The 57365-nt window shown below is 73.1% G+C and carries 54 protein-coding genes and 1 pseudogene (1 of these 55 running past the window's edge); 37 read left to right on the top strand and 18 right to left on the bottom strand.

What is annotated here, in order from left to right; translation table 11 throughout:
- The 9 genes from ftsW to ACW69E_RS06590 all read left to right on the top strand — a co-directional run.
- Positions 1-1325: putative lipid II flippase FtsW (gene ftsW, locus ACW69E_RS06550; protein WP_457497232.1), on the top strand; the 1325-nt coding region annotated here is incomplete at its 5' end.
- Between the two features lie 6 nt (positions 1326-1331).
- Complete coding sequence (gene murG, locus ACW69E_RS06555) at positions 1332-2426, top strand: undecaprenyldiphospho-muramoylpentapeptide beta-N-acetylglucosaminyltransferase (protein ID WP_457497233.1); 1095 nt, start codon at positions 1332-1334, stop codon at positions 2424-2426.
- 32 nt (positions 2427-2458) lie between these two features.
- On the top strand, positions 2459-3349 hold the full coding sequence (locus tag ACW69E_RS06560; RefSeq protein ID WP_457497234.1) for a cell division protein FtsQ/DivIB: 891 nt from the start codon (positions 2459-2461) through the stop codon (positions 3347-3349).
- A gap of 276 nt (positions 3350-3625) precedes the next feature.
- Positions 3626-4885: a cell division protein FtsZ gene (gene ftsZ, locus ACW69E_RS06565; protein WP_457497235.1), complete on the top strand. Its 1260-nt coding sequence runs from the start codon at positions 3626-3628 to the stop codon at positions 4883-4885.
- An 11-nt stretch (positions 4886-4896) separates the two neighbouring features.
- Positions 4897-5670, top strand: coding sequence for a peptidoglycan editing factor PgeF (gene pgeF, locus ACW69E_RS06570; protein ID WP_457497236.1), 774 nt, complete (start codon positions 4897-4899; stop codon positions 5668-5670).
- Positions 5667-6398 carry a YggS family pyridoxal phosphate-dependent enzyme gene (locus ACW69E_RS06575; protein ID WP_457497237.1) on the top strand — a complete coding sequence of 244 codons (732 nt, stop codon included), beginning with the start codon at positions 5667-5669 and terminating at the stop codon, positions 6396-6398. Before pgeF ends, ACW69E_RS06575 begins: the two co-directional genes overlap by 4 nt.
- 216 nt (positions 6399-6614) lie before the next feature.
- Positions 6615-7259 (top strand): cell division protein SepF, encoded by a 645-nt coding sequence (locus ACW69E_RS06580; RefSeq protein ID WP_457497238.1) that lies wholly within the window; start codon positions 6615-6617, stop codon positions 7257-7259.
- A gap of 67 nt (positions 7260-7326) precedes the next feature.
- On the top strand, positions 7327-7611 hold the full coding sequence (locus ACW69E_RS06585; RefSeq protein WP_093655225.1) for a YggT family protein: 285 nt from the start codon (positions 7327-7329) through the stop codon (positions 7609-7611).
- A 48-nt stretch (positions 7612-7659) separates the two neighbouring features.
- A complete protein-coding gene (locus ACW69E_RS06590) occupies positions 7660-8778 on the top strand; it encodes a DivIVA domain-containing protein (protein ID WP_457497239.1) in 1119 nt (372 codons plus the stop codon).
- A 200-nt stretch (positions 8779-8978) separates the two neighbouring features.
- Here ACW69E_RS06590 and ileS read toward each other — a convergent pair whose 3' ends face one another.
- Entirely contained in the window at positions 8979-12128 is a 3150-nt protein-coding gene (ileS, locus tag ACW69E_RS06595) for an isoleucine--tRNA ligase (protein ID WP_457497240.1), read from the bottom strand.
- Positions 12129-12572: 444 nt separating this feature from the next.
- Here ileS and ACW69E_RS06600 point away from each other — a divergent pair.
- From ACW69E_RS06600 to ACW69E_RS06610, 3 genes and pseudogenes are all read left to right on the top strand, one after another.
- Positions 12573-13383: pseudogene (locus tag ACW69E_RS06600) on the top strand (TraR/DksA family transcriptional regulator).
- Between the two features lie 55 nt (positions 13384-13438).
- Positions 13439-14059 (top strand): signal peptidase II, encoded by a 621-nt coding sequence (gene lspA, locus ACW69E_RS06605; RefSeq protein ID WP_457497241.1) that lies wholly within the window; start codon positions 13439-13441, stop codon positions 14057-14059.
- A 109-nt stretch (positions 14060-14168) separates the two neighbouring features.
- Entirely contained in the window at positions 14169-15110 is a 942-nt protein-coding gene (locus ACW69E_RS06610; RefSeq protein ID WP_457497242.1) for an RluA family pseudouridine synthase, read from the top strand.
- A gap of 57 nt (positions 15111-15167) precedes the next feature.
- On the opposite strand, the gene ACW69E_RS06615 is transcribed toward ACW69E_RS06610, so the two are convergent.
- Positions 15168-16298 carry a mechanosensitive ion channel family protein gene (locus ACW69E_RS06615; protein WP_457497243.1) on the bottom strand — a complete coding sequence of 377 codons (1131 nt, stop codon included), beginning with the start codon at positions 16296-16298 and terminating at the stop codon, positions 15168-15170.
- A gap of 141 nt (positions 16299-16439) precedes the next feature.
- Here ACW69E_RS06615 and ACW69E_RS06620 point away from each other — a divergent pair, with 141 nt between their 5' ends.
- A complete protein-coding gene (locus ACW69E_RS06620; protein ID WP_457497244.1) occupies positions 16440-17048 on the top strand; it encodes a dienelactone hydrolase family protein in 609 nt (202 codons plus the stop codon).
- Positions 17049-17113: 65 nt separating this feature from the next.
- Here the strand turns inward: ACW69E_RS06620 and ACW69E_RS06625 are convergent, their stop codons facing one another.
- The 3 genes from ACW69E_RS06625 to ACW69E_RS06635 all read right to left on the bottom strand — a co-directional run bounded on the left by ACW69E_RS06625 (position 17114) and on the right by ACW69E_RS06635 (position 20503).
- Positions 17114-18772, bottom strand: a complete 1659-nt coding sequence (locus tag ACW69E_RS06625; RefSeq protein WP_457497245.1) for an alkaline phosphatase D family protein — start codon at positions 18770-18772, stop codon at positions 17114-17116.
- A 197-nt stretch (positions 18773-18969) separates the two neighbouring features.
- Positions 18970-19761 carry a thioredoxin domain-containing protein gene (locus ACW69E_RS06630; protein ID WP_457497246.1) on the bottom strand — a complete coding sequence of 264 codons (792 nt, stop codon included), beginning with the start codon at positions 19759-19761 and terminating at the stop codon, positions 18970-18972.
- A gap of 49 nt (positions 19762-19810) precedes the next feature.
- On the bottom strand, positions 19811-20503 hold the full coding sequence (locus ACW69E_RS06635; protein ID WP_457497247.1) for a hypothetical protein: 693 nt from the start codon (positions 20501-20503) through the stop codon (positions 19811-19813).
- A 309-nt stretch (positions 20504-20812) separates the two neighbouring features.
- Between ACW69E_RS06635 and dnaE the strand changes: the two genes are divergently transcribed.
- The gene (dnaE, locus tag ACW69E_RS06640; protein ID WP_457497248.1) at positions 20813-24355 is read left to right on the top strand and encodes a DNA polymerase III subunit alpha; all 3543 of its coding nucleotides are present in this window, start codon (positions 20813-20815) and stop codon (positions 24353-24355) included.
- Positions 24356-24444: 89 nt separating this feature from the next.
- Here dnaE and ACW69E_RS06645 read toward each other — a convergent pair whose 3' ends face one another.
- On the bottom strand, positions 24445-24618 hold the full coding sequence (locus ACW69E_RS06645) for a hypothetical protein (protein ID WP_457497249.1): 174 nt from the start codon (positions 24616-24618) through the stop codon (positions 24445-24447).
- A gap of 317 nt (positions 24619-24935) precedes the next feature.
- Between ACW69E_RS06645 and ACW69E_RS06650 the strand changes: the two genes are divergently transcribed.
- From ACW69E_RS06650 to ACW69E_RS06665, 4 genes are all read left to right on the top strand, one after another.
- Positions 24936-26384, top strand: a complete 1449-nt coding sequence (locus tag ACW69E_RS06650; RefSeq protein ID WP_457497250.1) for an NYN domain-containing protein — start codon at positions 24936-24938, stop codon at positions 26382-26384.
- Between the two features lie 30 nt (positions 26385-26414).
- The gene (locus tag ACW69E_RS06655) at positions 26415-27452 is read left to right on the top strand and encodes an ABC transporter ATP-binding protein (RefSeq protein WP_457497251.1); all 1038 of its coding nucleotides are present in this window, start codon (positions 26415-26417) and stop codon (positions 27450-27452) included.
- Complete coding sequence (locus ACW69E_RS06660) at positions 27449-28315, top strand: ABC transporter permease (RefSeq protein ID WP_457497252.1); 867 nt, start codon at positions 27449-27451, stop codon at positions 28313-28315. Before ACW69E_RS06655 ends, ACW69E_RS06660 begins: the two co-directional genes overlap by 4 nt.
- Positions 28316-28415: 100 nt before the next feature.
- Positions 28416-29105, top strand: coding sequence for a hypothetical protein (locus ACW69E_RS06665; protein ID WP_457497253.1), 690 nt, complete (start codon positions 28416-28418; stop codon positions 29103-29105).
- A 66-nt stretch (positions 29106-29171) separates the two neighbouring features.
- On the opposite strand, the gene ybaK is transcribed toward ACW69E_RS06665, so the two are convergent.
- From ybaK to ACW69E_RS06680, 3 genes are all read right to left on the bottom strand, one after another.
- Positions 29172-29675, bottom strand: coding sequence for a Cys-tRNA(Pro) deacylase (gene ybaK / locus ACW69E_RS06670; RefSeq protein WP_457497254.1), 504 nt, complete (start codon positions 29673-29675; stop codon positions 29172-29174).
- Positions 29676-29751: 76 nt separating this feature from the next.
- Positions 29752-30552, bottom strand: a complete 801-nt coding sequence (locus ACW69E_RS06675) for an LON peptidase substrate-binding domain-containing protein (RefSeq protein ID WP_457497255.1) — start codon at positions 30550-30552, stop codon at positions 29752-29754.
- Between the two features lie 80 nt (positions 30553-30632).
- Positions 30633-32252: an oxidoreductase gene (locus tag ACW69E_RS06680; protein ID WP_457497256.1), complete on the bottom strand. Its 1620-nt coding sequence runs from the start codon at positions 32250-32252 to the stop codon at positions 30633-30635.
- A 174-nt stretch (positions 32253-32426) separates the two neighbouring features.
- Here ACW69E_RS06680 and hisD point away from each other — a divergent pair, with 174 nt between their 5' ends.
- From hisD to hisF, 8 genes are all read left to right on the top strand, one after another.
- A complete protein-coding gene (gene hisD, locus ACW69E_RS06685) occupies positions 32427-33746 on the top strand; it encodes a histidinol dehydrogenase (RefSeq protein ID WP_457497257.1) in 1320 nt (439 codons plus the stop codon).
- Entirely contained in the window at positions 33743-34858 is a 1116-nt protein-coding gene (locus ACW69E_RS06690; protein WP_457497258.1) for a histidinol-phosphate transaminase, read from the top strand. The genes hisD and ACW69E_RS06690 overlap by 4 nt, the downstream gene beginning before the upstream one ends.
- Positions 34855-35445 (top strand): imidazoleglycerol-phosphate dehydratase HisB, encoded by a 591-nt coding sequence (gene hisB / locus ACW69E_RS06695; protein WP_457497259.1) that lies wholly within the window; start codon positions 34855-34857, stop codon positions 35443-35445. The genes ACW69E_RS06690 and hisB overlap by 4 nt, the downstream gene beginning before the upstream one ends.
- Positions 35446-35620: 175 nt before the next feature.
- Complete coding sequence (locus ACW69E_RS06700) at positions 35621-35785, top strand: hypothetical protein (protein ID WP_457497260.1); 165 nt, start codon at positions 35621-35623, stop codon at positions 35783-35785.
- Positions 35782-36423 carry an imidazole glycerol phosphate synthase subunit HisH gene (gene hisH / locus ACW69E_RS06705; RefSeq protein WP_457497261.1) on the top strand — a complete coding sequence of 214 codons (642 nt, stop codon included), beginning with the start codon at positions 35782-35784 and terminating at the stop codon, positions 36421-36423. Before ACW69E_RS06700 ends, hisH begins: the two co-directional genes overlap by 4 nt.
- A 46-nt stretch (positions 36424-36469) precedes the next feature.
- On the top strand, positions 36470-37201 hold the full coding sequence (priA, locus tag ACW69E_RS06710; RefSeq protein ID WP_457497262.1) for a bifunctional 1-(5-phosphoribosyl)-5-((5-phosphoribosylamino)methylideneamino)imidazole-4-carboxamide isomerase/phosphoribosylanthranilate isomerase PriA: 732 nt from the start codon (positions 36470-36472) through the stop codon (positions 37199-37201).
- Positions 37198-37659: a RidA family protein gene (locus ACW69E_RS06715; RefSeq protein ID WP_457497263.1), complete on the top strand. Its 462-nt coding sequence runs from the start codon at positions 37198-37200 to the stop codon at positions 37657-37659. The genes priA and ACW69E_RS06715 overlap by 4 nt, the downstream gene beginning before the upstream one ends.
- Positions 37660-38430 (top strand): imidazole glycerol phosphate synthase subunit HisF, encoded by a 771-nt coding sequence (hisF, locus tag ACW69E_RS06720; RefSeq protein WP_206346457.1) that lies wholly within the window; start codon positions 37660-37662, stop codon positions 38428-38430.
- 34 nt (positions 38431-38464) lie between these two features.
- Here the strand turns inward: hisF and ACW69E_RS06725 are convergent, their stop codons facing one another.
- The 3 genes from ACW69E_RS06725 to ACW69E_RS06735 all read right to left on the bottom strand — a co-directional run bounded on the left by ACW69E_RS06725 (position 38465) and on the right by ACW69E_RS06735 (position 40773).
- The gene (locus tag ACW69E_RS06725; RefSeq protein WP_457497264.1) at positions 38465-39175 is read right to left on the bottom strand and encodes an MBL fold metallo-hydrolase; all 711 of its coding nucleotides are present in this window, start codon (positions 39173-39175) and stop codon (positions 38465-38467) included.
- Between the two features lie 80 nt (positions 39176-39255).
- Complete coding sequence (locus tag ACW69E_RS06730; protein ID WP_457497265.1) at positions 39256-39888, bottom strand: TIGR03085 family metal-binding protein; 633 nt, start codon at positions 39886-39888, stop codon at positions 39256-39258.
- Positions 39889-39939: 51 nt separating this feature from the next.
- Positions 39940-40773 carry a hypothetical protein gene (locus tag ACW69E_RS06735; protein ID WP_457497266.1) on the bottom strand — a complete coding sequence of 278 codons (834 nt, stop codon included), beginning with the start codon at positions 40771-40773 and terminating at the stop codon, positions 39940-39942.
- Between the two features lie 162 nt (positions 40774-40935).
- Between ACW69E_RS06735 and hisI the strand changes: the two genes are divergently transcribed.
- The 8 genes from hisI (at position 40936) to trpA (ending at position 47316) form a co-directional block, all read left to right on the top strand.
- Entirely contained in the window at positions 40936-41319 is a 384-nt protein-coding gene (hisI, locus tag ACW69E_RS06740; RefSeq protein WP_457497267.1) for a phosphoribosyl-AMP cyclohydrolase, read from the top strand.
- Complete coding sequence (locus ACW69E_RS06745; protein WP_457497268.1) at positions 41316-42863, top strand: anthranilate synthase component I; 1548 nt, start codon at positions 41316-41318, stop codon at positions 42861-42863. Before hisI ends, ACW69E_RS06745 begins: the two co-directional genes overlap by 4 nt.
- On the top strand, positions 42860-43528 hold the full coding sequence (locus ACW69E_RS06750) for a TIGR02234 family membrane protein (protein WP_457497269.1): 669 nt from the start codon (positions 42860-42862) through the stop codon (positions 43526-43528). The genes ACW69E_RS06745 and ACW69E_RS06750 overlap by 4 nt, the downstream gene beginning before the upstream one ends.
- 47 nt (positions 43529-43575) lie before the next feature.
- Entirely contained in the window at positions 43576-43818 is a 243-nt protein-coding gene (locus tag ACW69E_RS06755; protein ID WP_457497423.1) for an HGxxPAAW family protein, read from the top strand.
- Positions 43819-44055: 237 nt separating this feature from the next.
- Positions 44056-44862 carry an indole-3-glycerol phosphate synthase TrpC gene (trpC, locus tag ACW69E_RS06760; RefSeq protein WP_457497270.1) on the top strand — a complete coding sequence of 269 codons (807 nt, stop codon included), beginning with the start codon at positions 44056-44058 and terminating at the stop codon, positions 44860-44862.
- 16 nt (positions 44863-44878) lie between these two features.
- Positions 44879-45031, top strand: coding sequence for a tryptophan biosynthesis modulator TrpM (trpM, locus tag ACW69E_RS06765; protein ID WP_394636846.1), 153 nt, complete (start codon positions 44879-44881; stop codon positions 45029-45031).
- Positions 45032-45247: 216 nt separating this feature from the next.
- Positions 45248-46498 (top strand): tryptophan synthase subunit beta, encoded by a 1251-nt coding sequence (gene trpB / locus ACW69E_RS06770; protein ID WP_457497271.1) that lies wholly within the window; start codon positions 45248-45250, stop codon positions 46496-46498.
- Positions 46498-47316: a tryptophan synthase subunit alpha gene (gene trpA / locus ACW69E_RS06775; RefSeq protein ID WP_457497272.1), complete on the top strand. Its 819-nt coding sequence runs from the start codon at positions 46498-46500 to the stop codon at positions 47314-47316. The genes trpB and trpA overlap by 1 nt, the downstream gene beginning before the upstream one ends.
- A gap of 111 nt (positions 47317-47427) precedes the next feature.
- On the opposite strand, the gene ACW69E_RS06780 is transcribed toward trpA, so the two are convergent.
- From ACW69E_RS06780 to ACW69E_RS06805, 6 genes are all read right to left on the bottom strand, one after another.
- Complete coding sequence (locus tag ACW69E_RS06780) at positions 47428-48900, bottom strand: sodium/solute symporter (protein WP_457497273.1); 1473 nt, start codon at positions 48898-48900, stop codon at positions 47428-47430.
- Positions 48897-49340, bottom strand: a complete 444-nt coding sequence (locus tag ACW69E_RS06785) for a hypothetical protein (protein WP_457497274.1) — start codon at positions 49338-49340, stop codon at positions 48897-48899. The genes ACW69E_RS06780 and ACW69E_RS06785 overlap by 4 nt, the downstream gene beginning before the upstream one ends.
- Positions 49337-50125, bottom strand: coding sequence for a LytR/AlgR family response regulator transcription factor (locus ACW69E_RS06790; protein ID WP_457497275.1), 789 nt, complete (start codon positions 50123-50125; stop codon positions 49337-49339). Before ACW69E_RS06790 ends, ACW69E_RS06785 begins: the two co-directional genes overlap by 4 nt.
- A complete protein-coding gene (locus ACW69E_RS06795; protein ID WP_457497276.1) occupies positions 50122-51219 on the bottom strand; it encodes a sensor histidine kinase in 1098 nt (365 codons plus the stop codon). Before ACW69E_RS06795 ends, ACW69E_RS06790 begins: the two co-directional genes overlap by 4 nt.
- 189 nt (positions 51220-51408) lie before the next feature.
- A complete protein-coding gene (locus ACW69E_RS06800) occupies positions 51409-53109 on the bottom strand; it encodes a solute symporter family protein (RefSeq protein WP_457497277.1) in 1701 nt (566 codons plus the stop codon).
- On the bottom strand, positions 53106-53495 hold the full coding sequence (locus ACW69E_RS06805) for a DUF485 domain-containing protein (RefSeq protein ID WP_457497278.1): 390 nt from the start codon (positions 53493-53495) through the stop codon (positions 53106-53108). Before ACW69E_RS06805 ends, ACW69E_RS06800 begins: the two co-directional genes overlap by 4 nt.
- A 353-nt stretch (positions 53496-53848) precedes the next feature.
- On the opposite strand from ACW69E_RS06805, the gene lgt reads away from it, so the two are divergent.
- The 3 genes from lgt to gltB all read left to right on the top strand — a co-directional run.
- On the top strand, positions 53849-54865 hold the full coding sequence (lgt, locus tag ACW69E_RS06810) for a prolipoprotein diacylglyceryl transferase (protein WP_457497279.1): 1017 nt from the start codon (positions 53849-53851) through the stop codon (positions 54863-54865).
- Positions 54866-55064: 199 nt separating this feature from the next.
- Positions 55065-55811 (top strand): VIT1/CCC1 transporter family protein, encoded by a 747-nt coding sequence (locus tag ACW69E_RS06815; protein ID WP_457497280.1) that lies wholly within the window; start codon positions 55065-55067, stop codon positions 55809-55811.
- Between the two features lie 372 nt (positions 55812-56183).
- A protein-coding gene (gene gltB / locus ACW69E_RS06820; protein WP_457497281.1) for a glutamate synthase large subunit crosses the window boundary here: on the top strand, positions 56184-57365 show its start. 3387 nt of this gene lie beyond the right edge of the window; 1182 of the gene's 4569 nt are visible here — the first part of the coding sequence; it begins with the start codon at positions 56184-56186; its stop codon lies beyond the right edge, outside the window.

Consider the following 57365-nt stretch of genomic DNA (forward strand, 5'->3'; position numbering starts at 1 on the left):
CGCCCGGCGGCGGGCGGGGTACGCCCCGCAGCGCCCCCGGGCGCCCCGCCCGCGGCCCGCGCCGCGCCGTCGACGGGGCGCGCGGGCTTTACCTGCGGGCGAAGCGCGCCTGGGACCGGCCGCTGACCGCCTACTACCTGATCCTCGGCGGCAGCCTGATGCTCCTGGGCCTCGGCCTGGTGATGGTCTTCTCGGCCTCGCAGATCGAGGCGCTGGGCTCCGGGCTGCCCTCCGCCTACTACTTCCGCAAACAGCTGCTGGCCGCCGCTTTGGGCGGCGTCCTGCTGCTGGCCGCCGCCCGGATGCCGGTGGCCCTCCAGCGCGGGCTGGCGTACCCGCTGCTGGCCGTCTCCGTCTTCCTGCTCTGCCTGGTCCAGGTGCCGGGGATCGGGCAGGAGGTCAAGGGCAACCAGAACTGGATCCAGCTCGGCGGCCCCTTCCAGTTCCAGCCCAGCGAGTTCGCCAAGCTCGCCCTGGTGCTGTGGGGGGCGGACCTGCTGGCGCGCAAGGGCGACAGACGGCTGCTGAACCAGTGGAAGCACATGCTGGTGCCGCTCGTCCCCGTGGCCTTCCTGCTGCTCGGCCTGATCATGCTGGGCCGGGACATGGGCACCTCGCTCATCCTCGCCGCGATCCTCGTCGGACTGCTCTGGCTGGCCGGTGCGCCGCTGCGGCTGTTCGCCGGGGTGCTCGCCGTCGCCGGGGTGCTGGGCACCCTCCTGATCGCGACCAGCGGCAACCGGATGGCCCGGTTCGCCTGCCTGGGCGCCACCGACCCCGGTCCGAACGACCAGTGCTGGCAGGCCGTCCACGGCATCTACGCCCTGGCGTCGGGCGGATGGTTCGGCACGGGACTGGGCGACAGCATGGAGAAATGGGGACAACTGCCCGAACCCCACACCGACTTCATCTTCGCCGTGACCGGGGAGGAACTCGGCCTGGCGGGGACGCTGCCGGTGCTCGCCCTTTTCGCCGCTCTAGGCTATGCGGGTATCCGCGTGGCCGGACGCACGGAGGACCCCTTCGTCAGGTACGCCGCGGGAGGCGTGACCACCTGGGTCACGGCCCAGGCCGTGGTCAACATCGGTGCGGTGCTCGGTCTGCTGCCGATCGCCGGTGTCCCGCTCCCGCTGTTCTCCTACGGAGGTTCCGCCCTGCTGCCGACGATGTTCGCCGTCGGGCTGCTGATCTCCGCCGCGAGATCGGAACCCGCCGCGAAGGCGGCACTGGCCATGCGGCAGCCTGCTGTGAGAAAGAAGCTGGCTGGGGTGAGACGGAAGACGATGGGACGGAGTGCCGCACGGCGCCCGTCCGGAGAGCGGTGAAATTCGGTGCATGTCGTACTCGCCGGTGGGGGGACCGCCGGCCACATCGAGCCCGCGCTCGCCCTCGCGGACGCCCTGCGCAGGCAGGACCCGACCGTGGGGATCACGGCACTCGGCACGGAGCGCGGACTCGAGACCCGGCTCGTCCCGGAGAGGGGCTACGACCTGGAGCTGATCCCGGCCGTGCCCCTGCCGCGCAAACCCACTCCCGAGCTGATCACCGTGCCGGGGAGGCTGCGCGGCACCATCAAGGCCGCGGAGCAGATCCTGGAGCGGACCAAGGCCGACTGCGTGGTCGGCTTCGGTGGCTACGTGGCGCTGCCCGGTTACCTCGCGGCCAAGCGGCTCGGGGTGCCGATCGTCATCCACGAGGCCAACGCCCGCCCGGGCCTGGCCAACAAGATCGGCTCCCGCTACACCGACCACGTGGCCGTCTCCACCCCGGACAGCAAGCTGCGCAACGCCCGCTACGTCGGCATCCCGCTGCGCCGCTCCATCGCCACCCTGGACCGGGCGGCGATGCGCGCCGAGGGGCGGGCCGCCTTCGGCCTCGACCCCGGCCTGCCCACCCTGCTGGTCACCGGCGGCTCCCAGGGCGCCCGGCGGCTCAACGAGGTCGTCCAGGCCATCGCCCCGAACCTCCAGCGCTCCGGCGTCCAGATCCTGCACGCGGTCGGCCCGAAGAACGAGCTGCCGCAGGTGGACAACATGCCCGGGATGCCCCCCTACGTCCCGGTGCCGTACCTGGACCGCATGGACCTGGCGTACGCCGCGGCCGACATGATGCTCTGCCGCGCGGGCGCGATGACGGTCGCCGAACTGTCCGCCGTCGGGCTGCCCGCCGCCTACGTCCCGCTGCCGATCGGCAACGGCGAACAGCGGCTGAACGCCCAGCCGGTGGTCAAGGCGGGCGGCGGGCTCCTCGTCGACGACGCCGAGCTGTCGCCGGAGTGGATCCAGGCCAACGTCCTGCCGGTGCTCACCGACCCGCACCGGCTGTACGACATGTCGCGGGCCGCCGCCGAGTTCGGGCGCCGGGACGCCGACGAACTGCTGGTCGGCATGGTGTACGAGGCGATCGCGGCACACCGCCGGGGCTGAGGCCGCAGGCGGGGCGCGGGAGAGCAGGGAGCGTGGCCGGACGGACGGCGGCCGCCGGGCGAGGCGGCCGCGACCAGCGTGACCCCCACGGGCCGGGAGCGGGGCCGCCCCCGGCCCCGCCGGCCCTCCGGTGGCCCGGGCGTCCGCGCGCGCCCCGTCTTCCGGAGGGCCGCGGACGCCGCCGTCTGCTGCTCGCACTCGCCGTCGGTCCGGCGCTGCTGATCGGCGCTCTCGCCCTGTGGCTGCTCTACGGCTCCGCGTGGCTGCGGGTGGAGGGCGTCACGGTCGCCGGTGAGGAGGCCCTGACGGAGCGGCAGATCCTCGACGCCGCCGACATCCCCATCGGAGACCCCCTGGTCTCGGTCGACCCCGGCGAGGTGGAGCGGCGGCTGCTGGAGGCGCTGCCGCGGATCGACTCCGTGGAGGCGGCCCGTTCCTGGCCGCACGGTGTGGAGCTGACGGTCAGGGAGAGAAAAGCCGTGGTCGTGATGGTGCAGGACGCGCGAAACGGGGAAGGCGGGGGGGACGAGGACGGCACGAGGGGGCGGCGCTATGCCGAGGTGGACGACGAGGGGGTGCTGTTCGGCACGGTCGCCGAACGGCCCGCGGGCGTCCCCCTCCTCACGCTGGACCTCGCCGGATCCCCCGGCGGGCACCGCTTCGGGCCCGAGAGGATGCGCCAGGAGGCGGTCGGGGTCGCCGCGGCCCTCCCCGAGCGGGTGCGCCGCGACACCCGGACCATCCGGGTCCGCTCCTACGACTCCATCACCCTGGAGATGAGCGGCGGGCGCACGGTGGTGTGGGGGAGCGGCGAGGACAGCGACGCGAAGGCCAGATCACTCACCCTGCTGATGAAAGCCGCCGACGGCGCGGAGAGATTCGACGTGAGTGTTCCCGGCACACCCGCGGCGTCGGGGAGTTGACGTACGTGTGTGCAGGCCAGCACCCTGGTTGGCTACCGCGCTGCCTGATCACATAGGGTGAGAGGAAAAACGGGAGGTTCGGCGTGTTCATTGAACGCGAACCACTTGTCGACCTAGTGTCCGTTCCAAAGAATCCGAGGAACGACAGGCATTGGTAACCCTAAACTTGAACGTTAGGGTTCGGGTCGGCGTCCGGACCGTCCCACTCGGCATAGGTCGGCGCACCGCAACCATCGTGGAGCGGCGACACGTAACTCGAGGCGAGAGGCCTTCGACGTGGCAGCACCGCAGAACTACCTCGCAGTCATCAAGGTCGTCGGTATCGGCGGCGGCGGCGTCAACGCCATCAACCGGATGATCGAGGTCGGTCTCAAGGGCGTCGAGTTCATCGCGATCAACACCGACGCACAGGCCCTGCTGATGAGCGACGCCGACGTCAAGCTCGACGTCGGCCGCGAGCTCACCCGCGGCCTCGGCGCCGGCGCCAACCCCGATGTCGGCCGCAAGGCAGCCGAGGACCACCGGGAGGAGATCGAGGAGGTCCTCAAGGGGGCCGACATGGTCTTCGTCACCGCCGGCGAGGGCGGCGGCACCGGCACCGGCGGCGCGCCCGTCGTCGCGAACATCGCACGTTCTCTGGGCGCCCTCACCATCGGCGTCGTCACCCGCCCGTTCACCTTCGAGGGCCGCCGCCGGGCCAACCAGGCCGAGGACGGCATCGCGGCCCTGCGCGACGAGGTCGACACCCTCATCGTCATCCCCAACGACCGGCTGCTGTCCATCTCGGACCGCCAGGTGAGCGTGCTCGACGCGTTCAAGTCCGCGGACCAGGTGCTGCTGTCGGGTGTCCAGGGCATCACCGACCTCATCACCACCCCCGGCCTGATCAACCTGGACTTCGCGGACGTCAAGTCCGTGATGTCCGAGGCCGGCTCGGCACTCATGGGCATCGGCTCGGCACGCGGCGACGACCGCGCGGTGGCCGCCGCCGAGATGGCGATCTCCTCGCCGCTGCTGGAGGCGTCCATCGACGGCGCCCGCGGTGTACTGCTGTCCATCTCCGGCGGCTCCGACCTCGGTCTGTTCGAGATCAACGAGGCCGCCCAGCTGGTGAGCGAGGCCGCGCACCCCGAGGCGAACATCATCTTCGGCGCGGTCATCGACGACGCCCTCGGCGACGAGGTCCGCGTCACCGTCATCGCGGCGGGCTTCGACGGCGGGCAGCCGCCGGCCAAGAACCGCGACAAGGTGCTCGGTTCGTACGCCGGAGGCAAGGAGGAGGCGCCGGCCGCTCCGCGCCCGGCGGCCTCCGAGCCCGACCGCCCGTCCTTCGGCGGGCTCGGCTCGGTCACCCCGCGCGAGGAGGAGCCGTCCCCGGCCGTCCCGCTGGCCGACTCCCCGTCCGCCTACGGCGCGGGCCCCTCCTCGCCGCTGTCCGGCGAGAGCGGCACGCCCGCGGCCCCGCAGGTTCCCCCGGCCCGTCCCTACCAGGACGGTTCGGCCGAGGAACTCGACGTGCCCGACTTCCTCAAGTAGGCACCACGAGCGTGATAGCACAGCACGACATCGTCAGCGGCGCGCACTTCGCCACCACCGACAGGTGGGGCGGGGTGAGCGCCGCTCCGTATGACGAACTCAACCTCGGCGGCGCGGTCGGGGACGACCCCGGCGCGGTGAGGGCCAACAGGGAACTGGCGGCGGGGGCGCTCGGCCTCGATCCGGCCGCGGTGGTCTGGATGAACCAGGTGCACGGGCGCGACGCGGCCGTCGTCACCGGGCCGTGGCGCGGCGGCGACGCGCCGTGCGTGGACGCGGTCGTGACCGCCCGCCGGGGCCTGGCCCTGGCCGTGCTGACCGCCGACTGCGTCCCCGTGCTCCTCGCCGACCCCGTGGCAGGGGTGGTGGGAGCCGCGCACGCCGGGCGGCCCGGGCTGGTGGCCGGGGTCGTCCCGGCGGTGGTCGAGGCGATGGGCTCCCTGGGCGCGGACCCGGCCCGCACGGCCGTCCGTATCGGCCCCTCGGTGTGCGGGGGCTGCTACGAGGTGCCGGAGCGGATGCGCGAGGAGGTCGCGGCCGTGGTGCCCGAGGCGTACGCCACCACGAGGCGGGGCACCGCGGCGGTCGACGTCGCGGCCGGGGTACGTGCCCAACTGGCCCGGCTCGGAGTGCCGAAGCCGCCGGCGCAGCCGGTCTGCACGATGGAGTCCCCGCACCACTACTCGTACCGCCGGGAGAGGACCACCGGACGGCTGGCCGGCTACGTATGGCTGGAGGCTCCCGCCGGCGGAGCGGGAGAGGCCGACGGGGAGGCCGTCGCGTGACCGACCACAGCGCCGGCCGCAGGGCCGAACTGGCCGCGAACCTCGCCCGGGTGGAGGAGCGCATCACCCGCGCTTGTGTCACCGCGGGGCGCGCGCGGCAGGACGTGACCCTGATCGTCGTCACCAAGACCCGCCCCGCCGACGATGTGCGGCTGCTGGCCGGGCTCGGGGTGCGGCACGTGGCGGAGAACCGGGACCAGGAGGCGGCGCCCAAGGCCGAGGCCTGCGCGGACCTCCCCCTCACCTGGCACTTCGTGGGGCAGTTGCAGACCAACAAGGTCCGGTCGGTCGCCCGCTACGCCGACTTCGTGCACTCGGTCGACCGGCCCCGGCTGGTCGGCGCGCTCTCCTCGGCGGCCGAGCGCGAGGGCAGGCGGATCGGCTGCCTGCTGCAGGTCGCGCTCGACCGGGAGGCGGGCGCGGCCGGGGGACGCGGCGGCGTGGCGCCGCAGGAGGTGGGGGAGTTGGCCGACGAGGTGGCCGCGGCCCCCGGCCTGTGGCTCGCGGGTGTGATGACGGTCGCACCCCTGTCCGGACCGTACGCCGGGAGACCGGAAGCCGCCTTCGAGCGGCTGGGGGAGATCTCGGCCGCCCTGCGGGCGGACCATCCCGGCGCGGACATGGTCTCGGCGGGGATGAGCGGGGACCTGGAGGAGGCGGTGGCCGCCGGGGCGACACATGTGCGTATCGGCAGTGCGGTACTCGGAGTACGACCCGGGCTCCGGTAACGTCGCCAAGCAGGTCGGACCACAGCAGAAAATATGGTCATTCCCGCCAAGTGTGGATGACCGCGTGAGCTCATGGGCACCGGTGACGGAGTCTTGGGTTCGGGGGCCTCCCCGCCGGAGGCACCGGAGGCAGAATGGGGTCTCCCCGCCGCAGGCGGGAGACGGGGCCTCCCCGCCGATGGCAGGGGAACCACCACAGAGCGGAGGACGCAGAGAATGGCCGGCGCGATGCGCAAGATGGCGGTCTACCTCGGCCTCGTGGAGGACGATGGGTACGACGGCCCGGGGTTCGACCCCGACGACGAGTTCGAGCCCGAGCCGGATCCCGACAGGGATCGGCGGCACCAGACGCACCAGCCCGCGGCGGCTCCCGCGGCGAAGCCCGACGGGGAGCAGGAGCCCGAGGAGCCGGTGCGGGTCGTCCACCCCCCTGCCCACCGGGAGCGGGAGCAGGTGTCCGCGCTCGCTTCCGAAAACGGACGGCACGGGAGGATTGCCCCCGTGTCATCCATCACACCCGAACGCCAGAGCCTGGAGAAGAACGCACCGGTGATCATGCCCAAGGTCGTGTCCGAGAGGGAGCCCTACCGGATCACCACACTGCACCCCCGGACGTACAACGAAGCCCGTACCATCGGGGAACACTTCCGGGAGGGCACTCCGGTGATCATGAATCTGACCGAGATGGACGACACGGACGCGAAGCGTCTGGTCGACTTCGCGGCGGGGCTGGTGTTCGGTCTCCACGGGAGTATCGAGCGGGTGACACAGAAGGTCTTCCTCCTGTCTCCTGCTAACGTCGATGTCACGGCGGAGGACAAGGCCCGCATCGCAGAGGGCGGGTTCTTCAACCAGAGCTGAGAGTCAGTGCAACCGGACGGGCCGGCCGACGGGCCGGACGCGACCAAAGGGGAGAGGGAAGCGCACGATGGGCGTCGTACAGCAGGTGGTCCTCATTGTGCTGCAGGTCTTCCTGGTCGTGCTGATCTTCCGCCTGGTGATGGACTACGTCTTCATGTTCGCCCGCTCATGGCAGCCCGGCAAGGCGATGGTGGTCGTCCTGGAGGCCACCTACACTGTCACTGATCCGCCACTCAAGCTGCTGCGGAGGTTCATACCGCCGCTGCGCTTCGGGGGCGTGGCGCTCGACCTGTCCTTCTTCGTACTGATGATCATCGTCTACATCCTGATCAGTGTCGTGGCCAGGCTGTGAGCGATACGGTCTTGCCGATATGCCGATGACTTACGTTGAGGTGAAGAGATGCCGCTGACCCCCGAGGACGTGCGGAACAAGCAGTTCACAACCGTCCGCCTGCGAGAGGGCTACGACGAGGACGAGGTCGATGCCTTCCTCGACGAGGTCGAGGCCGAACTGACGCGCCTGCTCCGGGAGAACGAGGATCTGCGCGCCAAGCTGGCCGCCGCGACGCGGGCCGCCGCGCAGAACCAGCAGCAGGGCATGCGCAAACCCGAGCCCCAGCAGCAGCAGGAACGGCCGGGTCCCGTCCCCGCCGCCATATCGGGACCGCAGCCGGTCCCGCCGGGGCAGATGGGCGGTCCGCCCCAGCTGCCCGGCGGTGCGCCGCAGCTGCCGGCAGGTCCCGGCGGGCACGGCCCGCAGGGCGGTCCCATGGGCCCCGGCCCGATGGGACCCGGCGGTCCGGGTGGCCCCGGTGGTCCCGGACCGATGGGCGGCCACGGTGGTCCCGGCGGCCCGGGCATGCACCAGCAGGGCCAGGGGCCGGGCGGTGACAGCGCGGCCCGTGTGCTGTCGCTGGCACAGCAGACCGCGGACCAGGCGATCGCGGAGGCCCGTTCGGAGGCCAACAAGATCGTCGGCGAGGCGCGCAGCCGCGCCGAGGGCCTGGAGCGGGACGCCCGCGCCAAGGCCGACGCGCTGGAGCGGGACGCACAGGAGAAGCACCGCGTCGCGATGGGCTCGCTGGAGTCCGCCCGCGCCACGCTGGAGCGCAAGGTCGAGGATCTGCGCGGCTTCGAGCGCGAGTACCGCACCCGCCTGAAGTCGTACCTGGAGAGCCAGCTGCGCCAGCTGGAGAACCAGGCCGACGACTCCCTGGCCCCGCCGCGCACCCCGGCCACGGCCTCGCTGCCGCCGTCCCCCTCGATGGCATCGGCGGGCGCACCGGGCGGCGGCGCCATGAGCGGCCACCAGTCCATGGGCGGCGGCCAGTCGATGGGCGGCCCGGGCGGCGGTCACGGCGGTCACAACCAGGGCGGCGGTCAGACCTACGGCGGGCAGCAGCAGATGTCCCCGGCGATGACCCAGCCGATGGCCCCCGTACGGCCGCAGGGCCCGCAGCCGATGCAGCAGGCGCCCTCGCCGATGCGCGGCTTCCTCATCGACGAGGACGACAACTGACGCAGCCGCCGCGGGCGGCGGGCGAACAGGATCGGCATATCGCACAGGGCCGGGCCCGGGATCTTCGATCCCGGGCCCGGCCCTGTTGTGTCTCCGGCTCCTCAGGGCCGGCCCCTTCCGGCCGGTCCGGCAGGAGCCGGACCGGCACGCCGGTGCCCCGGGCCGGTGGACGGGCCGGGGCACCGGTGACGGCCGGGCGGCTACACGCGGCGCAGCCGGAAGACCAGGGACAGCGACTCGTCCTCGAACGACTCGCCGAAGGAGTCGTCTCCCGCACCCTCCGCGTAGTCCGTCGCCAGGACCTCGTCCGCGATCAGGGCCTGGTGCTCGGCCAGGGCGCGGGCGACCTCCTCGTCGTCCGACCGCCACCGCAGGGCGATCCGGTCGGCGACGTCCAGGCCGCTGTTCTTGCGGGCCTCCTGGATCAGCCGGATCGCGTCACGGGCGAGCCCGGCCCGCCGCAGCTCCGGGGTGATCTCCAGGTCCAGGGCGACCGTGGCGCCGGTGTCGGAGGCCACCGACCAGCCCTCGCGCGGGGTCTCGGTGATGATGACCTCCTCCGGGGAGAGGGCGATGGTCTCGCCGTCGACCTCCACCGCCGCCGTACCGGCGCGCAGCGCCGCCGACAGGGCCGCCGCGTCCGCCTCGGCGATGGCCTTGGCGACCGGCTGGGTGCGCTTGCCGAACCGCCGGCCCAGCGCCCGGAAGTTGGCCTTGGCGGTGGTGTCCACCAGGGAGCCGCCGACCTCGGACAGGGAGGCGAGCGAGGTGACGTTCAGCTCCTCGGCGATCTGCTCGCGCAGATCGTCGCTGAGCAGCTCGAAGCCCTGCGCCGCCAGCAGCGCGCGGGACAGCGGCTGCCGGGTCTTGACGCCCGACTCCGCACGTGTGGCCCGGCCCAGTTCCACCAGCCGCCGCACCAGCAGCATGTCGCGGGACAGGTCCGGGTCGACGGCGGACAGATCGGCCTCGGGCCAGTCGGCCAGGTGCACGGAGTCCGGCGCGCCGGGGGTGACGGGGACGACCAGGTCCTGCCAGACCCGCTCGGTGATGAACGGCACCAGCGGGGCCATCAGCCGGGTGACGGTCTCCAGCACGTCGTGCAGGGTGCGCAGCGCCGCCGCGTCGCCCTGCCAGAAGCGGCGCCGGGAGCGGCGCACGTACCAGTTGGACAGATCGTCCACGAAGGTGGACAGCAGTTTGCCGGTGCGCTGGGTGTCGTAGGCCTCCATGGCCTGGGTGCACTGGTCGACCAGGGCGTGCAGTTCGCTCAGCAGCCAGCGGTCCAGCAGCGGGCGGTCGGCGGGGGCCGGGTCGGAACCAGAGGGCGCCCAGCCGGAGGTGCGGGCGTACAGGGCCTGGAAGGCGACGGTGTTCCAGTAGGTCAGCAGGGTCTTGCGGACGACCTCCTGGATCGTGCCGTGCCCCACGCGCCGCGCGCTCCACGGGGAGCCGCCCGCGGCCATGAACCAGCGCACCGCGTCCGCGCCGTGCCGGTCCATCAGCGGGATGGGCTCCAGGATGTTGCCCAGGTGCTTGGACATCTTCCGGCCGTCCTCGGCGAGGATGTGGCCCAGGCAGACCACGTTCTCGTAGGAGGAGCGGTCGAAGACGAGCGTGCCGACCGCCATCAGCGTGTAGAACCAGCCGCGGGTCTGGTCGATGGCCTCGGAGATGAACTGCGCCGGGTAGCGCTTCTCGAAGACGTCCTTGTTGCGGTACGGGTAGCCCCACTGGGCGAAGGGCATCGAGCCCGAGTCGTACCAGGCGTCGATGACCTCCGGGACGCGGACGGCCGTCAGCGAGCAGCCCTCGGCGGTGCAGCCGAAGACGACGTCGTCGATGTACGGGCGGTGCGGGTCCAGGCCGGACTGGTCGGTGCCGGTCAGCTCCGACAGCTCCGCCAGCGAGCCGACGCAGGTGAGGTGGCCCTCCTCGCAGCGCCAGACGGGCAGCGGGGTGCCCCAGTAGCGGTTGCGGGACAGGGCCCAGTCGATGTTGTTGTCCAGCCAGTCGCCGTAGCGGCCGTGCTTGACCGACTCCGGGAACCAGTTGGTCCGCTCGTTCTCCCGCAGCAGCTCGTCCTTGATCGCGGTGGTGCGGATGTACCAGGACGGCTGGGCGTAGTAGAGCAGCGCGGTGTGGCAGCGCCAGCAGTGCGGGTAGCTGTGCTCGTAGGGCAGATGGCGGAAGAGCAGGCCGCGGGCGTCGAGGTCGGCGACCAGCGCTTCGTCGGCCTTCTTGAAGAACTGCCCGCCCACCAGCTCCAGGCCCTCCTCGAAGGTGCCGTCGGGCCGGACGGGGTTGACCACCGGAAGCCCGTAGGCCCGGCAGGTGAGCAGGTCGTCCTCACCGAAGGCGGGGGACTGGTGGACCAGACCGGTACCGTCCTCGGTGGTGACGTACTCGGCGTTCAGGACGAAGTGGGCGCCCTCGATCTCCACCAGGTCGAACGGGCGGCGGTAGGCCCAGCGCTCCATCTCGCGGCCGGTGAAGGTCTGCCCGGTCGCGCTCCAGCCTTCTCCGAGGGCCTTGGCCAGCAGCGGCTCGGCCACCACCAGCTTCTCGGTGCCGTCGGTGGCCACCGTGTAGGTGACGTCGGGGTGGGCGGCCACGGCGGTGTTGGACACCAGCGTCCAGGGTGTGGTCGTCCACACCAGCAGCGAGGCCTCGCCGGCCAGCGGGCCGGAGGTCAGCGGGAAGCGGACGTAGACCGAGGGGTCCACGACGGTCTCGTAGCCCTGCGCCAGCTCGTGGTCGGACAGGCCGGTGCCGCAGCGCGGGCACCAGGGCGCCACGCGGTGGTCCTGGACGAGCAGGCCCTTGCCGAAGATCTCCTTCAGCGACCACCACACGGACTCGATGTAGTCCGGGTCCATCGTCCGGTAGGCGTCGTCCATGTCGACCCAGTAGCCCATCCGGGTCGTCAGCTCGGCGAACGCGTCGGTGTGCCGGGTCACCGACTCGCGGCACTTGGCGTTGAACTCCGCGATGCCGTAGGCCTCGATGTCCTGCTTGCCGTTGAAGCCCAGCTCCTTCTCCACCGCCAGCTCCACGGGCAGGCCGTGGCAGTCCCAGCCGGCCTTGCGCGCCACGTGGTAGCCGCGCATGGTGCGGAAGCGGGGGAAGACGTCCTTGAAGACGCGGGCCTCGATGTGGTGGGCGCCGGGCATGCCGTTCGCGGTCGGCGGTCCCTCGTAGAACACCCACTCGGGGCGGCCCTCGGACTGCTCCAGGCTGCGGGCGAAGACCTTGTTCTCGCGCCAGAAGTCCAGCACGGCGCGCTCCAGGGCGGGCAGGTCGACCTGGGCGGGCACCGGACGGTACCGGGGCGGGGGCTGCGGGCTCATGGTGAGCTTCCTCCAACGGACGTGGTGACTTCCGCCGGAGGGACGAGACCGCCGCCAGTCGGCGCCGGTACCCGCGGTACCACCCTCCTTGGCGCCGGACGCGTACGCGGGTACATGTCCGCCGCCCTCTCATTGGTGCGGCGATGCCGGTTCTACTCACCGTCCGTCGCACCGCGTGCCGTGGCCGCACGTGCGCGGGGGTTTTCTTCCGGCGGCTCCGGGGTGATCTTCACGCCGCGCTCGCCCCCGGGCTCACACCGTCCCCGGGTCGCTCGTGGCCGCACACGGACGCTACTCGTCCCCTTCGACGCCTCTCGCTCAGCCCAAGTGTAAGGGTGCCTCCCAACGGGGGCCGACCGGTTTTCCGCCCGCGGTGCAGGGCAGAACGCTTCGCGAGGGTGCGGCGCCGCGCCCCGGGAAGCGGGAGCGGCCCGGCGTGCCCTGTTGCCGCACGGTCGGTGCCGATTTATCGTTCCGGTCACGATTCATGCACAAGATCACAATATGTGAAGGAGTCGCGGCCATGGTGGCGAGGGAGTCCGCAGCGAGGAGGACGCGAGCCGCGCGGAAGCCCGCCGGGGGGAAGCCGGCCGAGAGTCCCGGGAGCACCGAGGACCCCGGGGCCGTCGCGGGCGCCGGGGAGACCACGGGCGCCGGGGACGCCGCGGAAGCGGGGAAGAAGCACTCCGGAGGGAAGTCCGCCGCGAAGAGGGCGGCGGCGAGCACGGGCGCCGCAGGGGCGACCGGCAGGAAGACAGGAGCCGAGACGGTGGTTGCCAAGAAGTCCACGACGGGAGCGCGGGCCGCCGGGCACGCCGCCCCGGTCCCCCCGGCTCGTACGGCCGCGGCCACCGCCGCCCCCGACGAGCTGGTCGTACGGCCCGGAGAGGAGCCCTGGACCGAGCAGGAGGTGGAGGAGGCGCGTGCGGGGCTGTCCTCGGAGTCCGAGCGGCTGCGTGTGGAGATCCACGCCGCGGAGGAGGCCCTCAACGGCCTGATGCGGGACTCGGCCGACGGAGCCGGGGACGACCAGGCCGACACGGGGACGAAGAACATCACGCGCGAGCACGAGATGGCCCTGGCGGAGAACGCCCGCGAGGTGCTCCACCAGACCGAGCGCGCCCTGGACCGCCTGGAGGCCGGGACGTACGGCGTCTGCGAGAACTGCGGCAAGCCCATCGGCAAGGCGCGGATGCAGGCGTTCCCCCGGGCCACGCTCTGCGTCGAGTGCAAGCAGCGGCAGGAACGCCGCTGACCACCGCCGGCCGCCGCCGCCCGCCGCCGCCCGGGCGTGACGTACCCTGCATCACGTGACAGAGGTGGAACGGTCCGGCGAGCAGCCGGGCGAGGCGCAGACCGAGACCGAGACCGTGGACACAGCCGCCGGCCGGGGTGCGACCGAGGCCGGCGGCGGGTCCGGGAGCGACGGCGGGCCGGCCCCCCGCGGACGGCGGCGGACGGTGGAGCTCGCCATCGTGGCGGCCGTCGCCTACGCCCTGGACCTGGTCACCAAGATCCTCGTGGTCGAGAAACTGGAGGGCCACGACCCGATCGAGGTGATCGGCACCTGGCTGCGGTTCCAGGCCGTGCGCAACCCGGGCGCGGCCTTCGGCATCGGCGAGGCCCTCACCATCGTCTTCACCGTCATCGCGGCGGCCGTGATCGTGGTGATCGCGCGGATCGCCCGCAAGCTCTACAGCACACCCTGGGCCATCGCCCTCGGACTGCTGCTGGGCGGGGCCCTGGGCAATCTCACCGACCGGGTCTTCCGCTCGCCCGGGGTCTTCCAGGGGCATGTGGTGGACTTCATCGCGCCCGCCCACTTCGCCGTCTTCAACCTGGCCGACTCGGCGATCGTCTGCGGCGGAGTGCTGATCGTGCTGCTGTCCTTCCGGGGCCTGGACCCCGACGGGACCGTTCACAAGGACTGACCGGCCCTTCCCCGGCCGTCCCCTTTCGGCCCGCGGGGAGAGGTCCCACCGGATGCGTGCCCCCGCCCGCCGGGCGGGGGCACCGCCGGCTTCCGGCATACTCGACCGGGTGAGCCAGCTTCCCGAGATCCGCACCCTGCCCGTACCCGACGGCCTGGAGGGCGAGCGCATAGACGCGGCCCTGGCCAGGATGTTCGGCTTCTCCCGTACGAAGGCGGCCGAGCTGGCCGCCACGGGGAAGGTCCGGCTCGACGGCGGTGAGGTCGGCAAGTCCGAGCGGGTGCGCGGCGGGGCCTGGATCGAGGTCGAGATGCCCGCGCCGCCCGCCCCGGTCCAGGTGGTTGCCGAGCCCGTGGAGGGCATGGAGATCGTGCACGACGACGACGACATCGTGGTCGTCGCCAAGCCGATCGGCGTGGCCGCCCATCCCAGCCCCGGCTGGAGCGGCCCCACCGTGATCGGGGGGCTGGCCGCCGCCGGCTTCCGCGTCTCGACCTCGGGCGCGGCCGAGCGGCAGGGCATCGTGCACCGGCTGGACGTGGGCACCTCCGGTCTGATGGTGGTCGCCAAGTCCGAGCGCGCCTACACCCTGCTCAAGCAGCAGTTCCGCGAGCGCACGGTCGACAAGCGCTACCACGCGCTCGTCCAGGGCCACCCCGACCCGCTCAGCGGCACGATCGACGCCCCCATCGGGCGACACCCCGTCCACGACTACAAGTGGGCCGTCACCGCCGACGGCAAGCCGTCGGTCACCCACTACGACCTCATCGAGGCGTTCCGGGCCGCCAGCCTGCTCGACATCAAGCTGGAGACCGGCCGCACCCACCAGATCCGCGTCCACATGGCCGCCCACCGGCACCCGTGCGTCGGCGACACCACCTACGGAGCCGATCCGACGCTGGCCAGGCGCCTGGGGCTGACCCGGCAGTGGCTGCACGCGGTACGGCTGGGCTTCGAGCACCCGGCGGACGGCCGCTGGACGGAGTTCTCCAGCGACTACCCCGACGACCTGCAGACCGCGCTGGACAGGATCCGGGCCGAGAGCCAGTAGGGGCGCGTACACCGCGGCCCCGCGGGCGTGCCGGGCCGGCCGCTTCGAGGCGTCCTCTCAGCCGGGCTTGCGCGCGTCCGGTATCCCCGGCCGTCCGCCGTTCGCCCGGCTGTCCACACCCGCCTCCCCATGCTCCGGCCCCCGCTCGGAGGCCGGGGCCGGGGCCGCCTGCGCGGTGGTGACGCGGGGCAGGGCGTAGGGGTGCTCCCGGTGGAGCCAGGTGATCAGCCCCTCGCGGACCTGGCAGCGCAGCGTCCAGATGTCGTCGGGGGTGCGCGCCGTCATCGTCGCGCGGACCTCGACCGTGGTGGGCGTGGAGTCGGTCACCACCAGGCCGTGACTGCGGCCGTCCCAGGCGTCGCTGGCGCGCACGATCTCCTCGGTCTTCCGCCGGATCTCGGCGATGGGCGCCGAGTGGTCCAGGTGGAGGTAGACGGTGCCGGTCATCTGCGGGTTGCCGCGGGTCCAGTTCTCGAAGGGCTTGCTGGTGAAGTAGGACACCGGCATGGTGATCCTGCGCTCGTCCCAGGTGAGGACCACCAGATAGGAGGTGGTGATCTCCTCCACCGTCCCCCACTCGCCGTCCACGATCACCGTGTCGCCGATGCGCACCATGTCGCCGAAGGCGATCTGCAGGCCGGCGAAGAGGTTGCCCAGCGTGGACTGGGCGGCGATACCGGCGACGATGCCCAGCACACCGGCGGAGGCCAGCATGGAGGCGCCCAGCTTCTCCATCGCGGGGAACTGCAGCAGCATCGCCGCGCCGGCGATCACGGTGACCACCGCCGTGGCCAGCCGCTTGATCAGCGTCAGCTGGGTGCGCACCCGCCGCACCCGCGCCGCGTCGTGGGCGATCCCGGCGTACCGGGAGTAGGCCGTCTCCACCACGGCGGTCAGCACCCGCAGCATCAGCCACGCGGTGGCGCCGATCAGTATCAGGTTCAGCCACAGGTCGACGGCCTTCTGGTGGTCCCTGGCCAGGTGCGTCTCGTCCGAGAAGGCGTTGAGCAGACCGACGAGGACCACCGCCTGGAGCGGGACCCGGCCGCTGCGCAGCAGGCCCCACAGCGGGGTCTCCGGATGCCGGGCGTCCATGCGCCGCAGCGCGCGGTCCACTGCCCAGCCGACGGCGAACGCCAAGGCGATGGCGCCGCCGAAGACGATCAGCGGTCGCAGCATGTTCTCCATGGTGGTGTGAACTCCTCGGCAAGACTCCTGGGGACGGAAAAAGGACCCCACCGACCGTACCTGGCACCATGGGAGGACTCCGCCTCCCGGCGCGGCGCCGTGACGTGGATCATGAGGCTGACCTGCTAAGGAAGTGACACCGTGCCCACCGTTGTGATGTTCCACTCCGCCTACGGGCCGCGCCCCGCCGTCGAGGAGGCGGCCGTCAGGCTCAGGGAGGCCGGGCACGAGGTCCACACCCCCGACCTGTACGGCGGGCGGACGGCCCGGACGGTCGAGGAGGGCATGGCGATCAAGGACGAGATCGGCCGCGACGAGCTGCTGAGGAGGGCCGTCGCCGCCACCGCCGCGCTCTCAGGGCGCGGGGTGGTGTACGCCGGGTTCTCCCTGGGCGGGGCGATCGCCCAGAACCTCGCGCTCGCCGACACCCGCGCCCGCGGGCTGCTGCTCCTGCACGGCACCTCCGACATCCCCGAGGACGCGGCCGTCGACGACCTGCCCGTCCAGCTCCACGTGGCCGACCCCGACCCGTTCGAGCCGCACGACTGGCTGAACGCCTGGTACCTGCGGATGCGGCGGGCGGGCGCGGACGTCGAGGTGCACCGCTACCCCGGGGCCGGGCACCTGTTCACCGACTCCGGCCTGCCGGACCACGACGAGGAGGCGGCCGAGCGGACCTGGCGGACCGCGCTCGGCTTCCTGGCGGAGCTGGCGGAACCGGAGGAGCCGGCGGAGTCGGCGGACCGCTGAGCCCCGTGGGACGCCGGAGCGTGTGGGGGAGGCCCGGGGGCGGGCCTCCCCCACACGAGGAGCCCTCAGCGCACGGGGTCCTCCGCGCGCTCCACCCGCTGCGTGCCCGAGCGGGTCCGGTAGGAGCGCACATGGACGGCGGACGCCCGCGGGTCGGTCTTGTCCGACAGCGCGTAGTAGTCCATCTGGGTCCGCTCGGCGTCCACGTCGAGGACGCCGTAGCCGTGCGAGTCCATGTCGAGCCACTTGGTGTGCCGGTTGGCGGCGCGTATGGCGGTCTCCGCGACGGAGGAGACGGTGTGCGGCGGCACCCTCAGGATGTCGTCGATGTTGTCGGAGGTGACGGAGGTGACCACGAACTCCGTGGCCACCGGGCGCTGGAGCGGATAGGTCGCGGCCCGCACCGGCACGTCGTTGGCGAAGGCCATGTGGATGTCGCCGGTGAGGAAGACGGTGTTGCCGATGCCCCGGTCGCGCAGGTGCGTCAGCAGCTCGCGGCGGTCGTCGGTGTAGCCGTCCCACTGGTCGACGTTGACGGCCAGCCCCTCGCGGGGCACGCCGAGCAGCTCGGCCAGCGGCCCGAGCAGGTACGCGGGCACGGAGCCGAAGGCCATCGGGGAGATCATCACCGAGGTGCCCACCAGATGCCACCGGGCACCGGAGGAGGCCAGGGAGGACTTCAGCCAGTCCAGCTGCGCGCGGCCGGTGATGGTGCGGTCGGGGTCGTCCACCTGGCCGCTGCCGATGCCCGCCTGGCGGTCGCGGAAGGAGCGCAGGTCGAGCAGGTGGAGGTCGGCGAGGTCGCCGAAGCGCAGCCGCCGGTAGACGGTGCCCTCGACGGAGGGGCGGACCGGCATCCACTCGAAGTACGCCCGGCGCGCGGCTGAGGCGCGCGCCTCCCACTCGCCCTCCGCGCCGGGGGTGTGGTTCTCCGCGCCGCCGGACCAGGCGTCGTTGGCGATCTCGTGGTCGTCCCAGATCGCGATCACCGGATGCGCGGCGTGCAGCGCCCGGAGGTCGGCGTCGCTCTTGTAGTGGGCGTGGCGCTGCCGGTAGTCGGCCAGCGTGACCGTCTCGTGGACGGGGCGCATCTCGCGGACGACCCCGTCCTTGAGCGGGTACTCGCCCTTGCCGTACTCGTAGATGTAGTCGCCCAGGTGGAGGACGGCGTCCAGGTCGGCACGGGCGGCGAGGTGGCGGTAGGCGGAGAAGAAGCCGCTCTCGTAGTGGGAGCAGGAGACCACCCCGAAGCGGACGCGGTCCGCGGCCGTGCCGTCGGCGGGAGCGGTGCGGGTGCGGCCGGCGGGGGAGAGGACACCCCCGGCCGAGAAGCGGTAGTGGTACCCGGTGGCCGGGCGCAGCCCGCGCACATCGGCCTTGACGGTGTGGTCGGCCTCCGCGGTGGCGGTGGTGCGGCCGGAGGCGACGACGCGGGTGAAGGCGCGGTCCTCGGCGACCTCCCAGCCGACCTCCACGGGCGCGCCCACCCCGGAGCCGGGCGTCGCGTCGGGGGAGGGGGTGACACGGGTCCACAGCAGGACGCCGTCGGGCAGCGGGTCGCCGGAGGCGACGCCGTGGGCGAAGGCCGGGCCGTCCGCGGCCCGGGCGCGCTGCGGGGTGCTCAGCGGCAGCAGCGCGGCGCCGGCGGCGGTCGCGGCGGTGGCCGCGACGACCGTGCGCCGCGTGGGGGCGGGGGTGTGGGATGCGGTGTGGGTGTCGGTCACGGCCGCAGATGCTACGGGCCGGTAGAGCTACGGAACAGGGCACCGGAGAGAGTTCGCCAACCGGTCGAACGGCGTTGTCCTGAAAGCGATGTGAGCCGCGCCCGACCGCACCGCACCGGGACGCACCGCACCGCCGCACCGCCCCACCGGACGGGACCGGCGGCACCGGGAGGGGTGCCACCGGGCCGCCGGCCGGCTCACTTGACGCCGAGCTTCTCCAGTTCGGCGGGCAGAGTGCTGACCTCGACGTCCTTGCCGTCGATCCGGACGGTCGGGGTGCCCTGGACGCCGGCCTCGTTGAAGCTGTCGATCATCTCGAGCGCCCACTTGTCGTAGGTGCCCTTCTCGACGGCCGTCTCGAACTCCTTGTTGTCCTTGAGCGCGTCGACGTTCTCGGCGACCTCAAGCAGGTACTCGTTGTCGGCGAACTTGTCCTCGCTCTCCGGCGGGTGGTGCTCGGCCGAGTACAGCAGGGAGTGGTACTCGCTGAAGGCCTCGGTGCTCACGTCCAGCGCGGCGCCCAGGGCGCTGGTGGCGTTCTTGGAGCCGTCGCCGCCGAAGTTGCCGTCGATGATGCTGCCGAGGTGGATCTGCAGCTTGTACTTGCCGTCCTCGGCGCCCTTCTTGACCGTCTCGCCCAGGGCCTGCTCGAAGTTGGCGCAGGCGGGGCAGCGCATGTCCTCGTAGACGTCGATCGTCTTCTTGGCGTCCTTGTCGCCGATGAGGACGATCGTGCCGTTCTTCCCGGCGGCGTTGGCCGGCTTCACCAGCTTCTTGTCCGCCGCATCGGCCCAGGACTTGTCACTGCCGCCGTCGTCCATGTTGGCGACGGCGAAGCCGATGCCGCCCGCGACCGCGAGGATCGCCAGCACCGAGCCGCCGACGACCGCCTGGCGGCGCAGCTTGTCCTTCCTGGCCTGCTTCTCCCGCTCGGCCCGCAGCCGCTCGCGGGCGGCGCGCTTGGCTTCCTGGCTGTTGCGCTTGCTCATGGGGGTGTGTTCTCCGTGTCCGGTTCGTGACGGGTGGGGACGGTGGTGCTCAGGCGGCGAGGGCCGCGGAGCACGGAGGTCCGCGCCGTACGACGGAGTGGGTCAGCAGGGGGAGTGCGTGGCGCGCGCGGGCGCGGCGGGCGGGGTGCGGCACCCGGCCGGGGGTCTCGCCGGCCGCGCTGCGGACGCCCACGGCCAGCAGCAGCGGCCGGAAGACGGCCGCGGCGGCGGCGCGCAGCAGCCGGGCGAGCGCCGCGTCGCCCCGGTGCAGCCACGCGGCCGCCGTCAGGCCGACGGCCACATGCGCGGCCAGCAGCAGCCACGGGGCGGCCGGATGGGCGGCCACGGGCAGCGGGGACGCGTCGGAGGCGGTCATCCGCGCCAGCGGCGTGCCGAAGTCGCCCCCCGCGCACAGCAGGTCCAGCCCGACCGCCCGCAGTGGTCCGGCCACCGGACCGCCGGCCTGCCCGTAGCAGGCGTGCTGGCCGGTGGTGAAGACGGTGTCGGCGGCCAGCTCCAGCGGGACCAGCAGCGTGGCGATCGCCCTGAAGCCCCGCTCGCGCCCGGCGAAGGCGAAGGCGATCACGAACACCACCGCGCCGACCGCCAGGAGCGGCGGATACGGCAGGGGGCCGGCCGAGAGCAGCACATGGGCGCCCGCGGACAGCACGAGGCACACCGCGGTGAAGACCGCGGCGCGCACCGCCCGGATGCCTGTGTCGGTGAAGCCGGTCCCGCTCATCGCAGCCGAGTGTGCCACGGGCTCCGCTAAGAAGTGTCTAAAGGTCGTGGGCCGGGTGAGGATCGCAACACGACCGATGCCCGCGGCCGCAGCCGCGGGCGGTGTGACCTGTGGGGCGGCGGAGGTTCCGCGGCGGGGGCGCACGGGGTCCCGTGAGGGCTCGCGCGGGGGCGCGGCGGCGGCAGGCGCGGGGACGCGCGGGGGCGAGCCCCGCACCCGCCGGGAGGCGGTTCCCGCCGCCCGGCGGGACGTAGACTTCGGACCCGTTCAGGGAACCGCCGCACGCCCGCTCGTTGGAGGACATCCGCCGTGGCAAAACCGCCGTTCACACACCTGCACGTACACACGCAGTACTCCCTGCTGGACGGTGCGGCGCGGCTGAAGGACATGTTCGAGGCGTGTCAGGAGATGGGCATGACGCACATCGCCATGACCGACCACGGCAACCTCCACGGGGCCTACGACTTCTTCCAGCACGCCACCAAGGCCGGCGTCACGCCGATCATCGGCATCGAGTCCTACGTCGCCCCGCAGTCGCGGCGGTACAAGCGGCGCGTCCAGTGGGGCCAGCCCCACCAGAAGCGCGACGACGTCTCCGGCTCCGGCGGCTACACCCACAAGACGATCTGGGCCTCGAACAGGGCCGGCCTGCACAACCTCTTCCGGCTCTCCTCGGACGCCTACATGGAGGGCTTCTTCGTCAAGTGGCCCCGGACCGACCGGGAGATGATCGCCGAGTTCTCCGAAGGCCTGATCGCCTCCACCGGCTGCCCCTCGGGCGAGGTGCAGACCAGGCTGCGGCTGGGCCAGTTCGACGAGGCGCTCAAGGCGGCCTCCGACTACCAGGACATCTTCGGCAAGGGCCGCTACTTCCTGGAGCTGATGGACCACGGCATCGAGATCGAGCGCCGGGTCCGCGACGGGCTGCTGGAGATCGGGAAGAAGCTGGGCATCCCCCCGCTGGTCACCAACGACAGCCACTACACCTACTCCCACGAGGCCGAGGCGCACGACGCGCTGCTGTGCATCCAGACCGGCAAGAACCTCTCCGACCCCGACCGCTTCCGGTTCGACGGCTCGGGCTACTACCTGAAGTCCACGGAGGAGATGTACGCCATCGACTCCTCCGACGCCTGGCAGGAGGGCTGCCGCAACACCCTCCTGGTCGCCGAGCAGATCGACACCACCGGATGGTTCGAGAAGCGGGACCTGATGCCCCGCTTCCCCGTCCCCGAGGGCCACACCGAGGAGTCCTGGTTCCGCGAGGAGGTCCGCCGCGGCATGGCCCGCCGGTACTCCGGCGACGTCCCCGAGGACCGGCAGAAGCAGGCCGACTACGAGATGGACGTCATCGTCCAGATGGGGTTCCCCGGCTACTTCCTGGTCGTCGCCGACTTCATCATGTGGGCCAAGAACAACGGCATCGCCGTCGGCCCCGGCCGAGGCTCCGCGGCCGGCTCGATCGTGGCGTACGCCATGGGCATCACCGACCTCGATCCGATCGAGCACGGGCTGATCTTCGAGCGGTTCCTCAACCCCGAGCGCGTCTCCATGCCCGATGTCGACATCGACTTCGACGAGCGCAGGCGCGGCGAGGTCATCCGCTACGTGACCGAGAAGTACGGTGCCGACAAGGTCGCCCAGATCGGCACCTACGGCACCATCAAGGCGAAGGCCGCGATCAAGGACTCCGCCCGGGTGCTCGGCTACCCGTACGCCATGGGCGACCGCATCACCAAGGCGATGCCCGCCGACGTCCTGGGCAAGGGCATCCCGCTGTCCGGCATCACCGACCCCAAGCACCCCCGCTACAACGAGGCGGGCGAGATCCGGGGGATGTACGAGAACGAGCCGGACGTGAAGAAGGTCATCGACGCCGCCCGCGGCATCGAGGGCCTGGTGCGGCAGATGGGCGTGCACGCCGCGGGCGTGATCATGTCGAGCGAGCCGCTGATCGACCACGTGCCGGTCTTCAGCCCCAAGAACGACGGCGCGGTGGTCACCCAGTGGGACTACCCCACCTGTGAGTCGCTCGGCCTGCTGAAGATGGACTTCCTGGGCCTGCGCAACCTCACGATCATGGACGACGCCGTCAAGCTGGTGAAGGCCAACAAGGGCGTCGACATCACCCTGCTCGACCTCACGCTGGACGACCCCAAGACCTTCGAACTGCTCCAGCGCGGCGACACCCTGGGCGTCTTCCAGTTCGACGGCGGCCCCATGCGCTCCCTGCTGCGCATGATGAAGCCCGACAACTTCGAGGACATCTCCGCGGTCTCGGCCCTGTACCGGCCGGGCCCGATGGGCATGAACTCCCACATCAACTACGCGCTGCGCAAGAACGGGCAGCAGGAGATCACCCCGATCCACCCGGAGCTGGAGGAGCCTCTCAAGGAGGTCCTCGACATCACCTACGGCCTGATCGTCTACCAGGAGCAGGTGCAAAAAGCCGCCCAGGTGCTCGCCGGGTACAGCCTCGGACAGGCCGACCTGCTGCGCCGGGCGATGGGCAAGAAGAAGAAGGAGGTCCTGGACGCCGAGTTCGTCAACTTCCAGAAGGGCGCCCGGGAGAAGGGCTACTCCGACGAGGCCATCCAGGCCGTGTGGGACGTGCTGGTGCCCTTCGCCGGATACGCCTTCAACAAGGCGCACTCCTCGGCGTACGGACTGGTCTCCTACTGGACGGCCTACCTCAAGGCGAACTACCCGGCCGAGTACATGGCCGCCCTGCTGACCTCGGTGCGCGACGACAAGGACAAGTCGGCCGTCTACCTCAACGAGTGCCGCCGCATGGGCATCAAGGTGCTGCCGCCGGACGTCAACGAGTCCGAGGCGAACTTCACCCCGCGCGGAGACGACACGATCGTCTTCGGGCTGACCGCCGTGCGCAACGTCGGCCAGAACGTGGTGGACTCCATCGTCGCCTGCCGCAAGGCCAAGGGGAAGTACACCTCCTTCCCCGACTTCCTCGACAAGGTCGACGCGGTGGTGTGCAACAAGCGCACGGTCGAGTCGCTGATCAAGGCCGGGGCCTTCGACGAACTGGGCCACACCCGCAAGGGCCTGACCGCGCACTTCGAGACCATGATCGACAACGTGGTGCAGGTCAAGCGGAAGGAGGCCGAGGGGCAGTTCGACCTCTTCGGAGGGATGGGGGAGGAGTCCTCCGACAGCGGTCCCGGCTTCGGCATGGACGTGGAGTTCCCCCCCGAGGAGTGGGACAAGAGCTACCTGCTTGCCCAGGAGCGGGAGATGCTCGGCCTCTACGTCTCCGACCACCCGCTGTTCGGACTCGAGCACGTGCTGTCCGACAAGACGGACGCGGCGATCTCCCAGCTCACCGGCGGCGACTTCTCCGACGGCTCGATCGTCACCATCGGCGGGATCATCTCCGGCCTCCAGCGGAAGATGACCAAGCAGGGCAACGCCTGGGCGATCGCCACCGTGGAGGACCTGGCGGGCTCGATCGACTGCATGTTCTTCCCCGCCACCTACCAGCTCGTCTCCACCCAGCTGGTGGAGGACGCGGTGGTCTTCGTCAAGGGACGCCTGGACAAGCGCGAGGACATCCCCCGGCTGGTCGCCATGGAGCTGATGGTCCCCGACCTGTCGGACGCCGCCTCCGACGCACCCGTCACCATCACCATCCCCACCGTCAAGGTCACCCCGCCGCTGGTGGAGAAGCTGGGGGAGGTGCTCACCCACCACCGCGGCTCCACCGAGGTGCGGGTCAGGCTCCAGGGCAGCCGCAAGACGACGGTGCTGCGCCTGGACCGGCACCGGGTCACCGCCGACCCCGCGCTCTTCGGCGACCTCAAGGCGCTGCTCGGACCCTCCTGCCTGGCCGGCTGAGACGGGCCGCACGCGCCACGGGGCGCCCCGGTCCTCGCCGGGGCGCCCCGAGCGGTCGGCCGCCGCCGTGCCGTGCGCGGCGGCCGGTGTCAGTTGTGGCCGAAGCGCCTGCGGTGCTTGCGCGCCACGTCGGCGGGGGTGCCCTGCGCTGCCGGCTGCGTCCGCGCCATCCGCTCGGCGGTGGCCTTCGACTGCTCCTGCGTCTCCTCGGCGGCCGTGCGCCTGCCGTGCTGCTCGCGGTTCTCCTTATTGCGCTTGCCCACGATCGCCTCCTGTGCGGATCTCAAAACGATGGGCCGTGCCCAGCCTCGCACGCGTTCGCACGGTGCGCATGTCGGGCGACGCCCCCCGGTGGCCGTCCCCTTCCGCCGGGAAGAGTCCGCCCGCACGGTGGACACCGGCCCCCGCCACGCCGAAGATCGAGCCGGAGCCCATAAGCCCTGTACGGTCGGGCAGACTCGAAACAGACTCCAAGGAGCGGGGCCGGGGCGAGCGCGCCGCGGCCGCGTCAGACGTCACCGGCCCCGGCGGCCGTACCGGCCGTGCCGGTCGTGCCGGTCGTACCGAGAGTGGGTGGAGCGTGGACCGCTGCGTCGTCCTGGTGGACGCCGGATATCTCCTGGGCGCCGCCGCGAGCCTCCTGGCGGGCGAGCCCGCGCGCTCCCGGATCACCGTGGACCACTCCGTGCTCATCCAGGGGCTGCGCGAGCGCGCCGAGCTGGACACCGGCTGCCGGCTGCTGCGCATCTACTGGTTCGACGGCGCCCCCGACCGGGTGCCCCAGCCCGAGCACCGGCGGCTGCGGGTGATGCCGCGTGTGACGGTGCGGCTCGGCGCCCTCACCCGCAGCGAGGGGCGGTGGGCGCAGAAGGGCGTGGACGCCGCCATGCACGCCGAGCTGACGGAACTGGCCCGCAACCGGGCCTGCTCCGACATCGTGCTGGTCACCGGGGACGGCGATCTGCTGCCCGGGCTGATGTCCGCCAAGGAGCACGGCGTGGCCGTCCACCTGTGGGCGGTCCAGGCGGCCGACGGCGACTACAACCAGTCCGAGGACCTGGTGGCCGAGGCCGACGAGCGGCGCGTCCTGGACCGGGCCTGGATCACCCGCGCCGTACGGGCCAGGGACCTGACCGGGGTCTGCCCGCCCCAGCAGCCCGAGATCGCCGCCATCCTCTCCGCCCCACTGCCCGAGCCCGCCCCCTCCGGCGGGAGTACCCCGGCCGCCGCCTCCGGCGGCACCGGCCTCCCCGCGCCGGACGCCGCCGGAGCCGCGGGCACGGCGGACGCCGCGGGCGCCGGGAACGGCACCGCTCCGGTCCCGGCCCCGGCTCCGGCCCCCGGCGGGAACCGCGCCGCGGCCCCCGTGGCCGGGGAGTTCGGCGAGAAGACGGCCCCGGGACCGGCGGGAGGGCTCGCGGGCGGGGAGGGGGAGGGCCTCGTCGACGATTTCGAAGAAGGGCTCGGGAAAGAGCTCGGGGAAGGGCTCGCGGAAGGGGAGGGGCGGACCGCCGACACCGGCCACGGCCGGGGCGTGCCCACCCCCAAGGACCTCGCCGGACTCGGCAGGCCCGCCGCGCACCCCCACAACGCCTCCTCCGCGCCCGCCGGCGCCACCCTGCGCTGGTCCTCCGACAAGGGCTGGGTCGACCGGGGCGCCGCCCCCGAGTCCCCCGAGTCCGCCGCCCTGCCGATGCTGGCCCAGCTCACCACCGCCGAGCAGCGGTGGGCCGACCGGGAGGAGGACATCACCACCGTCAGTGGCGACCCCTTCGAGGTCGGCCAGGTCTTCGCCCGCCGCTGGACCGAACGGCTGGCGAGCACCGCCCATCTGAGGACGCTGTCGGGGGAGTACCCCCGCATCCCGCACCGCATCGACGGCGAGCTGCTGCGCTACGCCGCCCGCTTCGGCCTGCTGGCGCACAAGGACGACCAGATCGACGAGCAGGACCGCTACGCGATCCGGGCGGGCTTCTGGCGCGAGATCGACGCCCGCACCGCGGGCGAACGCGCCCCCGCCGCGGAGTGAGCCCGTGCCGGGCGCGTACCCTCGTAGCTCGTGAGCACGGGCACTGGGCAGGCGGTGGGCGACGGGGTGGACAGCGTGGAGACGCCGGCGGAGGCCGCCGTACGCGTCCACGACCTGGTCAAGACCTACCCCGTACGGCGCGGCCGCCGCGGAGCCCCCGCCACCCCCGCCGTACGGGCCAGCGACAACGTCGGCCTGACCGTCCGGCACGGGGAGGTCTTCGGACTGCTCGGCCCCAACGGCGCCGGGAAGACCACCCTGGTGCGGCAGCTCACCGGGCTGCTGCGCCCCGACTCCGGGCGCGTCGAGGTCCTCGGCCACGATCTGGTCCGCCATCCGCGGCGGGCCGCGCGGCTGCTGGCCTACCTCGGCCAGGAGTCCACCGCGCTGGACGAGCTGACCGTGGCGCTGGCCGCCGAGACCACCGGACGGCTGCGCGGTCTGGACGCGGCGGCCGCGCGGCGCGAGAGCGGCGAGGTCCTGGAGGAGCTGGGGCTCGGCCCGATCGCCTCACGCCCCCTGAAGCGGCTCTCCGGCGGCCAGCGGCGGCTGGCCTGTGTGGCGGCGGCGCTGGTGGGGGAGCGGCCCCTGCTGGTGCTGGACGAGCCGACCACCGGCATGGATCCCGTCGCGCGGCGCGCGGTGTGGGCGGCGGTCGACCGGCGGCGGGCCGAACGCGGGGCCACGGTGATCCTGGTGACCCACAACGTCATCGAGGCCGAGCTGGTCCTGGACCGGGTCGCGGTGATGGACCGGGGCCGGGCGGTGGCCTGCGGCACCCCCGCCGGACTGAAGGCCATGGTCGGCGAGGACGTACGGCTGGAGCTGGTGTGGCGCGACCGGCCGCCGCTGGAGGTCCCCGAGGTCGCCGCGCTGTGCCCGGACGCCGCGCAGACGGGCCGCCGCTGGACGCTGCGGCTGCCTCCGGAGGAGGCGCGTGCGGCGGTCGCCGCCGTCACCGGCGGCCCGGCGTTCGCAGCGCTGGACGACTTCACCCTCGCCACGCCGAGCCTGGAGGACGTCTATCTGGCACTGGGAGGACACACGGAAGGTCTGGTGAAGGCGTGAGCACGGCCGTGGCGAGGACCCGGCGGGAGGCCGCGGAGGCCGCGGAGGCCGCCGAGGCCGCCGGGAGCGCGGGAACCGGCGGGGAGGCGCAAGGGGCGAAGGCCGCCCCGCTCGCCCCGGGCGCGAGGCTGTGGCCCGCCCTGGGCGCCGTCTACCGGGCCCAGCTCTCCCGGGCGCGGGTGGCCCGCATCCCGCTGCTGTTCGTGGCGACCTTCCAGTCGGTCGGGATCATGGTCCTGATGCGCGGGGTCGTCGACGGCGGTCCCGGCGAGGAGGCGCGGGCGGTGGTGGCCGGCTCCAGCGTGCTGGTGGTCGCCTTCGTCGCGCTCAACCTCCTCGCCCAGTACTTCGGCCAGCTGCGCGCCTCCGGGGGCCTGGACCACTACGCCACGCTGCCGGTGCCGCCCGCCGCGGTGGTGCTGGGCACGGCGGGCGCGTACGCCTCCTTCACGGTGCCCGGCACGGCCGTCACCGCGGTGACCGGCTGCCTGCTCTACGGACTTCCGCTGGACGGGCTGTGGCTGCTGGCCGCGGTGGTGCCGCTGGCCGGCGCGGCGCTCGCCGGACTCGGCGCGGCCCTCGGCCTGCTCGCGCCCCGCCAGGAACTGGCCACGCTCTGCGGGCAGATGGGCATGTCGGCGGCCCTGCTGCTGGGCGTGCTCCCGGCCGGAGGTCTGCCGGAGCCGGTCCGGCTGCTGCGGGACCTGCTGCCCTCGACATACGGCGTGGAGGCGCTGGCCGCCGTCCTCGGGCCCCGGCCGCGCTGGGACGAGGTGGTCCTCGACCTGGGGGTGTGCGCCGCCGTCGGAGCCGCGGCGCTGGCCGCCGCCGCATGGGCGTACCGCCGGGCCGCGGTGCGCTGAGGACCGCTCCGGTTCCGCACCCGGCCGCCGCCCGGGCCGGGTGATCGCCGTGTGCGGTACCGCCCGGCGGGCCGGGGGCCGGACCTGGCACGATGGCGGGGTGACCGCACCGACGCCTCCCTCCCCGAACCACGGCTCGTCCCAGTCGCCCCCGCCCTACGACCCGTGGGGGAGCGACCCGCGCGGCAAGGACCCCGGCGGGAACCCCGGCGGAGGCGGGGACGGCGGCGCCCCGGCCGGACGGGAGGTCCTCGAAGCCGCGGCGGTGGCCGTGGCCGTGGCGGTACTGGGAGTGGCGCTCGGGCTGCTGTGGCTGTGGCTGGCACCCAGGGTTCCGCTGATCTCGGACGGCACGGCCGTCTACCTCAAGGACTCCGAGGGCGAGGAGACGGTCGGCGCCGACGGCACGTTCGTCCTGCTGGCCCTGGGCGTCGGCGCGCTGAGCGGGGCCGCGGTCTTCCTCGCCCGGCGCCGCGGCGGTGTCGGCGTGGTGATCGGCCTGGCGGCCGGCGCGCTGGCCGGCTCGCTGCTGGCCTGGTGGCTGGGCGTACAGCTCGGCCCGGACCAGGACGTGGTCGCCCGGGCCGGGGCCGTGGGCGAGGGCAGGGTCTTCGACGCCCCGCTGGAACTCCACGCCAAGGGGGCGCTGCTGGCGTGGCCGCTGGCCGCGCTGGGGGCCCATCTGGCGCTCACGTCCCTGTTCGGCCCCCGTGACCCCGAGCCGGCGCGTCCGCTCCACCCCGGGTGGGGTCCGCCGCCGGACGGCGCGGAGGACCGGCCGGGGGCGTGAGGCCGCTCGGCGTCCGGCGCGCGGCCCCGCTCGCCGCCCCGGCCCGCTGCCGCAGCGGCCGCCCGGCTAACGGGACCGGGCGATCGGCGCCGTCACCGCACCGGTGAGCTTCACCAGATCGGCCGGGGCCAGCTCGATCTCCAGCCCGCGGCGCCCGGCCGAGACGCAGACGGTGGCGTGCCCCTCGGCCGAGGCGTCCACCACCGTCGGCAGGGCCTTGCGCTGGCCCAGCGGGGAGATCCCGCCGCGCACGTAGCCCGTGGCGCGCTCGGCCGTGGCGGGGTCGGCCATCGCGGCCCGCTTGCCGCCGGCCGCCGCGGCCAGGGCCTTGAGGTCCAGCGAGCCGGAGACGGGGACGACCGCCACGGTCAGCGCGCCGTCGACGTCCGCGACGAGGGTCTTGAACACCTGCCCTGGGTCGAGCCCGAGCGCCTCGGCGGCCTCCTCCCCGTAGGAAGGGGCCGCCGGGTCGTGCTCGTAGGAGTGGAGGGTGAAGTCCACGCCCGCCTTCGTGGCGGCCACCGTCGCCGGGGTGCCCCCGGAATTAGTCCTCTGCTTCTTCCTGGCCATTCTCGCCGTGCCTCGCGTCGGTCGGTGTTCGGTGTGCGGTCGCCGTTCCCCGGCGGCGCCGGGGAACGGGGGGTTTTCAGTTCGGGCTGGTCGGCACGCGGGTGAGATCGGCGGCGGGAACGGAGGGGAGCCTGCCGATCAGCGCCGTCTCGCGCCTGAGGATCCTCAGTTCCTCGGCCAGCCGCGTGGCGGTGTCCGGAGCCTGCAGGAGCCGCTGCTTGGCCGGGGTGTCCAGGACGGTGGCGGCGGCCACCAGATACGACACCACCGACGGCTCGTCCGGCAGCTCCTGGCTCCCGGCCAGGGTCCTCTCCCGCGCGCCGGCCAGCTGCTTCTGGTAGGCGCGGAAGGCCCGCAGCACACCGGAGGCGAGCGCCCCCGCCCCCTCGCCGCCGTCCTCCGCCAGCTCCTCGACCTCGCCGACCAGATACGGTCCCGAGGCGTCGACGGACAGCAGCCGGAAGCGGGTGGTGCCGGTGGCCAGCACCTCGTAGCCGCCCCCGTCCCCGCCGTCCCGCTCCCCGTCGCCGCCCATCTCCTCGCCGGCCTCCCCGCCGTCGCCGGAGCGCTCGCGGATGGACGTGGCGTCGGCTACGCAGCCCACCGTGTGGAAGGCGCGCATCGGGTCGGGGCCGAAGCCCGCGGCCGGCCCGGCGGCGGCCCGCGCCGCGGGATCGGGCATCCCGACCGAGGTGGGGGCGACCTCGCGGCCGTCCCGGATGGCGACCACCCCGAAGCGGCGCGGCGCGTCCTCGGGGATCTCCAGCAGGTCGCGCATCAGGGCGCGGTACCGCTGCTCGAAGACGTTCAGCGGCAGCACCAGCCCCGGGAACAGCACGGTGTTGAGGGGGAAGATCGGTAGGCGCGTGGTGGTCACAGCCGCAGCCTACGGCCTCCCCGCCGCGGGGCGCCTCCGTCACCCGCCACCCGTCCGCCGCGCCCGCCGGCCGGGCACGCTCACTGGCGTCTCAGCAGCCGGGTGGCGCCGGCCGCGACCGTGGTGGCCAGCACCCAGCCGAGCATGATCAGCGCCGCGGCCGTCCACTGGTAGGTCCCCGCGGGTTTCCAGTGGCTGTCCTGGCCCAGGTCGATCACCGGCAGCAGCAGGTCCAGGACGTACAGCGGGGCGTTCCAGTGCGGCGACTCCCCCGGTTTGAGCGGGGCCGGCGGCCGCCGGGCGAACAGCACCGTGCCCGAGGCCCACAGCACCGCCATCCACAGGGCGGCCTGGCCCGGCCGGTAGCCGTAGGCGACCGTCCAGTCCTGCAGGTGGCCCCAGAGTTTGGCGGCCAGCGGCAGGGTCTCGCGGCGGCGGCGCTGCTTGGCCAGCAGCACCGCGCGCGCGTCCGCGTCCTCCCCGCTGTTGCGCATCACCGCCGCGAGCTGCTCGTACGGCTCCGGGGCGTACTCCGGTGTCGCCGTCTCCAGCCACCGCAGCCGCTGGGCGAGGGTGAACCGGCCGCGCGGGATCAGGTTCTGGTAGGTGAACCCGGCCATCCACAGCCCCTCGTCCACCGGCCAGCTCTCCACCCTGTCCACCAGGTTGTCCACGGTCGCCCCCGCGAGCACCACCCGGCCGCCGCCCGGCCGCTCGGGCGTGAAGCACAGCTCCGGGGTCTGAATGCGGCGCAGCGACAGCTCCTGGTCGCGCTGGAGGACGAAGCGCGCGTCGTCCAGCACCAGCGAGTCCCCGAACTTCCCGTCGTCCAGCTTCACCCCGCCGGTGCACTCGAAGCGCTTGACGCGCCGCACCATGTGGCTGTGCTCGTCCGGAGGCGGCCAGGAGGTGCCGCCCGGCGGAGTGGTGCCGTGGACGACCGGCAGCCGGCGCGGCCCGGAGGAGGCGAAGTGGGCGAAGTGCTCCACGGTCATCTGCGGCGCGTACAGCGCGTACTGCCCGTTGCCGCCGCGCAGGACGCTGCCGTACATGAACAGTGAGCCGCCGATCTCCGCGCCGCGCAGGCTCACCTCTCCCTGGGCGAGCATCAGGCTGGCCTGGAGGTCCTGGGCGACCTGGATCCCGTCGGCGGACAGCGACCGCACGCGCTCCCCGCGGCCGACCGTCATCTCGTTGAGCATCAGGTCCGTGCCTATGGAGGCGTCGGTGAGCCGGACGCCGCCGGGAATGGTGCAGCGCGGCAGGTGGAGATCGCCCTCGGTGCTCATCCGGGCGGCCTCCAGCCGGGGTATGTGGCAGTCGATCATGCGGGCGGTGACCAGCCGGCACTCGTGCAGCAGCACCTCCTGCTCGAAGCGGCACTGCCGGAACTCGAAGTACGGCTCGACCGTCCCGCCGGACAGGTCCAGCCGCCCCGTCACGTACACACCGGTCAGCTGCAGGGACGCGACACGCCCGAGCAGCGGCGGTGGACCGTGCAGCAGGAGCAGGGCGACGACACGGGCCCGCACCGTCCGCTGCGGACCCCACTCGTGGTCGCCGTTCGGGTCGTCCAGTTCCGCCTCGCCCGAGCGCAGATCGTGCTCGCTGCCGTTGCGGAAGGCCTGCCACATGCCCCACTCGGCGGTGGTCAGCCGGATCCCGGGCGGCGGATCCCCGTTGTTCGGAACATCACTCACGACGTGTCCCCCAAGTCACAGATGGCACTGCGTGACGATCAGTACGCTATCGGTCAGCACTGACATCTGGATGCCCCCTCCAGGCCCACCCGTACCGCGTATCACGCACTGATACGGAGCGCCGGGCACCGGATCGCGTCTGAGACACTGGGATACGTGCTTCGATCCGTATCCATGACCCGACTCGACCTGCGCGGACGCGACCTCGCCGCCGCCGGGGTCGAGCGGGAGCTGCTGCCCCGAGCCGAACTCGACGTCGAGGCCGCCCTGGAGAAGGTGCGGCCGATCTGCGAAGCGGTGCACCATCGCGGCACGGCCGCGGTGATCGAGTACAACGAGCGCTTCGACGGTGTGCGGCTGGAGCGCGTACGGGTCCCGGCCGAGGCACTGGACAAGGCGCTGGCCGACCTCGACCCGGCGGTGCGGGCGGCGCTGGAGGAGTCCATCCGCCGCGCCCGGATCGTCCACCGCGACCAGCGGCGCACCGACTCCACCGTCCGCGTCGTCCCCGGCGGCACCGTCACCGAGCGGTGGGTGCCGGTCGAGCGGGTGGGCCTGTACGTGCCGGGCGGGCGGGCCGTCTACCCGTCCTCCGTGGTGATGAACGTCGTGCCCGCGCAGGAGGCCGAGGTCGGATCGCTGGCCGTCGCCTCCCCGCCGCAGAAGGAGTTCGGCGGGCTGCCGCACCCCACGATCCTGGCCGCCTGCGCCCTGCTGGGCGTCGAGGAGGTGTACGCCGCCGGCGGTGCCCAGGCGATCGCCATGTTCGCCTACGGCACCGAGGAGTGCGCGCCCGCCCAGCTGGTCACCGGCCCCGGCAACATCTGGGTCGCGGCCGCCAAGCGCCTGCTCAAGGGCCGTATCGGCATCGACTCCGAGGCCGGCCCCACCGAGATCGCCGTCCTCGCCGACGGCACCGCCGACGCCCGCCACGTCGCCGCCGACCTGATCAGCCAGGCCGAGCACGACACCCTGGCCGCCGCCGTCCTGGTCACCCCCTCCGAGGCGCTGGCCGACGCCGTCGACTCCGAGCTGACCTCCCAGGTGGCCTCCACCAAGCACGCCGAGCGGATCGCCGAGGCGCTGGCCGGACGGCAGTCCGCCACCGTCCTGGTGGACGACCTGGACCAGGGACTTGCGGTGGTGGACGCCTACGCCGCCGAGCACCTGGAGATCCAGACCGAGAACGCCGCCTCCGTCGCCGCCCGGGTCCGCAACGCGGGCGCGGTCTTCGTCGGCCCCTGGGCCCCGGTCTCACTGGGCGACTACTGCGCCGGCTCCAACCACGTGCTGCCCACCGGCGGCTGCGCCTGCCACTCCTCCGGGCTGTCCGTGCAGTCCTTCCTGCGCGGTATCCACGTCGTGGACTACACCCGCGACGCGCTGGCCGACGTGGCCCACCACGTGGTCACCCTGGCGGAGGCCGAGGACCTGCCCGCGCACGGGGCGGCCCTCAGGGCGAGGTTCGACTGGAAGGTGCCCGAGGGAAAGTGACCGGCATCGACGACCTGCCCATCCGGGACGAACTGCGCGGCAAGTCCCCCTACGGGGCGCCGCAGCTGGACGTGCCCGTACGGCTGAACACCAACGAGAACCCCTACCCGCTGCCCGAGGCGCTGGTGGCACGCATCGCCGAACGCGTCGCCGAGGCCGCCCGTGAACTCAACCGCTACCCCGACCGCGACGCGGTGGAGCTGCGCGGCGAGCTGGCCCGCTATCTGACGCGCACCGCCGGGCACGAGGTCACCGCGGAGAACGTCTGGGCCGCCAACGGCTCCAACGAGGTGCTCCAGCAGCTCCTCCAGGCGTTCGGCGGACCGGGGCGCACCGCGATCGGCTTCGAGCCCTCGTACTCGATGCACGCCCTGATCGCCCGCGGCACCGGCACCGGCTGGATCTCCGGGCCGCGCGAGGACGACTTCCGCATCGACGTGGAGGCGGCGAAGGCGGTCATCGCCGAGCGCCGGCCGCACGTGGTCTTCGTCTGCTCGCCCAACAACCCCACCGGCACGGCCGTCGACGCCGAGACCGTGCTGGCCCTGCACGACGCCGCCCAGGCGGCCCGGCCCTCGATGGTGATCGTCGACGAGGCGTACGGCGAGTTCAGTCACCGGCCCTCGCTGCTGCCGCTGATCGAGGGCCGCCCGAACCTGGTGGTCTCGCGCACCATGTCCAAGGCGTTCGGCGCCGCCGGACTGCGGCTGGGATACCTCGCCGCCCATCCGGCCGTCGTCGACGCCGTCCAGCTGGTGCGCCTGCCCTACCACCTGTCCGCCGTCACCCAGGCCACCGCGCTCGCCGCGCTGGAACACACCGACACCCTCCTCGGTTATGTCCGGCAGCTCAAGGAGGAGCGGGACCGGCTGGTGGCCGAGCTGCGGGCGATGGGCTGCGAGGTCACCGACTCCGACGCCAACTTCGTGCAGTTCGGGAACTTCGACGGCCCCGGCGGCGCCCACGCGGTGTGGCAGGCGCTGCTGGAGCGGGGCGTGCTGGTCCGGGACAACGGGGTGCCGGGCCGGCTGCGGGTCACCGCCGGCACCCCGGCCGAGAACGACGCGTTCCTCGACGCGGTACGCGCAGTACTGAAGGAGAACAACCGATGAGCCGTGTGGGTCGCGTCGAGCGCACCACCAAGGAGACCTCCGTCGTCGCCGAGATCGACCTCGACGGCACCGGGAAGGTCGACGTGTCGACCGGGGTCGGCTTCTACGACCACATGCTCGACCAGCTCGGCCGCCACGGGCTGTTCGACCTCACGGTCAAGACCGAGGGCGACCTGCACATCGACAGCCACCACACCATCGAGGACAGCTCGCTGGCGCTCGGCGCCGCCTTCCGGCAGGCGCTGGGCGACAAGCGGGGCATCGTCCGTTTCGCGAACGCCTCGGTGCCGCTGGACGAGTCCCTCGCCCAGGTGACCGTGGACCTGTCGGGGCGGCCGTACCTGGTGCACAGCGAGCCGGAGAACATGGCGCCGATGATCGGCAGCTACGACACCACGATGACCCGGCACATCCTGGAGTCCTTCGTCGCCCAGGCGCAGATCGCCCTGCACGTCCACGTCCCCTACGGACGCAACGCGCACCACATCGTGGAGTGCCAGTTCAAGGCGCTGGCCCGCGCGCTGCGCTACGCCAGCGAGATCGACCCGCGCCAGACGGGCATCCCCTCCACCAAGGGGGCCCTGTGAGCGTCGCGCGCGCGGCCGCCGGGCCGCTGTCGGGGCTGATGCCCGTGCTGTGCCGCGCGGGCGGAGAAGCTCACGGAGAAGATGCTGTGAGCGTCGCGCGCGCGGCCGCCGGGCCGCTGTCGGGGCTGATGCCCGTGCTGTGCCGCGCGGGCGGAGAAGCTCACGGAGGAAAGCCGTGAGCGGTGTCTCCATCCTGCTGATCTTCGTGGGACTCTTCCTGCTCGGCGGCACCGTCTCCTTCTGGAAGCAGGGGATGCCCAGGGGGGTCGTCACCCTGCTCGGCATCGGCGCCGCCCTGTCCCTGATCGCCGGAATCCTGCGCCTGGAGGTGTGGTCGTGACGGAGAGGAAGAAGGTCGTCGTCTTCGACTACGGCTTCGGCAACGTGCGCTCGGCCGAGCGCGCCCTGGCCCGGGCCGGCGCGGAGGTGGAGATCACCGGCGACTACGACACCGCGATGAACGCCGACGGGCTGCTCGTGCCCGGCGTCGGCGCCTTCGCGGCCTGCATGACGGGTCTGCGCAAGGCCCGCGGAGACTGGGTCGTCGAGCGCCGGCTCGCCGGCGGGCGCCCGGTGATGGGCATCTGCGTCGGCATGCAGATCCTGTTCGGCCGGGGCATCGAGCACGGCGTCGAGGCCGAGGGCCTGGACGAGTGGCCCGGCACGGTCGGCCCGCTCAAGGCGGACGTCGTACCGCACATGGGCTGGAACACCGTCGAGGCGCCCGGGGACTCCAGGCTGTTCGCGGGCCTGCCCGCCGACGCCCGCTACTACTTCGTGCACTCCTACGCCGTGCACGAGTGGGAGCTCCAGACCACCAACCCCGCCATGGCGGCCCCCAAGGTCACCTGGGCCACCCACGGCGAGCGGTTCGTCGCAGCCGTGGAGAACGGGCCGCTGTGGGCCACCCAGTTCCACCCCGAGAAGTCCGGCGACGCCGGCGCGCGGCTGCTGACCAACTGGATCAGCACCCTCTAGCCCCACCCGCCACCACCGATCCCCAGGACCTTAGGACCGCCAGCTGATGAGCACCCACCGTCTCGAACTCCTCCCCGCCGTCGACGTCCGCGACGGACAGGCCGTCCGCCTCGTCCACGGCGAGTCCGGCACCGAGACCTCCTACGGCGACCCGCTGGAGGCCGCCCTGGCCTGGCAGCGGGCGGGAGCGCGGTGGCTGCACCTGGTGGACCTGGACGCCGCGTTCGGCACCGGCGACAACCGCGAGCGGATCGCCGAGGTCGTCCGCACCATGGACATCAAGGTCGAGCTCTCCGGCGGCATCCGCGACGACGCCTCCCTGGCCGCCGCGCTGGCCACCGGCTGCACCCGGGTGAACCTGGGCACCGCCGCGCTGGAGAGCCCCGAGTGGGTCGCCAAGGTGATCGCCGAGCACGGTGACCGGATCGCCGTCGGCCTCGACGTGCGCGGCACCACCCTGCGCGGGCGCGGCTGGACCCGCGACGGCGGCGACCTCTACGAGACGCTGGAGCGCCTGAACTCCGAGGGCTGCGCCCGCTACGTCGTCACCGACATCGCCAAGGACGGCACCCTCAAGGGCCCCAACCTCCAGCTGCTGAAGGACGTCTGCGCCGCCACCGACCGCCCGGTCGTCGCCTCCGGCGGCGTCTCCTCCCTTGACGACCTGCGCGCGATCGCCACCCTGGTACCCGAGGGGGTCGAGGGAGCCATCGTGGGCAAGGCCCTCTACGCCAAGGCGTTCACCCTGGAAGAGGCCCTGGAGGCAGTGTCCCGATGACGGAGTCCGCGGCGGTGGGACGGCAGAACGACGCAGACGGGGAGACGGGCGGGGACGGCCGGCGGCTCCGGCGCGTGCGCGGTGACAGTCCCTGGGAGGAGACCATCGGCTTCGCCCGGGCCGTCGAGATCGGCGACCGGATCCTCGTCGCGGGCACGATGCCCCTGGTCGACGGGACGATCCAGGGCGAGGGCGACCCGTACGTCCAGGCCCGGACCGCCTTCGAGCGCGCCGTGGCGGCCCTGGAGCCGTTCGGCCTGGACGTCCGCTCCGTCGTCCGCACCCGCATGTACATAACCCACGCGCGCGACGTGGAGGAGGTGGGCCGCGCCCACCGCGAGGTGTTCGGCTCCGTCCGTCCCGTCGCGACGCTCGTGGTCGTCTCCGGCTTCGTCGACTCGCGCGTACTGGTCGAGGTGGAGATCGAAGCCTTCCGCACACCGAAGGAGCACGCCTAAGTGTCCCTGGCCGTACGAGTCATCCCCTGCCTGGACGTGGACGGCGGCCGGGTCGTCAAGGGGGTCAACTTCCAGAACCTGCGCGACGCCGGCGACCCGGTCGAGATGGCCAAGGTGTACGACGCGGAGGGCGCCGACGAGCTGACCTTCCTCGACATCACCGCCTCCTCCGGCGACCGCGAGACCACCTACGACGTGGTGCGCCGCACCGCCGAGCAGGTCTTCATCCCGCTGACGGTGGGCGGCGGCGTACGCACCACCGAGGACGTGGACAAGCTGCTGCGCGCGGGCGCCGACAAGGTGGGCGTCAACACCGCCGCCATCGCCCGCCCGGAACTGATCCGGGAGATCGCCGAGCGCTTCGGCAGCCAGGTGCTGGTGCTGTCGGTGGACGCCCGCCGCTGCCCGGAGGGGACGGTGACGCCGTCCGGCTTCGAGGTCACCACGCACGGCGGCCGGCGCGGCACCGGTATCGACGCGGTGGAATGGGCGCACCGGGCCGCCGAGCTGGGGGCCGGGGAGATCCTGCTCAACTCCATGGACGCCGACGGCACCAAGGACGGCTACGACATCGCCATGGTCGGCGCCGTCCGCAAGCACGTCACCATCCCCGTCATCGCCTCCGGCGGAGCGGGGAAGCTCGCCGACTTCGCCCCGGCGGTGGAGGCGGGCGCGGACGCGGTGCTGGCCGCGAGCGTCTTCCACTTCGGCGACCTGCGCATCGGGCAGGTCAAGAACGCCCTGCGCGAGGCAGGCCACCCGGTGCGCTGACCGGCGGTCCGGGTGGCCGGGCGGCCCGTCCGCTTCAGACGCCGTCACCCGCGGCCCGCGCGGCCCCGCGCAGGGCCGCGCCGGCCTCCCGGGGAATCGGCTCGCCGTGCCCGAAGCAGGCGGTCTCCGTCTCCAGGGCGGCCAGCCGGCGGAAGGACTCCAGCGCGCGGGCGCGGTCGAGGTTGAACACCCCCAGGATGGTGCGGCCCGCCACGTTCGCGATCGCGTCCCCCGTGAAGAGCACACCGTGCGCGGGCAGATGGAGCGCGATGCTGCCGTCGGTGTGCCCGGGCGCGGCCACCACCCGGGCCCCGCCGCCGAAGCCGATCACGTCGCCGTCGGCCAGTTCGCGGTCCACCCGGCAAGGCGGGGCCGCGGGCAGCGGGGGCAGGTTCTCGTACAGCTCGCGCTCCCAGCCGGGCGCGTCGGTGAAGTCCGGCGGCGGACCGGGCGCCTCGCCCCGGACGAACGGCGCGTCCAGCCGGTGCGCCATGACGGTCGCGCCGGTCAGCTCCGCGAGTTCGGCGGCGCCGCCGGCGTGGTCCTCGTGGAAGTGGGTCAGGACGATGCGCTCGATGTCCCCCGGCACGTGGCCCAGTCCCCGGACGGCCTCGGCGACGGCGGCCCCGGAACCGGCGGCCCCGGCGTCCACCAGGGTCAGCGAACCGGGGTCGCGCCACAGATACGCCTGGCCGACGGCGAAGGCGAGCATGTGCAGTCCGGGCAGTACTCGGGTGGTCTCCACGGACCACACCCAAGCACGCGCCCGGCCGCCGCGCCGCGCCGTTCACCGTCGGCTTGAACAGCGGGGAGAGCCTCCAGGCGTCAGAGGCCGAGCTTCGCCTCCCGGACGCGGGCCACGGACTTCTCGTCGCCCTCCAGCTCCACCCGCGCCGCCTCCTGCCGGCCGGAGACGAAGAGGAGCAGCTCACCGGGCTCGCCGGTGACGGTGACCACGGGGGTGCCCTTGCGGGCCACCGCCACCTGGCCGTTGGGGCGGCGCAGCACCAGGCCGACCGGGCACCGGCGGCCGTAGGCGCGGGCGGTGGTCTCCAGCCGCCGCCACAGGGCGTCGGCGAGGACCGGGCCGACCTCGCGCGGCGTCCAGTCCGGCCGGGCCCGCCGGACGTCCTCACCGTGGACGAAGAACTCCACGGTGTTGGCCGCCTCGTCGACCTGCTTGAGGGAGAAGGGCGACATCTTCGGCGGCCCGGTGCGGATGAGCTGGATCAGCTCCTCGTACGGCTTGGCCGCGAACTCCCGCTGCACCCGCTCCAGCCGCGGCTGCAGCGCCTTGACGAGTATTCCGCCGGCAGCGTCCGCGCGGCGCTCGCGCACCACGACGTGAGCCGCCAGCTCCCTGGTCCGCCACCCCTCGCACAGGGTGGGCGCCTCGGGTCCGTAGGTCTCCAACAGATCGGCGAGCAGAAGGCGTTCGCGCCGGGCGTGGGTCGACATACGGCCACCCTACGACCGTGTGCCGACCCATGCCACGCACCGCGCCCGGGGTCAGCCCGGCAGCGGCGCGTCCAGCTCCGGGCCGTCCACCTTGTTGCTGAGCGTCAGGGAGCAGGTGATCTGGTCCTCACCGCGGTTGTACGTCAGCAGCGTCGGATAGATGGCGTAGTAGTAGTAGGTCCTGTCCTGCGGCATCCGGGCCAGCCGCTTCTCCACGTCCGCCTTGCACAGCGACATGACCTCCTTCTGCAGCTCCGCCTGGGTGTCGAAGTCGCCGGTGATCGTCTCGTTGGCTATCACCTCGCCGTCGTGGGGCCCGTCGCAGGGCCGCTCCTCGACCCCGGTGACATCGCTGCTCAGCGCCGGGTGGTCGAAGCAGGTGCCCGGGTCGAGCACCACGTACAGCACGAGGTCGCTGGGCATCGCGTCGGGCGTGGGCGCGTCCGTGGACGGCTCCCGCACCGGCTCGTCGCTCGCCTCGGCGGTGGGGGAGGGCTCGGCGGAGGCGGAGGCGCTGGGCGTGCCGTCCGGCTCCGCCCGGTCCTCGCCGCCCCCGCCGTCGGCGGCCAGCAGCACGCCCCCGACGATCAGCCCGGCGACGAGCACCGCGGCGATGATGATCGCGGCGACCTTTCCGCCGTTGCCCCCACCGCCTCCGCCCGGCGGGGGAGGGTAGGGGCCGGGCGCGCCGGGGCCACCGGGGTAGCCGTAGCCGCCGGGCCCTCCCGGGGCTCCGGGCGGCCCGGGAGGCCCTCCCGGAGCCGGGTAGCCGTACCCGCCCGCGGGCGGACCGGGCTGCTCGGGCGGACCGAAGCCCTGCGGCGGACCGAAACCGCCGCCTGGACCGGGGTTGTGTGCGCCGTTGGGCGGCGGTGGATAGCTCATGGCGGAAGGATGCCGTACCGCACGGACATGCCAAGTCCCGGGTGCGTCACAACACTGCCACAGGGCCGTGCGGCCCCGTGGCGCGCGCATCCGCGGGCCGCGCCCGTCCCGGTCCTCGGGAGGGGTTCGCGGCGGGCGCCGCGGCGGCGGCACAATGACCCCATGCCCCGATCCCCACTCGACCCCGCCGTCGCCGCCCGCCTCAAGCGCAACGCCGACGGCCTGGTGCCCGCCATCGCCCAGCAGTACGACACCGGTGAGGTGCTGATGCTCGGCTGGATGGACGACGAGGCCCTGCACCGCACCCTCACCACCGGCCGCTGCACCTACTGGAGCCGCAGCCGCGGCGAGTACTGGGTCAAGGGCGACACCTCCGGGCACGTCCAGCACGTGAAGTCCGTGGCCCTGGACTGCGACGGGGACACCGTGCTGGTGAAGGTCGACCAGGTGGGCGCCGCCTGCCACACCGGGGACCGCACCTGCTTCGACGCCGGTGAGCTGCCGCCGGGCGGCCCCGCGACGGCGCGGGAGGAGAGCCCGGCATGACCGCCCAGACCACTTCCCGGAGCACCTCCCACGGCACCTGCCCGGACCTGGAGACCTTCCGCACGCTGGCCAGGGACCGCCGCGTCATCCCGGTCACCCGGCGCCTGCTGGCCGACGGCGACACCCCCATCGCGCTGTACCGCAAACTCGCCGCCGAGCGCCCCGGCACCTTCCTGCTGGAGTCGGCCGAGAACGGACGCACCTGGTCGCGCTACTCCTTCGTCGGCGTGCGCACCTTTGCCACCCTCACCGTGCGCGACGGGCGGGCCCACTGGCTGGGCGCCCCGCCGGTCGGCGTCCCCGCCGACGGGGATCCGCTGGAGGTCCTGCGGGCCACCGTCGAGGCCCTGCACACCCCCCGCGACCTGCACCGCGACGCCGACCTGCCGCCCTTCACCGGCGGCATGGTCGGATACCTGGGCTACGACGTCGTGCGGCGCCTGGAACGCATCGGCGACAGCACCCGCGACGACCTGGGGCTGCCCGAGCTGACCATGATGCTCACCTCCGACCTGGCGGTCCTGGACCACCGCGACGGCACGGTGCTGCTGATCGCCAACGCCATCAACCACAACGACCTCGACACCGGAGTGGACCAGGCCCACGCCGACGCCGTGCGCCGCCTGGACGCCATGGCCGCCGACCTGGCCCGGCCCGCGCCCGCCATGGCCGCCCCGCTGCCGGCGCCGGAACTGCCCGGGTACGCGGCCCTGTGGGGCGGGGCGGCCTACCGGGAGGCGGTGGAGGAGATCAAGGAGCGCATCCGCGCGGGCGAGGCGTTCCAGGTGGTGCCCTCGCAGCGCTTCCAGGCGCCCTGCCCGGCGAGCGCGCTGGACGTCTACCGCGTGCTGCGCGCCACCAACCCCAGCCCGTACATGTACCTGCTGCGCCTGGACGGCTTCGACGTCGTCGGCTCCAGCCCCGAGGCCCTGGTGAAGGTCGAGGACGGGCACGCGATGATGCACCCCATCGCCGGGACCCGCCCGCGCGGGGCGACCCCGCAGGAGGACGCGGCCCTGGCCGAGGAGCTGCTGGCCGACTCCAAGGAGCGCGCCGAGCACCTGATGCTCGTCGACCTGGGCCGCAACGACCTGGGCCGGGTCTGCGAGCCGGGCAGCGTCGAGGTCGTGGACTTCATGTCGGTGGAGCGCTACAGCCATGTGATGCACATCGTCTCCACGGTCACCGGGCGGCTGGCGAAGGGCCGTACCGCCTTCGACGCGCTCACCGCCTGCTTTCCGGCCGGCACCCTCTCCGGCGCGCCCAAACCGCGCGCGATGCAGATCATCGAGGAGCTGGAGCCGACCCGGCGCGGCCTGTACGGCGGCTGCGTGGGCTATCTGGACTTCGCCGGCGACGCCGACACCGCCATCGCCATCCGCACCGCGCTGCTGCGTGACGGGACGGCGTACGTCCAGGCGGGCGCCGGGGTGGTGGCGGACTCCGACCCCGCGGCGGAGGACACCGAGTGCCGCAACAAGGCCGCGGCGGTGCTCAGGGCGGTGCACACCGCCGGGCGGCTCGGCGGTAGCGTGGTGGAGTGATTTCCCCGCACACGCCCCCTTCCTCCCCCGAACCCGCCTCCCGCTCCGGGGCCTCACCGGGCGCGCGGCGTGCGCTGGGCGCCGCGCTGACCGCCGGCGCGCTGGGCGCCGCCGCGGTGCTCGTGGCCGCCGGGCGGGTCTGGGGCGAGGGCACGGCCGTCCTGGCCCGCGGCGAGGTGCCCGTCCGGGTCGAGGGCGGCGAGGTGACCGGGCTGCCCAGCGCCCTGGCGCTGGTCGGCCTCGCCGCGCTGGTCGCCGTCTTCGCCGTACGCCGAGCCGGCCGCGCGCTGGTCGCCGCGCTGCTGGCGCTGTGCGGCGCGGGCACCGTCGCCGCCGCCCTCCTGGGCGCGGGCGACCGGAGCGCGCTGGAGGCGAAGGCGGCCGAGGCCAGCGGGCTGACCCGTGGCGCGGTCGAGGCCGTCTCCTTCGGCCCGTGGCCCTATGTCGCCGCCCTGGGCGGCGCCGGGCTGCTGGCCGCCGGGCTGCTGGCGCTGCGCCACGGGAGCCGCTGGCCCGCGATGTCGGGCCGGCACGAGCGCGCGGGCGGCGCCACAGCGGCCGCGGGCCGCCGGGCGGCCCCCGACCCGGACCGCCCCGAGGAGCTGTGGAAGGCCCTGGACCGCGGAGAGGACCCCACCACCGGGAGCGGCGGAAACCGGTCCTGACACAATGGCTGGTGAGCGAGCCAGATCGGACCTACGAGGAGCACTCAATGGCGGGCAACAACCACGGACACACCCCTGCCGCCTGGACCGGCGTCATCATCGCGTTCATCGGCTTCTGCGTCGCCTCGGTCTTCACCGTGCTGGCCGAGCCGGTGTGGTTCTGGGTCGGTGTGGCCATCACCCTCCTCGGCGGCGTCGCGGGCCTGGTCATGCGCTCGATGGGCATGGGCCAGCCGGAGGAGTCCCACGGCCGCCGCCTGGACCAGTCCAAGGAGCGGGTGGAGGCCTGACGGGGCCGCCCCGGGCGGCCCACCCCGGCGCGGTGCCGGCCGGGCGGCACCGCGCCGCTTCCGTGTCCGGCCGCTCCGTGCGGCGGCGCGGCCGCACCGCCCGGTATGTGGGACCGGACCGCCCGGATGCGGATTCCGCGCCCCGGGCCGGATACCATCGCATTGCGTGACCGTGTGTCCGGACAAGCCCCGCGCCCGCCGCAGGGGCCCGAGCCAGCCAGGAAGGGGGCCGCTCGCGTGAGTGTGCTCGACGAGATCATCGACGGGGTCCGCGCCGACCTCGCCGAGCGGCAGGCGCGTGTGGGCCTCGACGAGCTCAAGGAGCGCGCGGCCCGTGCGCCGCGCCCGCGCGACGGCGTGGCGGCTCTCAAGGGCGAGGGCGTCAAGGTCATCTGCGAGGTCAAGCGGTCCAGTCCCTCCAAGGGGGCGCTGGCCGCCATCGCGGACCCGGCCGCCCTGGCCGCCGACTACGAGGCGGGCGGCGCCGCGGTCATCTCGGTGCTGACCGAGCAGCGGCGCTTCGGGGGATCGCTGGCCGACCTGGAGGCGGTGCGCGGGCGGGTGGACGTCCCCGTGCTGCGCAAGGACTTCATCGTCACCTCCTACCAGCTGTGGGAGGCCCGGGCGCACGGCGCCGACCTCGCCCTGCTGATCGTCGCCGCGCTCGACCAGGAGGCGCTGGTGTCGCTGGTGGAGCGTGCCGAGTCCATCGGGCTGACCCCGCTGGTCGAGGTGCACGACGAGGAGGAGGCCGAGCGCGCGGTGGACGCCGGTGCCAAGGTCATCGGCGTGAACGCGCGCAACCTCAAGACCCTGGAGGTCGACCGCGGCACCTTCGCCCGGGTCGCCCCCGAGATCCCCGAGGGCGTCGTGAGGGTCGCCGAGTCGGGCGTACGAGGCCCGCACGACCTGATCGCCTACGCCAACGAGGGCGCCGACGCGGTGCTCGTCGGCGAGTCCCTGGTCACGGGGAAGGACCCGAGGACGGCCGTGGCCGATCTGGTCGCCGCCGGCGCCCACCCCGCCCTGCGGCACGGGAACTGAGGCGGGAACGACCGAGATGGCCCTGTCCGCCCGCCTCGCCCCCGGCTGCCGCCCCCGCGGCTGCCGCGCGCCCGCGCGCCGGGTGCTGGGGCGGCGTGTGCGCTACCACATCGGCTGCGAGCCGGGCCAGGTCAACGGCAGGCGATGGCCTGCCCGGGCCGGGCGCTGAACGGCGCCCCCGCCGCCCGCCGGGCCGCCGACGGCCCGCGGGCCCGGACGGGCTCCCGCGCGGCCCGCGGACCGTACCGTCGGCCGCGCACCCTGCCCGGCCGCACCGCCGCACCCGCTCTTCCGGGGCTCTGCAGGCCCCTTCGGGCCGGTGCGGCGCACCGCCTCACGTGACCACCCCTTCCTGGGGCATGCGCCCCGACAAGGAGCATGTCGGATGTCCACCGACTTCTTCGTTCCCGACCCCGAGGGCCGGGTGCCGACCGCCGAGGGCTACTTCGGCGCCTTCGGCGGCAAGTTCATCCCGGAGGCGCTCGTCGCCGCCGTGGACGAGGTCGCCGCCGAGTACGAGAAGGCCAAGGCCGACCCCGCCTTCGCCGCCGAGCTGGAGGACCTGCTCGTCAACTACACCGGCCGGCCCAGCGCGCTGACCGAGGTGCGGCGGTTCGCCGAGCACGCGGGCGGAGCCCGGGTCTTCCTCAAGCGCGAGGACCTCAACCACACCGGCTCACACAAGATCAACAACGTGCTGGGACAGGCGCTGCTGACCCGGCGCATGGGCAAGACCCGCGTCATCGCCGAGACCGGCGCGGGCCAGCACGGCGTCGCCACCGCGACCGCCTGCGCCCTGTTCGGCCTGGAGTGCACCATCTACATGGGTGAGATCGACACCCAGCGCCAGGCGCTCAACGTCGCCCGGATGCGGATGCTGGGCGCCGAGGTCGTCCCCGTCACATCCGGCAGCCGAACCCTGAAGGACGCCATCAACGAGGCGTTCCGCGACTGGGTCGCCAACGTCGACCGCACCCACTACCTCTTCGGCACCGTCGCCGGCCCCCACCCCTTCCCGGCCCTGGTGCGCGACTTCCACCGCGTCATCGGCGTCGAGGCCCGGCGGCAGATCCTCCAGCGCACCGGGCGGCTGCCGGACGCCGCGCTGGCCTGCGTCGGCGGCGGCTCCAACGCCATCGGCCTGTTCCACGCCTTCATCCCCGACACCTCCGTGCGCCTGATCGGCCTGGAGGCCGCCGGGCACGGCGTGGACTCCGGCGAGCACGCGGCCACCCTCACGGCCGGCGAGCCGGGCATCCTGCACGGCTCGCGCTCCTACGTCCTGCAGGACGACGAGGGCCAGATCACCGAGCCGTACTCCATCTCCGCCGGCCTGGACTACCCCGGCATCGGTCCCGAGCACTCCTACCTCAAGGACACCGGGCGCGGCGAGTACCGCCCGGTCACCGACGACGAGGCGATGCGGGCGCTGCGCCTGCTGTCGGAGACCGAGGGCATCATCCCGGCCATCGAGAGCGCGCACGCGCTGGCCGGCGCGCTGGAGGTCGGCCGCGAGCTGGGGCCGGAGGGGCTGCTGCTGGTGAACCTCTCCGGCCGCGGCGACAAGGACATGGACACCGCCGCCCGCTACTTCGGGCTGTACGACGGTGCGGACACCGCGAAGGGGGCCGAGTGATGGCGGGCCGTGCGGAACTGCTGGGACGCGTCCTGGCACAGGCGAAGGACGAGGGGCGGGCCGCCCTGGTGGGCTACCTGCCCGCGGGCTTCCCCACCGTGGACGGCGGCATCGCCGCCTGCACCGCCCTGCTGGAGGGCGGCTGCGACATCGTCGAGGTCGGACTGCCGCACAGCGACCCGGTGCTGGACGGGCCGGTCATCCAGACCGCCGACGACATCGCCCTGCGCGGCGGGGTGCGCATCGCGGACGTGCTGCGCACCGTGCGCGAGACGCACGCCGCCACCGGCGCGCCGGTGCTGTGCATGACGTACTGGAACCCCGTCGACCGCTACGGCGCCGAGCGGTTCGCCGCCGAGCTGGCCGAGGCGGGCGGCGCCGGCTGCATCCTGCCCGACCTGCCGGTCGAGGAGTCCGAGGTGTGGCGCAAGGCCGCCGAGCAGCACGGTCTGGCGACCGTCTTCGTGGTCGCCCCCAGCAGCCGTGACGAGCGGCTGGCGAGGATCACCGAGGCCGGCAGCGGCTTCGTCTACGCCGCATCCCTGATGGGCGTCACCGGCACCCGCGAGTCGGTGGGGCAGGAGGCACAGGAGCTGGTGCGCCGCACCCGCGCCACCACCGACCTGCCGGTCTGCGTCGGACTGGGCGTCTCGAACGCGCGGCAGGCCGCGGAGGTGGCCGCCTTCGCGGACGGCGTCATCGTCGGCTCGGCCTTCGTCAAGCGGCTGCTGGACCACGAGGGCGACTTGGACGCCGGCCTGGCCGCGGTCCGCGAACTCGCCGGAGAGCTGGCCGAGGGCGTACGGCGCCGCGGCTGAGCGGGCCGAAGGCACGGAAACGGGCCCGGGGGCGTACGGCGGACGGCCGCACGCCCTCGGGCCCGCGCGCCTCCCGGGCGCTCGCGTACCCCCTCGGAGCCCGTGCGCGCGTCAGGGGGCGTGCAGCCGCAGCACGGCGCGCTCGGACCAGTCGGCCGGAACGCCGCGCAGCGAGACCGCGATCATCGTGAGGAACGCCAGCGGAACGGTCCAGGCGGCGGGCTGGGCCAGCAGCACGGTCAGCCAGGCCGACGACGGCTGCGTGAGGGCGGACAGCACCGCGGCCCCCGTCGCCGTGACCACCCCGGTGGCCAGCCCGGCCGCCGCGCCCGCGACCGTCAGCCGCGTCCACCAGATGCCCAGCACCAGCAGCGGGCAGAACGTGGAGGCCGCCACCGCGAACGCCCAGCCGACCACCACGTTGATGTCCAGGTGTGCGGCGGGCAGCGACAGCAGCACCGCCACCAGCGCCCCCGCCGCCACCGCCAGCCGCAGCCTGGTCACCCCGCCGCCGAACAGATCGTGGGAGAGCCCTCCGGCCAGGGCCAGCAGCAGCCCGGAGGAGGTGGACAGGAACGCGGCGAACGCGCCGGTGGCCACCAGCGCCGTCAGCACGCTCCCCAGCGTCCCCGGCACGGCCGCCCCGGGCAGGACGACGGAGACGGTGTCGGTGGCGTTGCTGTGCACCAGGTGCGGGGTCAGTACCCGCCCCAGCAGCCCGTAGACGGCCGGGAACAGGTAGAACAGGCCCAGCAGGCCGATCACCAGCACGGCCACCCGCCGGGCGGCCCGGGCCGTGGGGCTGGTGTGGAAGCGCATGATCACATGGGGCAGCCCGATGGCCCCCAGCGTGGTGGCCAGCAGCACCGACCAGGTGGACAGCAGCGGCATCCCCGCCCCCTGGATGTCGATCAGCGGGCGGGTCCACTCCTCGGCGGCCGGGCCCGTCTCCCGGACCGGCCGCAGCGCCTCGGCGCGCGTGTCCGCACCGACGTGCACGATCAGGTAGATCGCCGGCACGGCGATGAAGGCCAGCTTGACCAGGTAGTGGAACGCCTGGACGTAGGTGGCCGACCGCATGCCGCCCACCGCGATCGACGCGCTCACCACCAGCCCGGCCAGCACCACGCCCACCCAGTACGGAGTGCCGCTGACCAGGCTCAGGACCACACCGGCGCCCTTGAACTGCGGCACCAGATAGAGCCACATGATCACCAGCACGATCACCCCGCACAGCTTGCGGATCGCCGGCGAGCCCAGCCGGTACTCGGCGAAGTCGGGCACCGTGAACGCCCCCGAGCGCCGCATCGGCCCGGCCACCAGCGCCACCACCGCGACGTACCCGGCGGTGAAGCCGACGGCGTACCACATCGCCCCGACGCCGTCCTTGAGCATCAGCCCGGCCAGACCGAGCACCGAGGCGGCCGACACGTACTCCCCGGCGATCGCCATGGCGTTCCAGCCGGGGGCGATGCGGCGGGAGGCGACGAGGAAGTCCGGGCTGGTGCGGGCCGCGTGGACGCCGTACAGGCCGATGGCCAGGCTGGCGGCCAGGACCAGGCCGATCGCGGTCACGGCGGTCACGGGCCGCCACCCGCGCCCGTGCCCGAGGCCGCGCCCGCGCCCGCGGCCACACCCGCGCCCGCGCCCGCGGAGCTCTCCGCGCGCTCGGCACGGCGCACATGGCACAGGGCGAGCAGCAGCAGCACCGGGTAGGTGGCCACCACCAGCACCAGCCACGACACCGGCACGCCCGCCACATGGAGCCGGTCCAGCACCGGCAGCGCCGCGATCGTCCCGCTGGAGCCGAACAGCACCGCCCCCAGCAGGGCCACCGTCCGCAGCGCGGTGCGGCGCTGCGCGGCGAACACGGCGCGGGCGGCCTCGGCGTCGGCCGGCGCGGGCAGCGGCAGCAGCTGCGGATGGCGGCGGTGCCCGCGGGCCAGGGCGATACGGGTCTGCGGGCTGGTGACCTTCACCCGGCGCGGGCCGCCGAGCTGGCCGCCCTTGACCGGGCTCTTCACCGGGCCGCCCTGCCCAGCCGTCCGCTGCGCGCCGCCTCCAGCAACTGCTCCTTCAGGCTCCGGGCATGCCTGCGGCTGACCGGCACGTCACCGGCCGGAGTGCACGCCACCAGCCCCGAGGAGCTGGTGACCCGCAGGTCGTGGACCCAGCCGACGGCCACCAGATAGCCGCGGTGCACCCGCACGAAGCCGGCCGGAGCCCATATCTCCTCCAGATACGACAGCGACAGCCGGATCAGATGCGTGCCCTGCCCGGTGTGCAGCCGTATGTAGTCGCCGTGCGCCTCCACGAACTGGACGTCGTCGCGCCGCACGAACACCGTCCGGCGACCGTGGTCGATCTGGACGACCGCCAGCTCCTCCCGCGGCCCCTCCGCCTCGTGCGCGCCGCCGCCCGCCGCCGCCCGCCCGGTGGCGCCGATCCGGGCCACCGACTCGGCCAGCCGCTCGGGCCGGACGGGCTTGAGCAGGTAGTCCACCGCCCCGATGCCGAACGCCTCGATGGCGTGGGACTCCGAGGCGGTGACGAAGACGATGGAGGGCGGCGCCGAGAGCTGGCTGATGACCCGGGCCACGTCCATGCCGTCCAGCCCCGGCATGGAGATGTCCAGGAAGACGGCGTCGAAGGCGGTCGCGCCCAGCAGCTGCACCGCCCGGGCGCCGCTCTCGGCGGCGTACACCTCGCCGACCTCCGGTGTGTCCGCCAGGAGGTCGGCGAGCTCCTCGCGGGTGGACGCCTCGTCCTCGACGACGAGGACCTGAAGGGCCCGCGGCGCGCTGCTCATTCGGTAACCACTCCTCGCATGAATCGCGGCACCCTGATGGTCACCTTGGTGCCGTTGCCGGGCGCGGTCTCGATGACGAGGCCGTACTCCGGTCCGTACACGGTACGGAGTCGCCGGTCCACGTTGGCCAGACCGACGTTCCTGGCAGGAGGACCGACTCCGGCGAGGATCGCCCGTGCGAGTTCCGGCTCCATGCCCACGCCGTCGTCCTCGATCTCGATGACGCACAGCGGGCCCTCGCCGAACCCCGAGACGCCGATGTGCCCGGGTCCGGCCTTCTTCTCCAGACCGTGGCGCACGGCATTTTCCACTATGGGCTGGACGACGAGGAAGGGGATGGCGACGGGAAGAATCTCCGGAGCCATCCGGACGGTGATCTCCATCCGGTCGTCGAACCGGGCGCGCTGCAGCTCCAGGTACGTCTGGGTGGCCTGGAGCTCGTCGGCGACCGTCACGTAGTCGCCGGCCGTGGAGAAGCTGTAGCGCAGGTAGTCGGCGAAGTCGGTGAGCAGGCGGCGGGCGCGGCCGGGATCGGTGCGGATGTGCGCGGCGATGACGGCCAGGGAGTTGTGGACGAAGTGCGGGGATATCTGGGCCCGCAGGGTGCGCAGGTCCGCCGCCGCGATCCGGGCGCGGGCGCTGCGCAGCTCGGTGTGGTCCAGCGCCTGCGACACCAGCTCGGCCACCTCGGCCACCTCGGTCTCGTCCAGCGCCCGCCCGTCCGCGGAACCGCCCACCACCAGGCAGCCGGTCAGCTCGTCCGCCACCAGCAGCGGGGCCGCGCACAGCGGGGGCTTGCGGAAGACGGTGCCGTGCTCGTACACCTGGGCGAGCACCGCGTCCAGGTCGGTGCCCTCCGGCAGCGCGCCGTGCCGGGCGACGGGCCCGTCGAGATCGGCGAGCACGACGGCCTCGGCGCCCACCAGCCGCCGGATCCGGCGGACCGCGGCCAGGGCCCGGCTGCCGTGCAGACCGTCCTGGAGGTCCGCGCCGATCAGCCGCACCTCCCGCAGGACGCCGATCGTCCCGGGCAGGCCGGACCCGGCCGGGCCACCCCGGCCCGCCCGCCCGCCTCTCCACGATCCTCTGACCACAGTGCGACCGTATAACGCGACAAATGGCGATGGGGAGTCCCTCGAACCTGCTTCGAAGGACTCCCCGTGGGGCCCGGTGGCGGGACCGGCGCCAGGATGTGGGGGGTCACGCCGGCACAGAAGCACCCGCCACCGGGGGCCCGAAGGGCCCGCCCCGGGGGGATGGGGCGGGCCCGGTCCGGGATGCGGTCAGTGCCTGGCCGCGCCCTCGGCGCCGGCCCCGGTCAGGGCCCGCACCTGGAGCTCGGCGAAGCGCCGCGGGTTGCTCTCGCCCGAGGACAGCGTGCCGACGATCGCGCACAGCAGACCGAGCGGAATGGACACCAGGCCCGGGTTGGACAGCGGGAACCAGGCGATGTCGATGCCCGGGAGCAGCGCCTTCTCGGTGCCGGAGAACACCGGGGAGAAGATCACCAGACCCACCGCGCTGATCAGACCGCCGTAGATGCCGGCGACCGCGCCCCGGGTGTTGAACCGCTTCCAGAACAGGCTCAGCAGCAGGGTCGGCAGGTTGGCCGAGGCGGCGATCGCGAAGGCCAGACCGACCAGGAAGGCCACGTTGAGGCTCTGGGCGAAGATCGCCAGGACGATCGACGCGGCACCGATGCCGAAGGCCGACAGGCGGGCGACCTTGATCTCCTCGTGCTCGGACGCCCGGCCCTTGCGCACCACGCTGTTGTAGAAGTCGTGCGCCAGGGACGAGGAGGAGGCGATGACCAGGCCGGCCACCGTGGACAGGATCGCCGCGAAGGCGACGGCCGCGATGACCGCCAGCATCACCGAGCCGAAGAACTCGCCGCCGAAGTGCTCACCGACCTCCCGGGCCAGCTGCGGCGCGGCGGTGTTGCCCGCCGCGTCCTGGGCGGTGATGGCCTCCTTGCCCACCAGGGCCGCGGCGCCGAAGCCCAGGATCAGGGTCATCAGGTAGAACGAGCCGATCAGGCCGATGCCCCAGTTGACGGACTTACGGGCGGCCTTGGAGTCCGGGACGGTGTAGAAGCGGATCAGGATGTGCGGCAGGCCCGCGGTGCCCAGCACCAGGGCCATGCCCAGGCTGATCAGGTCGAGCTTGTTCCACATCGTCTGCAGGGCGTCCCCGGGCACCTCGACGCCGTACCGCAGCCCCGGTTCCAGGAAGGACTGCCCGGCGCCGCTGGCGTTCGCGGCGTCGCTCATCAGCTCGCCGAAGTCGAAGCCGTAGATGGCCATCACCAGGGCGGCCAGGATGATGGTGCCGCCCATCAGCATGCCGGCCTTGATGATCTGCACCCAGGTGGTGCCCTTCATGCCGCCGAAGGTCACGTACAGGGTCATCAGGATGCCGACGACGACGATGCCCACGATCTTGGCGGTGTCGGCGTCCATGCCCAGGTACGTCTCGCCCGGCTGGATGCCCAGCAGAAGGGCGACGACCGCGCCGGCGCCGACCATCTGGGCCAGCAGGTAGAAGATCGACACGGTGATGGTGGACACGGCCGCGGCTGTGCGCACCGGGCGCTGCTGCATCCGGTACGACAGCACGTCCGCCATGGTGAACCGGCCGGAGTTCCTCAGCAGCTCGGCGACCAGCAGCAGGGCCACCAGCCAGGCGACGAGGAAGCCGATGGAGTAGAGGAAGCCGTCGTAGCCGAACAGCGCGATCATGCCCGCGATGCCCAGGAAGGAGGCGGCGGACATGTAGTCGCTGCCGATGGCGAAGCCGTTCTGCATACCGCTGAACTCGCGCCCGCCGGAGTGGAAGTCGGCCGCGGACTTCGTCTGGCGGCCCGCCCACACCGTGACGCCGAGCGTCACGGCGATCATGACGACGAACACCAGGATGGTCAGGGTGCGGCTGCTGGAGCTGACCTCTTCGGCCGCCAGGAGCACGTGGGAAGCGGCGGTCGTCATGCCCGTCCTCCCGTCCGGCCGGCGGTGGAGGCCGCGGGCGCACCGGTCAGCTCGGCCCGCAGGTCGTCCGCGAGCGGGTCGACCTTCCGGTCGGCGTAGCGCGCGTACATGATCGCGATGCCGAAGGTGCTGACGAACTGGAGGATCCCGAACACCAGGGCCACGTTGACATCGCCGAACAGGACCGTGGCCATCACGTCACGGGCGTAGGCGGACATCAGCACGTACAGCAGGTACCAGACGAGGAAGCCGACGCTCACCGGGAGCACGAACCTCATCAGGCTCCGCCTGAGCTGGTCGAAACGCGGATCGCTGTGCATGGCCACCATGCGGTCCTCCGCGTCCCCGGCGGGGTCCAGGGTTTGTTGTAGACGGTCTGCGGACACTGCCGCCTCCTTCATCGACACGACGCGATACGACACGACGTACGGGAGCGGAAAAGGAATGCGGGGAACGTAAGGTGCGTCACACTCGCGGTGAAGAAGCTGATCGCGGTGTGCGGCGAACGCCGGATACGCGCGCCGAACGGTAGACCGTCGTGCGCCGAACGGTCGCCTTTCCGCGCCGAGCGGTCACCCTCGCGGGGGAAGCGGCGGCGGAGCGCACGCCGGACGAGGGCCGTCCCCGCACCGCCTCTCGTGCGCGCCGCGGGGCTTCACACCACCCGCACGCGCGTTACGCACCCGTTGCCGGGTGAAGCGGCCTCCCCGGGGCCCGGCACGGTAGCGTTCGTGGGGTCATGGAAACCCTTGCCTTCATCCCCAGCCCGTCGTCGGGCGAGATCGTCATCGGACCGATCCCGCTGCGGGGCTACGCGTTCTGCATCATCCTCGGCGTCTTCGTCGCGGTCTGGCTCGGCGGGAAGCGCTGGGTCGCCCGGGGCGGGCAGCCCGGCACGGTCGCCGACATCGCCGTGTGGGCGGTGCCGTTCGGCCTGGTCGGCGGCCGTCTCTACCACGTCGTCACCGACTACCAGCTCTACTTCGGCGAGGGCCGTGACTGGGTCGACGCCTTCAAGATCTGGGAGGGCGGCCTCGGCATCTGGGGGGCGATCGCGCTGGGCGCGGTGGGCGCCTGGATCGCCTGCCGCAGGCGGGGCATCCCGTTGCCCGCCTACGCGGACGCCATCGCGCCCGGCATCGCGCTCGCCCAGGCCATCGGCCGCTGGGGCAACTGGTTCAACCAGGAGCTGTACGGGCGCCCCACGGACCTGCCGTGGGCGGTGGAGATCGACAACGGCGTCGACACCGGCACCTTCCACCCCACCTTCCTGTACGAGTCACTGTGGTGCGTGGGCGTGGCCCTGCTGGTGATCTGGGCCGACCGCCGCTTCCGCCTCGGCCACGGCCGCGCCTTCGCCCTGTACGTCGCGGCCTACACGGCGGGGCGTTTCTGGATCGAGTACCTGCGCATCGACGAGGCCCACCAGATCCTGGGCCTGCGTCTGAACAACTGGACCTCGATCGCGGTCTTCCTGGGCGCGGTGGCCTACATCGTCCTCTCGGCCAGGCTCCGCCCGGGGCGTGAGGACGTGGTGGAGCCGGTGGCGCGGGAGACCGGCGGCAGCGCGGACGACAGCACCGGCGATGACACCGACGGCGGCGCCGACGGCGGTGCCGGAGGCCCCGCGGAGGGCGGGAAGAACACCGCGAAGGACCCGGAGGCCGGGCCGGAGCGCGCCGAGTCCGCCTCCGCCGCCGAGACCCCGGAGTCCTCTTCCTCCTCCGGCGGCGCGTCCGCCTCCGCCGCCGGCTGACCCCGGTCGCGCCGGAGAACCGCACAGGCCCGGGCCGCGCCCCTCCGGCGCGACCTGGGCCTTCTCCGCGCGGCGGCGAAAGCCCAGGTCAGCGAGGTAAGTTCGGCCTGCCTTGCTGGAATCGCACCCCAAGATGGACGTACGGTCGAGACGTCGGACACCGGACGGGGGACACAGGAGGCGCAGGCGGATGTCGTCGATGGCCAAAGACGAGGCCGAGATCACCCTGCGGCCCGGAGCCCCGAACTCCGCGCACCGCGACAACCACACCCACCGTGACGTGACGGGCGGCTGGCTGCGCCCGGCCGTCTTCGGGGCGATGGACGGGCTGGTCTCCAACCTCGCCCTGATGACAGGTGTCGCGGGCGGCAACGTGGACCGCTCCGTGATCATCATCAGCGGTCTGGCCGGACTGGCGGCCGGAGCCTTCTCCATGGCGGCCGGCGAGTACACCTCGGTGGCCTCCCAGCGCGAGCTGGTCCTGGCCGAGCTGGACGTGGAGCGCCGCGAACTTCGCCGCAACCCCGAGGACGAGCAGCGGGAGCTGGCCGAGCTGTACGTGGGCAGGGGAGTGGAACCCAAGCTGGCGGCGGAGGTCGCCGAGCAGCTGTCCCGGGACCCCGAACAGGCCCTGGAGATCCACGCGCGCGAGGAGCTGGGCGTGGACCCGGGCGAGCTGCCCTCGCCCACGGTCGCCGCGGTCTCCTCCTTCGGCGCCTTCGCGGTGGGCGCACTGATCCCCGTGCTGCCCTACCTGCTGGGCGCCGCCACCCTGTGGCCCGCCGTGCTGGTGGCGCTGCTGGGCCTGTTCCTGTGCGGTGTACTGGTCTCCAGGATCACCGTGCGCCCGTGGTGGTACAGCGGGCTGCGGCAGCTCGCCCTGGGCGGCGCGGCCGCCGCGGTGACCTACGGGCTCGGTAACCTGTTCGGGGTCGCCGTGGGGTGAGCCCGGCGCGAACCCGCACCCGGCCGGCCCGTCCGGTGCGGCCCGTCCGGCTGTGACCTGTTCAACTCCGGAATTCTCCACTCATCTGTTACCCGCCGGTTTCAGCCGTGTCACCGTTGGGAATGAACAACGAGCGCTTCTGGCAGTGTCGCCGGCGCCACCCGAATCCACGCGGCGGATGTACGCCGTATGCCCGATTCGACCCCCATCGTAGGTCCGCATGATGGACCGAGGTGTCCGCCCTCCGGAAGAAACCTCATCATGTAACCTGCACCGAAAATTTGTTCCGCAGAGGGCCAACGTCGTCCCTCGGCGCCCTTCGGACCCGGTCCGGAAGACGCCACCAAGCCCCACATGACGACGGGAGAGCCGATGCGTGCTGCGCCCCTGACGGCCTACCCTGCCAAGCAGGGAATGTACGACCCGCGCGACGAGCACGACGCCTGCGGCGTCGGCTTCGTGGCCACCCTCACCGGTGAGGCGAGCCACACGCTGGTCGACCAGGCCCTGACCGTCCTGCGGAACCTGGAGCACCGCGGCGCCACCGGCGCCGAGGCCGACTCCGGCGACGGCGCGGGCATCCTGGTCCAGGTCCCCGACGCCTTCCTGCGCGAGACCGCCGGCTTCGAGCTGCCCGAGGCGGGCTCGTACGCCGTGGGCATCGCCTTCCTCCCCACCGGTGAGACCGCCGGCGCCGAGGCCGCCGCACGCATCGAGACGATCGCCGCCGAGGAGGGCCTGAACGTCCTGGGCTGGCGCGAGGTCCCCGTCGCCCCGCAGCTGCTGGGCAGCGGAGCGCGCGCCACCATGCCCGCCTTCCGCCAGCTGTTCGTGGCCGACGGGGTGAACACCGGTCTGGCCCTGGACCGCAAGGCGTTCGTACTGCGCAAGCGCGCCGAACGCGAGGCCGGCACCTACTTCCCGTCGCTGTCCGCGCGGACGATCGTCTACAAGGGCATGCTGACCACCGGGCAGCTCGAACCCTTCTTCCCCGACCTGTCCGACCGCCGCTTCGCCAGCGCCATCGCCCTGGTCCACTCGCGGTTCTCCACCAACACCTTCCCCAGCTGGCCGCTGGCCCACCCCTACCGCTTCGTCGCCCACAACGGCGAGATCAACACCGTCCGCGGCAACCGCAACTGGATGCGCGCCCGCGAGTCCCAGCTCGTCTCCGACCTCTTCGGCGGCAAGGACGCCGGGAACCTGGAGCGGATCTTCCCCGTCTGCACCCCGGACGCCTCCGACTCCGCCTCCTTCGACGAGGTCCTGGAACTGCTCCACCTCGGCGGCCGCTCCCTGCCCCACGCGGTGCTGATGATGGTCCCCGAGGCGTGGGAGAACCACCCCTCCATGGACCCCGCCCGCCGCGCCTTCTACCAGTACCACTCCACGATGATGGAGCCCTGGGACGGACCGGCCTGCGTCACCTTCACCGACGGCACCCAGGTCGGCGCCGTCCTGGACCGCAACGGACTGCGCCCGGGACGCTACTGGGTCACCGACGACGGCCTGGTCGTCCTCTCCTCCGAGGTCGGCGTCCTGGACATCGACCAG

The sequence above is a fragment of the Streptomyces sp. SS8 genome, from assembly GCF_054072955.1.

What these genes read in the sequence shown, in the direction of transcription:
- ileS (WP_457497240.1), bottom strand. Translation starts at nt 12,128, where the DNA reads ATGAGCCCGCAGCCCCCGCCCCGGTACCGTCCGGTGCCCGCCCAGGTC.
- ACW69E_RS06790 (WP_457497275.1), bottom strand. Translation starts at nt 50,125, where the DNA reads ATGAGCAGCGCGCCGCGGGCCCTTCAGGTCCTCGTCGTCGAGGACGAG.
- ACW69E_RS06590 (WP_457497239.1), top strand. Translation starts at nt 7,660, where the DNA reads ATGCCGCTGACCCCCGAGGACGTGCGGAACAAGCAGTTCACAACCGTC.
- priA (WP_457497262.1), top strand. Translation starts at nt 36,470, where the DNA reads ATGAGCACCCACCGTCTCGAACTCCTCCCCGCCGTCGACGTCCGCGAC.
- trpA (WP_457497272.1), top strand. Translation starts at nt 46,498, where the DNA reads ATGGCGGGCCGTGCGGAACTGCTGGGACGCGTCCTGGCACAGGCGAAG.
- trpM (WP_394636846.1), top strand. Translation starts at nt 44,879, where the DNA reads ATGGCCCTGTCCGCCCGCCTCGCCCCCGGCTGCCGCCCCCGCGGCTGC.
- ACW69E_RS06730 (WP_457497265.1), bottom strand. Translation starts at nt 39,888, where the DNA reads ATGTCGACCCACGCCCGGCGCGAACGCCTTCTGCTCGCCGATCTGTTG.
- ACW69E_RS06735 (WP_457497266.1), bottom strand. Translation starts at nt 40,773, where the DNA reads ATGAGCTATCCACCGCCGCCCAACGGCGCACACAACCCCGGTCCAGGC.
- ACW69E_RS06615 (WP_457497243.1), bottom strand. Translation starts at nt 16,298, where the DNA reads ATGGAGAACATGCTGCGACCGCTGATCGTCTTCGGCGGCGCCATCGCC.
- ACW69E_RS06580 (WP_457497238.1), top strand. Translation starts at nt 6,615, where the DNA reads ATGGCCGGCGCGATGCGCAAGATGGCGGTCTACCTCGGCCTCGTGGAG.
- ACW69E_RS06715 (WP_457497263.1), top strand. Translation starts at nt 37,198, where the DNA reads ATGACGGAGTCCGCGGCGGTGGGACGGCAGAACGACGCAGACGGGGAG.
- trpB (WP_457497271.1), top strand. Translation starts at nt 45,248, where the DNA reads ATGTCCACCGACTTCTTCGTTCCCGACCCCGAGGGCCGGGTGCCGACC.
- ACW69E_RS06585 (WP_093655225.1), top strand. Translation starts at nt 7,327, where the DNA reads ATGGGCGTCGTACAGCAGGTGGTCCTCATTGTGCTGCAGGTCTTCCTG.
- ACW69E_RS06635 (WP_457497247.1), bottom strand. Translation starts at nt 20,503, where the DNA reads ATGAGCGGGACCGGCTTCACCGACACAGGCATCCGGGCGGTGCGCGCC.
- lgt (WP_457497279.1), top strand. Translation starts at nt 53,849, where the DNA reads ATGGAAACCCTTGCCTTCATCCCCAGCCCGTCGTCGGGCGAGATCGTC.
- ybaK (WP_457497254.1), bottom strand. Translation starts at nt 29,675, where the DNA reads ATGGCCAGGAAGAAGCAGAGGACTAATTCCGGGGGCACCCCGGCGACG.
- ACW69E_RS06630 (WP_457497246.1), bottom strand. Translation starts at nt 19,761, where the DNA reads ATGAGCAAGCGCAACAGCCAGGAAGCCAAGCGCGCCGCCCGCGAGCGG.
- hisD (WP_457497257.1), top strand. Translation starts at nt 32,427, where the DNA reads ATGACCCGACTCGACCTGCGCGGACGCGACCTCGCCGCCGCCGGGGTC.
- hisB (WP_457497259.1), top strand. Translation starts at nt 34,855, where the DNA reads ATGAGCCGTGTGGGTCGCGTCGAGCGCACCACCAAGGAGACCTCCGTC.
- ACW69E_RS06745 (WP_457497268.1), top strand. Translation starts at nt 41,316, where the DNA reads ATGACCGCCCAGACCACTTCCCGGAGCACCTCCCACGGCACCTGCCCG.
- ACW69E_RS06800 (WP_457497277.1), bottom strand. Translation starts at nt 53,109, where the DNA reads ATGACGACCGCCGCTTCCCACGTGCTCCTGGCGGCCGAAGAGGTCAGC.
- ACW69E_RS06755 (WP_457497423.1), top strand. Translation starts at nt 43,576, where the DNA reads ATGGCGGGCAACAACCACGGACACACCCCTGCCGCCTGGACCGGCGTC.
- hisI (WP_457497267.1), top strand. Translation starts at nt 40,936, where the DNA reads ATGCCCCGATCCCCACTCGACCCCGCCGTCGCCGCCCGCCTCAAGCGC.
- ACW69E_RS06815 (WP_457497280.1), top strand. Translation starts at nt 55,065, where the DNA reads ATGGCCAAAGACGAGGCCGAGATCACCCTGCGGCCCGGAGCCCCGAAC.